Raw genomic sequence first — 57,671 nt, forward strand, 5'->3', positions numbered from 1 at the left:
GGCAACACTTCCAATGTGCCATCACCGAAAACGGTTTCACCGGCCTTCGCGCGTTTTTTCAGAATGGCAAACATTAATTCCTGTTTGTGCATCCGTTGAGTATTTTCAATCTCCAAGCTGGCTGCCATTTCGAGCAGAGCGGATACGTGGAGACCTTTGAGTTCAGTTAATTGCATGTGGTTCTCGGGTGTAAATAAAGGGAAAAATCAGAATGGAATGAATTTGTTTTGAGGTATCGCTGCGTTGATTAAGATCACGCAGATAGGGGAAACCAGAGTTTTGGGCGTTTGCTAAAAGAAAAAAAGGGGGGGATAAATTTCTGAAAATCGGAGCACTGATTAGTGCGTTCGAGCAATACTACACTAAAAAACGGGTCTGACAACTGCGGCACATCGGGAAAAGCCACAGGCTCAGCTGGTGAACCTGTGGTCTGAGACTATTTACAGGTGACTATCAATAAAGGCGGTCAACTGGGATTTGGCCAAAGCGCCTACTTTTTGAGCAGCCACGGTGCCATTTTTGAATAGGATCAAGGTGGGAATGCCGCGAATATTGAATTGGGAAGGTACGCCTTGGTTTTCATCCACGTTCATTTTTGCGATCTGTAGTTTGTCGCCATATTCACCAGCGAGCTCTTCCAGGATCGGGCCAATCATTTTGCAAGGACCACACCACTCAGCCCAGAAGTCGAGCAGAACAGGTTTATCGGACTTGAGGACGTCTTGTTCGAAAGAGGCGTCAGTTACATATTTAATGCCGGCACTCATGCAAATTCCTTATTTGGCTTATTTAGTTATTGGGTTACAGCGCTTATATTAGCAATAAGCGGAACGTTCTATTCAAAATAGATAAATTACTCAATTAATGCCTCAACCTTTTCCGACCATTTCAGACAAAAAGCAGCCACAAGCTTGGGCAATCACGCCCAATAGCCAAGCGCTCGCCCAATTGGCAAAAGGTATTTGGGATTGTGCAGTGCAAACTAATCATCGTCCCTTGGTAGTGCTCAGTACCGCTGGCCCACTGATTGGGGTCAGGACGGCCTTAGAGCAAAACCGACCAAAGGACCTGTCTAGCAAGATCGCTTTTCTGCCTCAAGTTATTAGCTTTGCGGATTGGCTAGAGGCAGCGCCCGGCGCATGGAAGTTTCCGAAGAAACAAACGGATTTGGAGAGATGGTTATCGGTTTACATCAATCTTCGCAAACATCCAAAACTCAAAGCATGGTTCAAAGCTGAAAGCGAAGCGGGAGCATGGGGATTGGCTCAAGCAGTTATTGATGCATGTGATGCCTTGTCTGAATTGGTGGTTCCCCAGTTGCAAGGCGAGCTCAATATCTTATTAGAGACACACTCGCTAGATGCTGAAGCTTGGCTTAAAAAAGTGGAGCTTGCACTAGATCAGGCAGTTGCAAAAGCTTACGTAGGTCTCTCACGTAATGTCGTAGATGAAGAGTCTGCGGTCCTCTTAACATTCTGGCGCTACCTCACCAGCATTGGCGATCCTATTATTCATAGGCATTTAGCCATGGCTGCTCACCTGCAAGCAGCAAAAGAAAATGCAAAAAACAGTCCAGACACAGTGCGCCCATTTATCTGGGTGCAAACTGCAGACCCAAAGCCAGTAGATCAGGAATTAATCGATAGTTACCTACGTGAGTACGCTCAATATGCGACAGTAGTGCGTGTCGTTCTTGATTGGCAAACTGTTGCTTTATGGCCGGAGGCGCTTTGTGGGCAAGACGTCGATGGCGAAATCGTTCTTGCAGATGAATCAGCAGAGCAGCAGGTTGAGGGCAATATCAACTTAAGTCGTCATGAAGGCTGGCGTTTGCTAGCAGCAAGACGTTTCGAGGAGTTGGCGTGGGTAGCGGCAAAATCAATCGAGTCGCATTTAGTTGATAAGAAGAAAAATATTGCGCTAGTGGCGCAAGATCGTTTAGCGGCACGCCGTGCACGTGCACTTTTAAGTCGCCTTGGGGATTCTCTTCGTATCCGTGATGAAACGGGTTGGAGGTTGTCAACTACCAGAGCGGCAGCTGCATTTGATAGTTTGCTAGAGTTAATCCGTGCGCCTAAGGAAGGTCCTAGTGCGAGCGTCTTACTCGAGTTTTTGCAAAACCCTTATTTTGATTTAGCGCATAGCCTGCAAAAGAGCCCTGAGGTTCGTGTTGATCTCATTGCGCAGCTCGACGATATTTTGCTTGCTAGTCAAGCAAAGTCTGGCTGGGAAACATTTATTGCTGCAATTGATAAAGCGAATGGATATGCCAGTATGCATGGCGGTTCACCAAATGAGCAGCTCATAAAATTAATCCAGTTTGCTAAAAAACTGCATTTCGCTTGGCAGTCACCGCTCCTTGAATGCTCAAAGGCCTATGTCCAGCTTCAAGATAGCCTTGAGGAGGCTGGCATGGCTCCGCGACTTGAGAAAGATGCTGCCGGTAAGCAGCTTTTAGAGGTTCTTAAGCGCTTCGACCTGAGTGGTGGGCCATACAAAGATCTGAAGATGCGATTACCAGAGTGGTTGAGTCTCCTTAAAACGGTGATCGAAGAAGCTGCTTATGAGGAGGCCGGCAAAGAAGCAGGGGCTACCTTGAGTATTTTGCCTCTCCGTTCAACATGCCTACGTGAATTTGATGCTGTAGTTGTCATAGGTTGCGATGAGCAACAATTGCCCGCATTTTCTGAGCCACCATTGTTTTTTTCGAATGCGCTCAACCGTTATCTAAAGTCATCCACTATTACTGCGCAATACATTCAACAAGCCCGCGATCTTTCTCAGCTATTAGTAGCATGTAAGAGCGTAGATTTAATTTGGCAAAGTAAGAGTAAAAGTGGTGCACCCTTAAGGCCATCTGCTTGGATTCAACGTTTACAAGCTGTGCTCAAAAAGAAAATTCCATGGGAAGTGGTGGAAGCAAAGCTCAAGCCATTTGAAGGGCAATCACAGCCTATTCAAAAATCGGTGAGTATTCCAGCTCTAGATTTGAAAATCCCAACTACGGTTTCGCCGAGTGCCTATAAGGCTTTGAGAGATTGCCCTTATCGGTATTACGTAAGCAATTTATTGGGTTTACGTAAAGCAAAAGAATTTGAAGAGGGCTTTGATGCCTCTTTGGCTGGCCAGACTTTACACGCCTTGTTGAGAAACTTCTTTCAGGCACTCAAAACAGAAGAAAAAAAATCACACTCCACTATTCATGGTGGTGCGGATGCAAGACGTCAATGGATGATTGAGCATCTCATGCAGTTTTCCAACAAAGAATTCGAGAGGCTCATTGCTGGTGATGCCAGAATATTGGGAACTTTGCGAGACTGGCAAAAACAGATACCCAGTTTTGTCGATTGGCAGCTAAAGCGTGAAAATGAAGGGTGGCGCTACCATGATGCTGAGTTGTCTGTTGGTTTTACTTTGTCGATTACCGATCCCAAGGGAATCAAGAAAGATATCTGGATTGCCGGGCGCGCTGATCGATTTGATATTAATCAGTCCGATGCCAGTGCAGCTGCGGTGATTGACTATAAAAACCAGAAGATAAAGAAAATTACTCAACGTGCAGCGAATATTCTGGACGATCCACAGTTATTGATTTATGCCAGGGGCGCAACTGAGAACCCTGTTGAAGCTCGCATTCCAGGGCGAGAGGTAGAGCAGGCCGAATGGGTCACGCTGAGGGCTGACGTGCAGGACGAGGAAAAGATTGTTCGAGCTCACCCAGTTGAGGATATGCCTGCAGTAATGGCGGAATTTTCCGAACAGGTAGTTAATGACTTGAATGATTTATGGTCCCGCAAACCCATGAGGGCATTCGCCCCCGATAGCGTATGTCAATACTGTGAAGCAAGAGGCGTTTGCAGAAAGGGAATGTGGTGAGCGATAAGTTAGAAACCGCCATAGCCTGCAATCCTGCTGAATCGGTCATTGTTTCCGCTTGTGCTGGAAGTGGCAAAACATGGCTATTGGTGTCACGCATGATTCGTTTGCTACTAGCCGGTGCAAAACCACAGCAAATCTTGGCGCTGACATTTACTCGCAAAGCTGCGCAGGAGATGCGCGATCGCCTCTATAAATTGCTAGAGGAGTTTTCTACCTGCGATGACGCTACCTTGATCAGTGAGTTGGTAGGGCGAGGTTTAGATGAAAAAGACGCCATTGCATTACTCCCGCAGGCAAGAGCGCTATATTTAAATGTATTAGCAAGCCCACAGGCGGTTGTTATAGACACCTTCCATGGCTGGTTTGGCCGTCTATTGGGGGCTGCGCCTGTATCGGCAGAAGTCCAGCCGGGCTTTAGCTTACGTGAGGATGGTAAGCGTTTGCAGGAAGAGTGTATGGCAGATTGGTGGGGTGATTTGCCCGATGATCTACAAAAGCACTACGACGTTTTGTTGGAAGAGTTTGGTGCGGTAGAGACTCAAAAATTCTTGATGGGTCACTATAGCCTTTTCAAGCAAAGAGGCGCATGGATTTTTTTGCAAGAGTCTTGTAAGAAACAGCGCATTAAACCGATTGAGTGCTTAGAAAGAATACTGCCGCACTTGGGAGTGTTAAACCCCCTTGAGGCACATTGGAGGCAAACCCAGACAAAAACGGATTTAGAGTTTCTCTATAAATGTTTTTGTAATGGAACTCCAACCCAAATAGGAAGCGCCCCCTATATTGAGGGGGTCATCAAGCACCATATGGCAGGTGGATCAGTGATGGATATTGCTGATCAATGGGAGACATACTTCTTTACCCAAAAACGTACTCCATTAGCTACTATTGCAAAGCCCTCCGTTCCGATGGCTAAGTACATCAAGAGTATCGGTGGAGATCCTGATGAATTTACTGCGATTTGTCAGGGGTGGTTAGATGCCTATGAGGCTCTATTTGTGTGGCAGGGCGAGCATTTGATGCATGCTTTAAATGATGCATGGTTTGCTATGAGTGAAGCAATGCTTGCTCATATGGAAAAAACTAAAGAAGCCATGCGCGTTCGGGACTTCGATGATTTAGAAATTGGTGTAAGCCAATTAATGGCGAGCTCTGATAATGCTGCCTATCTACAGGCCAGATTAGATGCTAGATATAAACATATTCTGATTGATGAGTTTCAGGATACCAATCCACTGCAGTGGCAGATTTTGCGCGCTTGGTTGGCGGGATATGGGGATGATGGCTCCATGCCAAGCATTTTTATCGTGGGCGATCCTAAGCAATCGATTTATCGATTCCGCCGTGCGGACCCAAGATTATTTGATAGTGCTCGCATATTTTTAGAGACTAAGCTTCAAGCCAAAGCTCAAAATAAAAATACGACACGCCGCAATGCACTTGCTATAAATGAAGCAGTGAACAAGATTTTCTTGGCAGGACCTTTGCCTGATACCTATCGGTATACAAAACAGGAAACTGCCTGGAAACCATTATTAGAAGGCATTTCAGGGCATGACTACGCTGCGATGGGTGAAGCTTATCTATTGCCCTTGATTGAGCGCAAAGATCCGTCGATAGTGGAGCGAAATGGTACGGCGTTTGATGGTCCCATTGAGGATGCTGGGAACACTACAAGTGTTCAGCAACGCTATGAAGAAGGGGAGATCATTGCTCGCTTGATTCATCACATCATAGCAACTCGCAAGGTGATGGATAAGAAAGATGGGAAAGACTTCTGGCGTGAGGCAATGGGGAGCGATTTCATTTTATTGGTGAAGCGACGCCAATTCTTACCTCAATATGAAAAAGCCTTGCGTGATGCAGGGCTTGCTTATGACAGTTCGCGCCTAGGTGGTTTGTTAAATACTCTCGAGATCGATGATCTGATTGCGTTGTTAACAGTATTGGTTTCGCCAAGACATGATTTGCCTTTAGCGCAAGTGTTGCGTAGCCCTATTTTTAGTTTTACTGAAGAGCAAATGCAAGAGCTCCGTAAGAGCATGGCTGACGGATTTTCATCCTGGTGGGATGCTTTGCAGGCTAGTCAAAATCCACTAATACAAAAGGCTGCGAGGTATTTAGAACATTGGCGTGGCCTGGGTGAGGTATTGCCTGTGCATGATTTGTTGGATTTGATCTATCACGAGAGTAATTTACGAGTGAGTTATGCCATTTCTGCGCAGAATCTAGCTCGTGCACAGGTGTTGGCTAATTTAGATGCCTTTTTAGAGCTCGCTTTAAATCAGGATGGTGGACGCTATCCTAGCTTGAGCCGCTTTATTGATGCAATGAATGCGATGCGGCGTGGTGATGATGATGAAACGCCGGATGAGGGGGATGTAGAAGCTGAAACGGAGGCGGATACTGATGATGATATTGGCGAAGTAGATCTAGATAGTGAGATGTCAGATGAGGAGCGACATCGACGTGTGCGCTTAATGACAATTCATGGTGCAAAGGGATTGGAGGCACCCTTTGTTTTCATCCTTGATGCCAATAATACGGAGTGGAAAGCGCAGCACCGAGGGGTGTTGTTAGATTGGCCACCAGAGCAGAATAGTCCAACCCATCTTTCTATGTATACCGCTAAAACCTTAACAGGCGAACGTAGCGCAGTATTTAAAAAAGAGGGTGAAGTCAGTCAGAATGAAAACTGGAACTTGCTCTATGTCGCAATGACCAGGGCTAAACAAGGCTTGTGGATTAGCGGTGTCGCGGCGAAGTCAAAATCTGGAATTAAAGAGCGCTCTTGGTATGGCAGGGCCTTGGCAGCAGGTATACCTACATTAGATATTGATGCACTCAATCTTCCAAGTGTTGTAACGGATGTAAAAGAGATTGAAGTTGAACGCGGTAGCATGCCATTTAAGATTGATCACTTTCAAGTTGAGTGGGATAGTGCAATCACTACCTATCAAGAGCATCTTGCCAAGATTGAGAGTGATGCATTAGCTCAAGAGTTGACAGAAAAGGCTTTGGAACAAGCAAAAGAAGCGCTAGATCCAGAAATTCTAGAAGAGGGCACGAACTTTCATAAGTTGCTTGAGTTCCTCACCCCAGACTCCAATAACCAAGTAAAGCCGTCTATGCCGGGTGAGCAAGAGCTTATGAATTGGCTGGACGTTGATCAAGAGCATGCAAAAACTCTAATGACTCGCGCAAAGATGGTGCTAGAAGCTCCAGGACTAAAACGCTACCTGACATCGGGCGAATGGGTTCAAGCATGGAATGAGTTGGACATTGTCAGCAAAGAAGGCAAAAGCTATCGCATGGATCGCTTAGTGGAGCTTGATGATCATTTGGTCATCATCGATTACAAGCTCACCATCCCAGAAGTGGGTAGCGAGAAGTATGAAAAGTATCGCGCCCAACTCAAAAACTATCAAGCTGAGCTGGCGCGCATCAGAAAAGACAAAACAAACAAGGCTTACTTGATTTCATCCAGTGGCGAGATAGTTGAGGTCAAGTAGGGCATAAAGCACTATCATCTAGCTATGGAACGCTTTCCCATCCGCATCGAACTCCTAGAGAGTGCCCAACCTTGGTTATGTCGGGCTAGTATTTATATCTCTAATGCCTTTGTGGACGATACTGCAATTCTGGCGATCGCGTTCTGCTAAATAAAAAACCACCGATATGGTGGTTTTTTATTTAAAGAGCATCTAAAAATCCTTACTTAATCATTCCAGCATTCTTTGCATCGTCCATAGCTTGAGCCGTTTTCTATTTCATGAACGTGGGCATTTTTGCCAGTGGAATATCCACCAAGATAAAACCGGAGTCTTCTAGTTTTTGCCTGGTTTCTGGATCCGCATTTAGTTGTGCGAAGTAATCAGACATTTTGTGCTGGAGGACTAATGGTGTGCTTTTCGGTACAGCTACGCCGCGATATGCGCCATCGACTAAGTTTAGGCCAAGCTCTTTAAAGGTTGGTACATCTGGTAGAGCGGGGTTTCGATTCTCGGTAGCGATTGCCAGCGTACGCACTTTCCCTTTTTGTTGAATTGCCAAAGGGAGGTAGTCCATGGCCCCGTCGACGTGCATACCAATCAGGGTGGTAATCAAATCACCTGTGCCTTTGAGGGGTACGTAATTTATTTTGACGCCCGCTAGTTTATTGAGGCGCTCAACCGCCATGTGGTTGGCTGAGAACTGTGCTGAGCCAGCCAAGGACATTGTGCCGGGCTCTTTTTTTGGCGGCAGCAATAAATTCTTGATAAGTTTTGTAGGGGCTGTCCACGGAGACCATCAGTGCATCAGGCGTGAAGTGATAGTAGTAGATCGCGTTAATGTCATCCGTTTTGTATTGGATATCTGCTTGTAGTGGTTGCAAGATGGTGTGGGGAATATTCACGCTCACAACGGTGGCGCCATCGGCATGGTAGGTATTCAAGGCGCTCGATACCAAAGCGCCACCAGCACCAGCGCGATTAATCACCATCATGGGTTGCTTGAATTTTTTAGCGGAGATATCCGCTTGATAGCGCGCCACCAAATCTGACTCACCGGCAGCAGGAAAGGGGATGATGTACTGGATGGTTTTGTCTGGAAAGGGCTGCGCATGGCTTATTGCGCTAGATAGAAGTGTCAGTGCAATGCCAAAACTTGTTAGTGCCTTCATGTGCCTCCCACGCCTATATGGCTGTATTGGATTTCAGCAATTGCTACGCTCATTATGGGGGTGTCTACCTGTGAATTGGGGTGAGCGGGGTCGGGGTTTATGACTAGAAAACCCCTTCAAAGGCATCAAAACAACAAAAATAACCTCATTTTTACGATTTTTACATATACTGTATAAACATGCAGTATATTAATGGTTAGGACGCAAATAATGAATCTAGCGAACGAGGGGAATCAGATGAACACAATCAGCAACTTGATGAATAACTTCAATGGCATTTCATTGGCTGTGATCATGATTCTGTCTGACTGCGCAGTATTAAAAAATACCAAGCGCAATGCCAGTAAAAATCAGTGAGTGTTTAGCCGCAAGTATCAGTAAAGAACAAGCAGCAAGCCGAGAAGGGGAATAAGGAAATCACGGATTCCTTATTCCATAGTAAAAGCTGATTTACTTAGCCTCTAAGGCTTTGCGCAAGTATTCGGAAACATTGTCTTGGCGCAATAGCCATTGTTTGTAATCTGTTGGCACTTGGCTGATGAATTCACCCTTGTGTTTGCCGTAAGGCATGATCTTCGGAATTCTGACCTTCTCAGACATTTCCCACAGGGCATCTAAAGAGACAGGATGTAGCCTGTCAATGATTTGTTTAACAATCTTGGAGCAAATCCAAACGTCAGCTAAGGCGCTATGGGCGCTGCGCAACTGCTCTCTAGCAGTATCGCGTTCAAAGAAATAGAGTAGGGCGCTTTGCGTGTGGCTGTCGAGATCGGGCCAAAAGCTACGCGCAAGCGCAAGGGTGCAGATGCGCTTTACTTCAGGTTTACCAATCGCAACCCAATCAAAATCAATATTGTGGCCAATTAGGTACTTAGTGCCAGCGGGCAAACGAAACGAGCTACTTGCGGGGCAATTCACCAGCTCTTCATCCATGATGTGATGCGTCGCAAGGGCGCCCAAGCTAATGGGTTTCCCAGGGTTATAGCGTTGCACCCAAGGATTGCCAACCTCAAATGGATTAAGAGAGGTCACATCTAATGAGGCAGCTTCAATAATGACCGCATCATTCTTATCGGTTGCTTCTACATCAAAAATAATGGCTTTGGGCATAAAGTTTTCAATAGGGTGATATGGGTCTATTGTGCCTTGACTATTACTTGACTGACATCTAAATCATCCCCAATTGCTACACGCCTAGACTCAAAAACGCTACGCTGAACTCTTATATTATAGAGGGAGGAATTACTTTGCAGCTATCTATCGAGTGTTCTCACAAACAATTGCAACTGTTTAGGATCTCTCTAGATGCGAGAACTGTCTTAGTTTTGCTGATTATTTGGATCATTTGGGGGATTTTCAGGCTGCTGAAGATCTTCTGAATTCCAGGGGATGGTGGATGAGCCAAACCCCCGGCACTGGCAGAAATTAGGTTTGGCTGCTTCGTTCCCGACCTGACCAGGTTATCCAACCCACCATGCGGGGAGGCCCATCCAATTCCATTTTAGCTTGTTAGAATGTAAGACATGACAGCATTGGCATTAGCCCGTTCGTGGCGCCCCAAAACCTTCTCTGAATTAGTAGGCCAAGACCATGTGGTTAAGGCTTTAACCCATGCTTTGGATCAGGGTCGCCTGCACCATGCATGGCTCTTTACTGGCACTCGTGGGGTGGGTAAGACGACGATTGCTCGAATTATGGCCAAAGCACTCAATTGCACAGGATCTGATGGTTCCGGCAAGATGACTGCAGAGCCTTGCGGAAAATGCCCAGCATGTATGGAAATCGATGCAGGTCGTTTTGTTGACTACATCGAGATGGATGCCGCAAGTAATCGTGGTGTTGATGATATTGCTGCTCTTTTAGAAAAAGCGGCTTATGCGCCAAGCAATGGTCGCTATAAGGTCTACATGATTGACGAGGTGCATATGCTCACCCATCATGCCTTTAATGCCATGCTCAAAACTTTGGAGGAGCCTCCAGAGAACGTTAAATTTATTCTAGCGACTACTGATCCGCAAAAGATCCCCGTTACTATTTTGTCTCGCTGCTTGCAGTTCAATCTGAAGCAAATGCCGATACCGCTTATTGTTGAGCATCTAGAAAAAGTACTTGTCTCCGAAAAAGTGGAATACGAAGTCAACGCATTGCGAGTATTGGCTAAAGCAGCGCAAGGCTCTATGCGTGATGCCTTATCGCTTACTGATCAAGCGATTGCTTATGCTGCCGGCAAGGTCACTGAAGAGTCTGTGCGTGGCATGCTTGGCACATTGGACGATGCTTATCTGATTCGCATTCTGGATTGCTTAATTACTAAGGACGGCGCAAGTCTTCTTGCAGTCGCCAATGAAATGGGCGAGCGCAGCATGTTTTTCTCATTGGCATTGCAAGATCTCTCAAGCTTGTTGCAAAAGATTGCGGCAGCGCAAGTAGTGCCAGAATCTGTATTAGACGATTGGCCAGAAGCGGGTGAGATTCATCGCCTAGCTGGTCAACTGACAAAAGAAGAAGCCCAACTTTTCTATCAAATCACCATTACTAGTCGTCCAGATTTATCACTCGCACCAGACGAGCAGACTGGCTTTGCCATGACGCTCTTGCGTATGTTGGCATTTCGTCCGGGTAGTAATGGTGGAGGCGGTGGCTCTGCTGCACCCTCATCACCGTCAGCTCCGCCGGTAAATATCGCGCGTCCAGCAGTTGCACCGGCAACTAAAGCTGGAGCTCCTGCCGCAAGAGCATCTGCCCCAGTGGCTGCTGCACAAACTGCCGTGGCCAGCTCAGCTGAGCGGCCTGATTGGCATGCTTTGGTGCGCCAGTTGCCCGTAAAAGGTTTAGTGCAACAGTTAGCATTTCAGACAGAGTTGCAAGATTGGAATGATTCAGTAGTTGGAGTGCGCGCAACCATTGTGACGCCGATGCCGCAGTTAGCTTCCGAAGCTTCTGTTGGGCGTTTGGCTGGTGCGCTCACTGCCCACTTTGGTAAGCCAGTGAAGATCGTTATTGAAAAGGGCGAAGTGGAAGGCAAGACAGTTGCCAAGGTTGATGCCCAGATTCACCAAGAGCAAAGAATGAATGCCGAGCAAATGATTGCGGCTGATCCATTTATTCAGCAATTAGAAAAAGAGTTTGGTGCGAAGGTGGTTGGTGGCTCCGTCAAGCCTCTTTAAACCAACCTTTCTAAAAGCATCAAGCAACTGAATTTAATTTTCACTCTATATGTAAGTCATTAAGGAAAAGAAGCGATGATGAAAGGTGGACTTGCTGGCCTCATGAAACAGGCCCAGCAGATGCAAGAGAAGATGAAAACGGCGCAATCTCAATTGGCTGCGTTAGAAGTCACTGGTCAAGCTGCTAGTGGTTTGGTAAAGGTGACTGTCTCTGGCAAATACGAGCTCAAGCGAGTGCAGATTGATCCGGGTGCAATGGATGATCGCGAGATGCTGGAAGACCTCATCGTGACGGCCTATACAGAAGCATTTAAGCAAGTGGAAGCCGCTAGCGCGCAGATGATGTCTGGCGCAACTGCCGGTATACCTATGCCTCCCGGCTTCAAGTTGCCGTTCTAATTCATACTTTTTAAATACGAATTTATATATTCCATGGCGCGTATAGAAGCACCTCAAGATGCACTTGGTCGATTGATCGAGGCATTGCGCGTACTTCCTGGAGTGGGCCCCAAGTCTGCTCAGCGGATGGCATTCTATCTCTTGCAACATGATCGCAATGGCGCAGCTGTGCTTGCTCAGTCATTGGGCGAAGCAGTTGAAACAGTAGGGCACTGTACTCGTTGTAATACATTTTCAGAAACGCAGATTTGCAGTACCTGCTCAGATGGGCGTCGTGATCCATCACTCCTTTGTATTGTGGAAACACCTGTTGATCAAGTGATGGTGGAGCAGACCTTAAGCTTCAAAGGGAATTACTTTGTATTGATGGGGCGTCTTTCACCGCTCGATGGCATGGGCCCAAATGAAATTGGCTTTGATCGATTGCTCATCCGTATTGAAGCTCCGGATACCGGTGTGCCTATTCGCGAAGTAGTGCTAGCTACGAATTTCACGAGTGAGGGTGAGGCTACCGCTCATTACATCGGTGAGGTGCTTAAGGCTAAAGGCATCAAGGTGACTCGTATTGCGCGCGGCATCCCAGTGGGCGGAGAGCTCGAGTATGTAGACGCGGGTACATTGGCTCGCGCCTTAATGGATCGCCGCTAACTCTTCTGCAATCTTCCTTGTAGGTTTTTTCAAGGCACAAGTAGAGGCTTAGCCGTCAATGATCTATGGCTAAGGTGTTGTCATACCAAGGACATAAAGACTAGGTAAATTGCCTCTTTTTGGGGATAATTTGGTCTGCACCACCCTTTGGCTTCAATCTCAAGCTGTGTTTGCCTCGTTTTTCCTTCGGCATGTTGCTATTGCATTGCACTGGCATCCCAATTAGAAATTGTGAATGACCCGCAAGAAGATTTATCCATTCCTCCTGTTGAGCATCATTTGCGCTTTTTTGCTGCCTCCGCTTTTGCGCAGAGAGCAGGATCTGGCGCCGATCAAATTTCGAGTTTCGCTGATGACATTTCCTGGTTGCCAACCGAAGGGGCGCTTTTCTGTCCGCCTGTGAATGTTCACGGTCAAATAACTTACGTCAATCAGCGTTACAACAATTTCACCTCTGGTTACTCTGACGAAAATAGTCTGTCTGCATTGAAGTCAATGAGCTACACCTGGTCTGGAACTTTATTTTTAGGCGCGCGCCTATCTCCAAATACTGATGTGTATTTCAATCCCGAGGTAGTGTCGGGTGTACCTTTTTCTGATCTCTCTGGTTTGGATGGATTTACCAACGGTGAAGCCACAAAAGCGAATGGTGCGCAGGCTAATTTTTATGCTGCGAGAGCATTTCTGCGTCAAACAATTAATCAACAGGGCGATAAGGTTTTGCTTGAAAATGACGCCAATCAAATTACCAAAACGGTTAGTAGTAATCGTGTGGTTATTACTGCGGGACAGTTTTCTACCTTGGATATTTTTGACGACAGTAAATACGCTACAGATCCACGCATTCAGTTTATGAACTGGGGCAATATGACCTATCTGGCATATGACTATGCAGCCGATGCGCGTGGCTACAGCACTGGCTTAGCGGGCGAGTGGTATCTTGGAAATTGGGTCATGAGGGCTTCCCGCATGCTTGCGCCAAAGCTACCAAATGGCCGCGATTTAAATTGGCAAATTTTCAATACCTATGGTGATCAATTTGAAGTTGAGCGCCAGCATAAAATTGCCGATTTACCAGGCAAGGTAAGCGTGCGTGCTTATCGAAACCGGATGATGTTGGCGCGCTTTCAAGACGCAACGAATTATGTCATTGCTAATAATGCGCAGGGTACACAGGCAATCAATAATGTGCGCACCAACTACCAATACAAAACCGGTATCGGTATTAATGACGAACAAGCATTAACTAAAGATCTCGGTATTTATGGGCGCGCCTTTACTTCTGATGGTCACACCGAAATCATGTCCTTTACTGAGGCAGATAATTCTATGTCGATAGGCGCGGGTCTCAATTGGGCGAGTTGGAGTCGTCGGGATGACGCTATCGGTATCTCTATGATGCAAAACGGCCTATCAAGCTATCGTAAAAATTATTTGCAAGCGGGTGGGGTGTCTTACTTTATTGGCGACTATGCCGGTCCAGGCCGGACGATTGCTTATCGCCCTGAACGAATTGGCGAGGTGTATTACAACGCAATGGTTTTCAAGAATGTGTTGGCGGGTTTGAACTTTCAGCACATCAACAATCCAGCCTATAACTCGGCCCGTGGCCCTGTAAATATCCTGTCTTTTAGGATCCATGCAGAGTGTTAAGGGGTTTGCTGACCATAGACACAATGTAGCCATCATTATTATCTTTATAATCAATGACTTATATATTGTGAAATATTCGACTGTTGACTTTTGTCCCCTATAATCCTTAAAATCCTCAGAAATGGGTATAGATTGGATCTAAATCCGCATCCGGGGCTATAAAAACAGCATTTTCTTGATTTAGAGGCAGCCGCATTTGTTCATTCTCGGCAAAAACAAAACTAGGGTTGTAATACCGCTCAAAAGCTTCACGCCATTTGCGCTGGCTGCTTTTGTTATTGGCGCCTCTACTTTTTCTGTTTTAGTGCTTGCACAGTCTTCTATCGAGAGTGCCACGGCAAGTGTGACCGTTCAGTCTGGCGATACTTCCTTGGCTGCGCCACCATCAATTGCTGCGCAGTTAGGCACACAAGATCCAAAGGTGTCTTCTAGCTCCAAAGCATCAGAATGATTTGCGCCAGTAACCAAGGCGAATACTCCAAAGATTAACGCCAAACCTGCGTCATCTGGACCAATAGAAATGGATTTGCGCCAGCTTTGGAGTGAACTCAAGATTAATAATCCGCAACTGTCTTCATTGCGCGAATCTTACTTGTCCGCAAAGGCAACCGTTCCTCAGATTGCCGCGCCAGCCAATCCACAGGTTGGGTTAGTCTGGTCTGGCATGCCTGTAAATTCACCATTTGCATTAGGCGGCGCAAACGCGCCTTCCCCCAACAATCCTGGCAGCGGTGGGATTAGTAGTAATAACTCCATTTCAGTAGCGCAGCCGTTTCAGTTCCCTGGGAAGAAGAGTCTTGCTGCGGATATCGCTGATACCAATGCTGAAGCTTTGTTGGCAAGTGCTGAATCCACTTACCTGCAGATTGACGCTCAACTCTCCACTCTGCACTACAGCGCACTCTCATCACAAAAGCAATTGCAGGTACTTAAAGAGTCAGTTATTCGTTTGGAGATGATTAAGAATGTGGCTAAAGCCCGTTATGCCAATAATGCTGCGGCTTATGTTGAATACTTGAACGCTCAGCTAGCGCAAAATGCAGCCCAAGCAGATCAGTTTAATGTGGAACGTCAACTTGATGTTGCGTTAAAAAACATTTTTAGTTAGTTGGCCGCCATTCTCGTGAAAAGTTGGTATTGCGTGGTGATGTGCGTCGCGCCATGAATGGCGTTCCCACATTAATTGAGTTGGAAGATGATGCGGAAACCAGTCATCCATCTCTAAAGTGTTCTGCTTTGCAATTGGATGCAGCGCGTAAAGGCGTTGATCTCGCAAAGAAGGCCTATTTCCCGGACTTCCAAATCATTGGTTCATCCTACACACCGCGCGGCCCTTTTTCCGCAAACAATGGCGCATTGTTCTATCAATTTGAACTTGATCTAATTATTCCCCTGTCTTTCTTGACTAAAGAGAAGTATGGCGTAGAACAAGCGCAGCGCAATCAGGCTGCGGCTGAAGCGGGTAACATATCTAATCGCCAGCAAATCGTGTTGGCAGTCAATACCGCATATGCCGCTTATGAGCAGGACAAGAACCAAACTCAGTTTTTGAGAGATCGTCAGGTCCCGCAGGCGGATGCGGCTTATAAAGTGGGTTTGACGCAGTACTCCAACAATGGCCAAGGCTTTAACGATCTATTGACGGCACAAACACAATTGCGTAACTTGGACGTTGCTTTGGCTTAGGCTGAAAGCAATCTATTGCAAGCTCAAGCGGTATTACTGGTTTCAGTGGGTAAAGAGCCCTTTTCGGGAGTAGTTTTGAAAGACAAAATTCTTTCGTTTCTAAAGCAGCTGTCCGATAAGGCAAAGCCAATTCTGCATAAGGGCGCGCATCACGGTGCTCATCATGCAAAAGTGGTCGCAACTGGTTTGGCTGGTTTGTACTGGAATCTGACTCCGCAAAATCGTTATCGCGTTCGTCTGGCGACCTTTGCTTTTGCCATTCTATCTGTCGGCATTGTTGTGTGCCGTCTTGCCAATGTTAATCGCGCGGTAAAAATTGAAGCTTCCAATAAAGCCTTCAAGGTGGAGAGCAGCGGTATTTTGGAGCTAAAGCTTCATGGTGTGACTCTCAATCCAGCAATTTATGTTTTTCAGATGGCCGAAAAAGTGCAGGTTCCAGTCAACATTAAAGTCCTGGGACGTTTGGCGTTTAACGCGGAAAAATCGAAAGTGCTTTTAGCGCGTGCGCCGGGTCGAGTAGCGCGTATTTATGCTTTCGATGGTGCTCAGGTTGATATTGGATCACCCATCGTTGAGATGTATAGCCCTGAATTTCTTTCAGCGCAGCAAGCGTACTTGTTGTCATCTAAAACCGCTAAGGTGCTTGAGTCCAATAAAACCATGAGTGACTTGCTTGGCGATGCTCGCATTACTCAGCAGGCTGCCGCAAACCGTATGCGTAATCTGGGTGCGGGCGAGGGTGATATTAAGAGCATAGAGACTACGGGTAAAACCACTAGTAATTGAGTGATGCGCTCTCCTCTGAAGGGCGTAGTTGTGAAGCGGGGCGTTGAACCTGGCGCCGTGGTTAATTCCGGTGACGTTATTGCCACATTGGCTGATCCAAAGCAACTCTGGTTCTTGGGTAATGTTTTCGAGCAAGATTTCCGCTTAATTAAGCAAGGTCAAAAAATGGTCTCGCATCTTGAGGCCTACCCAGAAAAAGAGTTTGTTGCTTACGCTAATTACATCGCGCCGACAATAGATCCGCAAACTCGCGCACTGCTAATTCGTGCTGATGTTGAAAATACAGACGACTTATTGCGTCCCGATATGTACGCTTCTGGTTTATTAACTACTGGTAACGCGGATGCTGTAGTTGTTCCGCAATCAGTCATTGTTAGGGTTCGAGAAAATCGTTACGCGATCATTAAGGTTGGCCCAGAAACATTCTTTCGGGTGCTTGTGAAGAGGTATGACCTCAATAGTAAGAGTTTCGCGATTACCGAGGGCGTGGAGCAGGGCTGGCAAGTGTTGACTGAAGGTGCAGTTTTGTTAAACGATCGCTTTGCTAAACAGGAGGACTAAGTGAGCGTTTTCACCTCCTTTATTCGAGAGGTAGTTGAGAAGCCCGCGCTTGTCATTTTTGCTTCTATTGTGTTGCTTGGTTTGTGCATGCTCAGCGTGAGTAAGCCCCCCATTCAGCCTTACCCGGGCGTTGCGCCACTCACTATTCAGGCAATTTCTCAATGGCCCGGGAGAAGTACCACTGAAGTCGAGCAGCAAGTTACCATTCCTGTTGAGAATGCCTTAGCTGGTATCCCAGGTCTGCAAGCTTTCCGCTCAGTATCGCTGTTTGGCCTCTCCGTTGTAACTCTGACATTTAATGACACTGTCGACCCCTTCAAAGCGCGTCAAGTTTTCATTAGCAATTTATCAAATGTTAGCTTTCCGCCGGGAGTTACCTCCAGCATCAGTCCAGATTCAGATGCTACTGGCGAGATCATGCGCTATGAGGTGCGCTCTGATTACGTCTCATCCACTTTGCTAAAGACTTTGCAAAACTATGAAATTTATAAAGAGCTCAAGCAAACCCCTGGTGTAGCAGACGTATCTTCATTTGGTGGAAAGGTTCGCCAATATCAAGTGATTGTGAGTCATGAAAGCTTGCAGGCTAAAGGCATATCGGTCAATCAATTAATCTTAGCTCTCACAAACGTCAACAGTAATACGGGTGGGGGCTTATTGCCCAGTGGTGAGCAGCAGTTCGTGGTTCGTGGAGTTGGCTTATTAAAGAATATCGATGACATTAAGCAGGTGGTTATCACTCTGAACAATGGTGTTCCGATTCGAGTGGGAGATGTTGCCCGCGTAGAGATTGGCAATGCCCCACGTTTGGGTATGTTCCAGTTCAATGACAATCCTGATGCTGTTGAAGGGATTGTGTATTTGCGTCGTTGTGAGAACGCTACGGAAGTCTTGGCCCGCGTTCGTAGCACTGTGGAAAATATCAATAAGCATGTCTTGCCACCAGGGATTGAAGTAACACCTTTTTATGATCGCCAAGTGCTTTTAGCTATCACCATTGGTACTGTTAAGCACACTTTATTCTTTGGTATCTCCTTGGTATTGGCGGTTCTATTTTTCTTCTTAGGCAATATCCGGTCGGCTGCCGTAGTGGCTGCGGTGATTCCTTTAGCGCTTTGTGTCTCCTTTATTCAGATGCACTTGTGGAGTGTTCCGGCTAACATGATTTCTTTAGGCGCAATTGGCTTCGGTGTCATTGTCGACTCTGCGGTGATCTTGACGGAGAACGTCATGCGTCATCTGGAAGAGGGCGGTAAGCGGCTCAACCAGAGCATTATTTTGGCAACGAGCGAAGTGCAGCGCGCGATGATTTATTCCACGGGCATCATCATCGTTGCCTACTATTCTTTATGGGCGGTGTTGATGGCATTATTTTTAAGCCGATGGCATTCACCATGGGTTTTGCTTTGATCGCTGCAATGGTGTTGAGCTTAACTTTCTTGTCAGCCATGATTTCACTGGTCTTTGGTGAAAACTTGCATCACAAACCACCGTCTTTTATTACTAAGCTTTTGGATGGTTACAAACCTTTACTTAGAAGATGGATGGATCGCCCATTAACAGTTTTCTCCGTAGCGGTTTTTGTGTTGGGCATTACCTTATTGAGTATGACTCGCTTAGGGACAGCCTTCTTGCCAACCCTAGAAGAGAATAATATTTGGTTGCGAGTAACACTCCCAAATACAATGGATTTGGATTATTCCGTCAAGATCGCCAATCAGTTTCGTGAAACCTTTATGACTCAACCTGAGATCGATCAGGTTGCCGCTCAGATCGGTCGACCTGATGATGGCACTGATTCAACCGGTGTATTTAATCAAGAGTATGGCCTTTATCTAAAGAGTCCTGACAAGATGCCTAGCAGATCGACTAAAAAGGATTTGATTGTGTATTTAGAAACAGAGCTTAATAAGCTACCGGGAATTACCTATAGTTTCTCGCAATACATTCAAGATAACGTGAATGAAGCTTGATCTGGCGTAAAGGGTGAGAATTCCGTCAAGATATACGGTACAGACTGAGATGTGCTCGACCAAAAAGCGCATGAAGTAATTGATCAGCTAAAGCAGGTGCGTGGCGTTGCTGACGAGGGCATTCTCAAAGAATTAGGTCAGCCAACCCTGAATATTCAAATTGATCGCGATAGAGCTGCGCGTTATGGCATCAATGTGAACGATATTCAGACGGTGGTTACTAACGCAATTGGCGGAGCCGCGGTAACCAATTTGCTTGAGGACGAAAAAACCTTTGGCATTGCTGTGCGTCTAAATGCAGGCAGTCGCAACGATGTCGCCGATATTGGGCACTTATTGGTTGATGCGCCGGACGGCACCAAGATACCTTTGTCGATGGTTGCCACGGTTCGTTTAACGGATGGCCCATTCTTTATTTACCGTGAGGCAGGAAAGCGCTACATCGCGATTAAGTTTAGCGTTCGTAATCGTGACTTAGGTAGCGCGGTAGAAGATGCCCAGTTCTTGGTGGAGAAAAATATCACTTTGCCACCAAACTATTCGATTAGTTGGGATGGTCAATTCAATCAGATGAAGCAAGCGCAGAAAAAGTTGATGCTCATTGTGCCGCTTGCTTTATTGGGAATTTTCTTGTTACTTGTGAGTGCGTTTGGTAACTTCCGCGACGCTTCGTTGTGATGAGCAATGTGCCTTTTGCCGCAATTGGTGGCGTGATTGCGCCGCACTTGGCTGGCGAAACGTTAAGCATCTTCACCTTCTTTGGTTTCTTATCATTCTTTAGTATTGCGATTCAGGATGGCGTCATGCTCATATCCTTTATTAATAAGACTGCCGCCACTGAGCATGGTAAGATGAAAGATGTGATGGTGGAGGGTGCTTCATTGCGAGTTCGCCCTGTTTTGATGACGGCAGCCCTTTCTGGAGTGGATCTTTTGCCTGCCGCCTTGTCCCATTCAATTGGTTCCGAGGCGAAACGTCCTTTAGCTCTCGTTATTGTGGGTGGCATGGTCACTGCCACCATTCTTACGCTCCTAGTATTGCCAGTAATTTATGGCTGGTTCAGAGCGCGTGCGTTAACTCCGGCCAGCAATATTTAATTTGATAGACAAGGGAAAGTAATCAACTGTTATGAGTAACCGTCAACCCCACATCCTGGTTTCGAATGATGATGGCTATTTGGCTCCGGGCTTATTGGCTTTGGTCAATGCCGTGCGCCCTTTGGGTCGTATTACAGTAATCGCTCCCGAGCAAAACCATAGTGGTGCCTCTAATTCCCTAACTCTATCCAGACCACTCTCGATTCATCGAGTAGCTGGTGGTGAGCGCGATGGCTTTTTCTTTCTCAACGGCACACCTACAGATTGTGTCCACGTTGCTATGACAGGCTTTCTGGATGAGAAGCCCGATTTAGTGATTTCTGGAATTAATCAGGGTGAGAATATGGGGGAAGATACGCTTTACTCTGGCACTGTGGCTGCCGCGATTGAGGGTGTGATGTTTGGGGTGCCCGGCATTGCTTTCTCTCAAACGGATCGCGGTTGGAATCGTGCTGAAGATGCCGCTAAAGCAGCGCATGATGTAGTGGCTCAGATGCTGGTCTCTGCTTTAAGCAAAAAGCATGCTGATGGTGTAGCAACATTACTCAATGTGAATATCCCGAATCGTCCCTATGCGGATCTTTATCGCTGGCGCGTTACTCGTTTGGGTAATCGCCATCATTCACAGCCAGTGGTGGTGCAAGATAGTCCGCGTGGCGAAAAGATCTACTGGATCGGTGCCGCAGGGGATGTAAAAGAGGGCTCTGAAGGCACAGACTTTCATGCGATTGCAGAGGGGTGTATTTCAATTACACCAATGCAGTTGGATTTAACGCATCATGCGCGTTTAGCGGCGATGCGAGCAAATGGCTGGGATCGCGGTTGAAGGTTCCCACCGAACGCTTTGCCGTCTATCGACAGGCCCTAGCTGCAAAAGTGCACGTTGGTGGTGTCAAGCACGGAAAAACACTAGAGGCAATTGCAACCGTTCCAAGACATGCATTTATGGATGCGGGTTTGCATACGCAAGCTTATGAAGATACCGCATTACCCATTGGGCATGAACAAACCATTTCAAAGCCATCCGTGGTGGCGCGTATGATTGAGTTACTCCATAAACCAAAGCACAAGCTTGGCAAGGTGTTAGAGATTGGGACTGGTTGTGGCTATCAAGCAGCAGTGCTGAGTTTGCTAGCTGATGAGGTTTACTCTATTGAGCGCATTCGCCCTCTCCATGATATGGCTAGGGCAAAGTTACGCCCATTTCGGATTAATAATATCCGCCTGATTTATGGCGATGGTATTTTTGGGTTTTCCCAAAGCAGCTCCATTTGATGGAATTATTTTGGCTGCGGCAGGTTTAGGAATTCCGGATGCTTTATTGGATCAGTTGTCGATTGGTGGGGGCGCTTAGTAGCACCAGTGGCGAAAAATGATAAAGAGCAGCAACTGGTGATGGTGGAGAGAATGAGTTCCCAGCGCTATCAAAGAAGAACCGTGCTGGACGAGGTCTTTTTTGTCCCCTTACAATCAGGGGTAGTATGAGATTTATGATGAATTTCCAATTCAGAACCTAATTTGATGCCGCTGACATTATTGAAGACTTTTCTTATTGCGCTCATCACCACATCCTTGATGTTGGTAGTGGGTTGCTCTACGCCTCGCACTAAACCCGCTAGTGTGACTGATCGCACTGGCGCTGCTAGTAAGCCAGCTCCTCCTGGCTACTATCGAGTAAAAAGGGGCGATACCTTAGCCCGCATTGCCTTGGATAACGGTCAGGCACCACGTGATGTCACTCAGTGGAATAAGGCAGTCAATCCGAGCTTTAATCCCAATGTGATTGCAGTGGGTGATTTAATTTTGATTAAAGCACCGGGTGACACCAAGCCTGCGCGTGTTGCTCAGAAGAAAGCGGTAACCGATAAGCCTGACTCCCCGGCACTAGTCCAATCTCAGACATCAACTCCAGAACCAGCAAAGTCAGAAGTTGTTGCTGAACCCGGTATTCGCTTATCTTGGCCTGTCAAAGGTAAGATCACAGGTGAGTTCAGTGAAGCTAACAAAGGAATTGATATCGCCGGCAAAGTCGGGGAGCCTGTTCTGTCGGCATCAGATGGCAAAGTGGTGTACGCGGGCAATAGCTTACGTGGATATGGCAATCTCGTGATTGTGAAGCATGACAACACCTATCTGACTGCTTACGCGCATAACAGCAAGCTCTTGGTAAAAGAGGGTGATGCTGTTCGAAAAGGGCAAAAGATTGCCGAGATTGGTGATACAGATGCCACCTCAGCGAAGCTGCATTTTGAATTACGCGTCAACGGTAAACCAGTTAATCCAACACCGTATTTGCAGTAAGTTGCAGTAAACACGCATGGCGACTGTTCTCGTATTTGATATTGAAACCAGTCCGGATGTAGCGGGTTTGCGTCGCCTGGAAGATTTTCCGGATTCGATGGGCGATGCCGAAGTGGCAGCTCAGGCTATGTCTGATCGTGCCGCCAAAACCGGTAGTGAATTGCTTCCTTTATTCTTCCAAAAAATTGTTGCCATCTCTTGTGTGATTCGTAGGACAACGAAGGAAGGGTTGCCGCAAATTAAAGTGGGCACCTTAGGAATACCGCAGGATGATGAGAAGGTCCTGGTTCAAGCTTTTTTGATTTGGTTGAAAAATATACGCCTCAATTAGTTTCATGGAATGGCAGTGGCTTTGATTTACCAGTATTGCACTATCGCGCCTTAGCCAATCATGTGCAAGCTTCTCGTTATTGGGAGATGGGTGAGAGCCAAGAAGCCGATAGCCGAGAATTTAAGTGGAATAACTACATTAGTCGCTACCACATGCGTCATTTGGACATGATGGATCTGCTGGCTAAATTTAATGGTCGCGCCAATGCGCCATTGGATGGCTTAGTAAAGCTCTGTGGTTTTCCGGGCAAGATGGGCATGTACGGTAGCCAAGTCTGGCCAGCCTACCAAGACGGCAAAATTAATGATATTCGTCGCTACTGTGAGACTGATGTTGTCAATACTTATCTGATGTATTGCCGCTTTCAATTATTGCGCGGTGGATTTTCTCTTGAAGAGTATCAAGAGGAAATTCAATTTGTACAAGCATATTTAGAAAAAGAATCCAAAGAACCTAACAGCGGTCAATGGCAAGAATATCTCCAAGGTTTTTCAGCAGATGCGTAGATGGGATAAGCCAGTCAATATCGAAGTGGCTGCGCCAATACAAGTTGAAGCTTTAGATCTCGATGCTCAGGGAATAGCCCGTTTAGCGCCTAATGAAGAAGAGCTTTCTCAAGGGCAAAGTGGCAAAGTAATCTTTATTAAAGGCGCATTGCCAACGGAGGTAGTCAGATACACCATCATCAGCGATAAGGCGCGCTTTAGTAAAGCCAAAGTGCGTGAGATTCTTAAGCCTGCGGTATTTAGAGCTGCACCCAAATGCGCTGCATTTGGTGTATGTGGTGGCTGCACTATGCAGCATTTGAATATTCGCGCGCAAGTAGCGATCAAACAACGGGTTCTGGAAGATGACCTGCAGCATATTGCCAAAGTAAAGCCTGGGGAAATTCTGCGCCCAATGGGTTGTCCTACTTGGGAGTATCGTCACCGCACGCGATTAATCGCTGTAAATCGCTCTATTAAAAAAGGAACTGTATTAATTGGTTTTCATGAGGGTAAGAGCGGTTATGTAGCTGATATGTTGGCATGCGAAATTTTGCCCAGGCATATCTCCAATCTTTTGCCGGAGATGCGTAAATTGGTCATGGGTTTGTCTATCGTTGATCGCATGCCGCAGATTGAAATTGCCGTAGGCGAACCAGCAGATCCGCAATCAGATGATCCTAATAACTCAAGACCAGTCACAGCTTTGGTGTGTCGCAATCTCAAGCCTTTAACAGGTGAGGATGAGCGACTGCTACGAGCATTTGCTGATCGACATCAAGCTTGGATATGGCTGCAACCCAAGGGCATAGAGACGGTGGCGCCGTTTTACCCAGAGCTTGGCAAGCTTTGTTACCGCTTGCCTGAATTTGAAATTGAGATGCCGTTTCAGCCTGCCGATTTTACGCAGGTCAATCACATGATGAATCGCGCCTTGGTAAGCAGGGCGATGCGATTATTGGAGGTGCAGTCAACGGATCGTGTACTGGATTTATTTTGTGGCATTGGTAACTTCACATTACCGCTTGCCAGAAAAGCAAAACAGGTTTTAGGCATAGAAGGGCTTGAGAGTTTGACAACTCGTGCAAATGCGAATGCGCACCATAATGGTTTGGTCGATAAAGTCAGCTTTATGCGAAGCGACTTATTTGAAGTGACGCCAGAAACAGTTGCTTTTTGGGGTAAAGCGGAGCGCTGGCTCATGGATCCTCCACGCGAATGGGCGATGGAAATTTGTAAAGCGCTTGCAGAATTAAATGTGCAGCAAAGTGATTGGCTGCCACAACGGATAGTCTATGTCTCATGCAATCCAACAACCTTGGCAAGGGATGTCGAAATCTTGTGTCATGAAGCGGGCTACCAACTGAGCAGTGCCGGGATTATTAATATGTTCCCCCACACCTCTCATGTGGAGTCAATGACGGTCTTTGATCGCTTGTAGTCGGCTAAATAGGTAGGATGGAAAAGGCGCCCGTAGGCGCCTTTGGAGAGTTTCACGCCCAATAATTAGACGTAAGGCTTTCCTTAATCTCTATTGCCACCAACAATACCCAAAAGGGCAAGCAGGTTGGTGAAGACGTTGTATACATCTAAGTAAATCGCCAAAGTAGCCATGATGTAGTTAGTCTCGCCACCATTAATAACGCGCTGCACATCAACCAAGATGAAGGCGGAGAAGATTGCGATGGCAAGCACCATCACAGTCAACATTAATGCGGGTAACTGCAACCAGATGTTTGCTAGTGAGGCAACGATTAACAGCAGAACGCCAACCATGAGCCATTTGCCCATACCGGCAAAATCACTTTTGCTTACAGTAGCAATAGTTGCCATAGTGGCAAAAATTGCGGCTGTGCCGCCAAAGGACAGCATGATGAGTGAAGCACCATTGCTATAGCTGTTGAGGGTGAAGCCAACCAAACGGGACAGCATGATGCCCATGAAGAAGGTGAATCCCAAAAGCAGCAAAACACCTACACCAGTGTCTTTGTTTTTCTCAATTGCCCAGAAGAAGCCAAAAGCAACTGCCATAAACACCATAAATCCAATAAAAGGGCTGCCAGAGAATAGATCTAAGCCCATTGCAACGCCAAGCCAGGCGCCAATGACAGTAGGCACCATGGAGAGCGCCAATAGGGCATAGGTATTGCGGAGTACGCGGTTGCGTACCTGGACGGTGCTAATTGAGCCGGTTTGGCCAAAGCGGTAAGAGTTCAGATCATTCATATTGACTCCTTCTTTTTCATAGTTATTACAAGAGCCCATGAAGGGCTGTTGACACTAAGAGTATAGACAAAACACCCTAATTTCAAGCCCCCACGGAAAAGACCTACAAATTAGAGGCTTATGCCATGTAAATTCAATGGCTTAGCCCTACTTATATAGGGGTAAATACTGTCAGGCAATGTATAATTCGGGGGTCGCTAGAGTGGGGTGGCTTATCAACCCCAACTAGAAAATACATTTGTATTGGAGTCTTGAATGGCAATTGAACGCACGCTTTCTATCATCAAACCTGATGCTGTCGCTAAAAACGTTATCGGCAAAATCTATGACCGTTTCGAATCTGCTGGTTTGAAGATTGTTGCTTCCAGAATGACGCATTTGTCACAAAATGAAGCTGAGCAGTTCTATGGCGTTCACAAAGATCGTCCTTTCTTCAAAGACTTGGTGAGCTTCATGATTTCCGGTCCTGTAATGATTCAAGTTTTGCAAGGCGAAGGCGCTATTGCTAAGAATCGTGACCTGATGGGCGCTACTGATCCTAAGAAGGCTGAAAAAGGCACAATCCGCGCTGACTTTGCTGACAGTATTGATGCAAACGCTGTGCACGGTTCTGACGCTCCTGAAACAGCTGCTGTGGAAGTTGCATTCTTCTTCCCTGGCATGAATGTTTTCAATCGTTAATCAACGATTGCTAACGAACAACCTATTTGCTATTTAATTTATAATTAGGCGCATTGACCTCCCCGCGCGTAAATCTCTTAGATTTTGATGCTGATCAAATGGCGGCGTATGTCGCGGGTTTGAATGAAAAGCCCTTTAGGGCAAAGCAACTCATACAGTGGATACATCAACGTGGTGTGTCAGATATCAATGACATGAGTGATTTAGCAAAAAGCTTGAGAGCCACCTTGCTAGATACAGCAGAAGTTCTTTCTCTTCCTGTTATTAAAGATGAGCGCGCGCTGGATGGCACCCGCAAGTGGTTGCTAGATGTGGGCGCTGGTAATGCGGTCGAGTCTGTGTTTATTCCTGAGGATGACCGAGGCACTTTGTGTATCTCTTCTCAAGCGGGCTGTGCGGTTAATTGCCGTTTTTGCTCAACTGGACACCAAGGCTTTTCGCGCAACCTGACTTCCGGGGAAATCATTGGGCAGCTGTGGTTTGCCGAGCATCTATTGCGCAATGATCCAGAGGCGATTCGTCGCATTGAAAAATTTCCAACTCCAGGTTGGGAGCACACTGGTCGTGTGATTTCAAATGTGGTGATGATGGGCATGGGCGAGCCTCTGCTCAATTACGACAACGTGGTTTCTGCATTACCTTTAATGCTCGATGACAGGGCGTATGGTTTATCACGTCGTCGCGTAACCGTTTCTACGTCGGGTGTAGTGCCGATGATTGATCGGTTGGCACAAGACTGCCCAGTAGCATTGGCAGTTTCCTTGCATGCGCCGAATGACGCATTGCGTGATCAACTAGTACCACTGAACAAAAAATATCCATTACGTGAATTGCTTGATGCTTGCGAGCGCTACTTGCCATTTGCACCCAGAGATTTTTTGACGTTTGAATATTGCATGCTCGATGGCGTCAATGATTCAGATATCGAGGCTAAAGAGCTGGTGCGATTACTCAAAAATATTAAGTGCAAGATCAATCTCATCCCATTTAATCCATTCCCTGAATCGGGTCTCAAACGCTCGCCAGCCCAGCGTGTAAATGTTTTCGCTAGCATTCTCTTAGATGCGGGCATGGTGGCTACAGTCCGCAAGACCCGTGGTGATGACATTGCTGCTGCTTGTGGCCAGTTGGCAGGTGATGTAGTAGACCGTACCCGAGTGCGTGAACGTGATGTGCATAGCGCCGAGCTCGAAATCGCCGAGGTTGAATCGAATGGGCAGCCAATTGAGTGGCTCAAAACATTAAATTAATCATTAGATCCTAACCACCAGATCCCCATGAGCTCTAATTCATTACCTCCATTGCCACTAGGACCTAGCCCTAAGCGCGCAACTCGCCAAGCAACTGTTGCTTGGAAAACGAACATCATCACCATTGGTGGTGATGCGCCTGTACGCGTGCAATCGATGACTAACACCGATACTGCGGATGCTGTAGGCACTACGATTCAGGTCAAAGAATTGGCGCGCGCAGGTTCAGAGATGGTTCGTATTACTGTGAATACGCCTGAGGCAGCGGCAGCGGTTCCGTATATTCGTGATCAGTTAGACAAGATGAATGTCTTGGTGCCCTTGATTGGTGATTTTCACTATAACGGCCATACTTTATTAAATGATTTTCCGGAATGCGCTAAAGCGCTCTCAAAGTACCGGATGAACCCAGGTAATGTGGGCAAAGGCGCTAAGCGTGACCCTCAATTCGCGCAAATGATTGAGGCTGCTTGCAAATACGATAAGCCGATTCGCATTGGCGTGAACTGGGGCAGCTTAGATCAGGATCTTCTGGCTTCTATCATGGATAGTAATGCGGCATTAGCGGTTCCAAAAACCGCGCAAGAAGTGATGATTGAGGCATTGATTCAGTCAGCTCTGCAGTCTGCTGAAAAAGCGGTTGAGTTTGGCATGAATCCTGATCAAATTTTGCTTTCTTGCAAGGTGAGCAATGTTCAAGATTTGGTGGCGGTATATCGCGACCTCTCGCGTCGGTCTGACTATCCATTGCATTTAGGCTTAACAGAAGCGGGTATGGGAAGCAAAGGCATTGTGTCTTCCACAGCGGCAATGAGTATTTTGTTGCAAGAGGGTATTGGCGATACAATTCGCGTTTCCTTGACACCTGACCCAGGCGCACCTCGCGAGAACGAAATCATCGTTGCCCAAGAAATTTTGCAAACTATGGGCTTGCGTAATTTCACTCCAATGGTAATTGCCTGCCCTGGATGCGGCAGAACTACCAGCACAACTTTTCAGGAGTTGGCGGCGAATATTCAATCCTATTTGCGTCAACAAATGCCGGTTTGGAAAAAGACCCATCCTGGGGTGGAGGATATGAACGTAGCTGTGATGGGATGTATCGTCAATGGCCCGGGCGAGAGTAAGCATGCCAATATCGGCATTTCATTGCCTGGAACAGGGGAGACCCCAGCAGCACCAGTATTTGTGGATGGAGTTAAGGTGAAAACCCTGCGTGGTGAGAAAATTGCCGAAGAGTTTCAGGTAATTGTTGACGACTATGTGAAACAAAACTACGCACCTAAGGTTTAACTGGATTTAAGTAAGGCAATAGCAAAACAATAATAAAAATGACCGATCAAAACAAAGACTCAAAAGCACAGACCAAGATTCAGACGATCAATGGCGTGCGCGGCATGAATGATTTGCTGCCAGCAGATGCTGCGCAGTGGGCGCATCTTGAGCATATTCTACGCGATCTAACTCGCGCCTATGGATATGAATTTTTGCGAACACCTATTGTTGAAGCAACCGCAGTATTCCAGCGTGGCATTGGTGAGGTCGCCGACATTGTTGAGAAGGAAATGTATTCCTTTGAAGATCGTTTAAATGGCGAGCAACTGACTTTGCGCCCCGAGGGTACTGCCGCTTTAGTGCGCTCTGTGATTGAAAACAATTTGCTCTACGAAGGACCTAAGCGTCTCTGGTATACCGGCCCGATGTTCCGTCATGAGCGCCCACAGCGCGGGCGCTATCGCCAGTTCCATCAGTTTGGTGTTGAGGCCTTGGGTTTTGCTGGTCCCGATATTGATGCGGAACTCATCCTCATGGGTCAGCGCCTATGGGACGAGCTTGGTCTGAAGGGCATACGCCTGGAGATTAACTCTCTAGGTCAATCCCCTGAACGCGCAGAACATCGTGCGGCTTTAGTTACTTATTTTGAGAAAAGCAAATCACAGCTTGACGAAGATGCGCAACGTCGACTGCTTACTAATCCGTTGCGTATTCTGGATTCTAAAAATCCGGAGATGCAAGTATTGATCGAGGGTGCACCAAAGTTATTGGACTTCTTGGGTGAAGAGTCGCTAAAGCATTTCAATGCGGTGCAGGCATTACTCAAAGCAAATAACATTCCTTACAAGATTAATCCGCGTTTAGTGCGCGGCTTGGATTATTACAATCTGACTGTGTGTGAGTGGGTGACTGAAGAGTTGGGCGCGCAAGGCACAATTGCGGGCGGCGGCCGTTACGATCCATTGATCGAGCGTATGGGTGGTAAAGCCGCTCCTGCTTGCGGCTGGGCAATGGGCATGGAGCGCGTTTTAGAGTTGATGCAAGTTTCCGGCTCTTTGCCTGAAGCCCAGGCTCAATGTGATATCTTTGTTTTGCATCAAGGCGGTGAGACTTTAACGGCTGCCATGATTATTGCTGAGCGTTTACGTAGCGCAGGCATCGATACCATTCTGTTTTTCCCTCCGGATGGGCAATCTGCTAGCTTTAAGTCCCAAATGAAGAAGGCGGACGCCAGCGGCGCCGCCTTTGCGGTCATTATTGGCCCGGATGAGTTGGGTAAAAATGAGGCGCAACTCAAGGACTTACGTGGCACAGGGGAGCAGAAGTCAGTTCCTTTGGATGATGTCTTAGGGGCTGCAATTGACGCCCTAGTAAGCGCCTCCGAATAGAATTAGCCTAATACCGATAGATTACTTATTAATGAGCTTGGATTGACATGCCTGTAGATCTAGAAGAACAAGAACAATTAGACCAATTCAAAGCGTTTTGGCAAAAATATCGCAACGTCATTACGGGCGTAATTACTGCCGCTTTGTTTGTTTATGCTGCTTATAGTGGATATCAATGGTGGCGCAATAGTCAGGCGCTTGAAGCCTCTAAGTTGTATGAAACGATGGTGGGTGCAATCGCCAAGGGGGATAAAGACCAAACTTTACGCGCTGCGGATGATTTGCAAAAAGACTTTAGTCGCACGCCTTATGCGGCAATGTCTAGCTTAATTGCGGCACGCATCGCATCCGATGCGAGTGATAGCGCAAAAGCGCTGGATTATTTGCGTTTGGCTGCTAAAAACGCTTCAAATGATGGCTATTTAGCATTGGCAAAATTGCGTTTGGTTTCTCAGTTGATCGAGCAGGGTGGTCAAAAGGATTTTGCCGAGGCAGATCAAATCTTGAGTCAAAAGCCCATCGCTGGTTTTGAGTCGTTATGGCTTGAACGTCGTGGTGACTGGTATTTAGCGCAAAAGAAAAATGCTGAAGCTAAAGCAAGATATCAAGAAGCTTGGAAGAAGTTAGACCAAGCAAAAGAATTTCCTGAAGAGGCGCGTCGTCTCTTGAAGGTGAAATTAGATGCCGTTGGAGGAGTTACTCAGTGATGACTAATGAGATAAAGCGTTTACCGATGCGCATTGCTGCTGCCTTGCTATTGAGTTCCGTGGTAATTGTTTTAGTTGCCTGCTCTGGCGGTTCACGAGTCAGAGAGTCCGCTGAATTGGCTGCAGTAAGCAATCAGTTTGATTGGCAGCCGGTATGGTCAAACAGTATTGGTTCCTCAGAGTCGTTTAACTTTCATCCCATTGTTGCTGGTGATGCAGTCTATGTGGCCTCTCATCGTGGAAATTTAGCTAAGATTGATTTAGCTTCGGGCAATAAAGCGTGGGAAGTATCCGTGCCAGAGCGTTTATCAGTAGGACCTGGATCCGATGGACGCACTACCGTTGCTGTAACTACTAAAGGCATGGTCTATGCCTACGATGACACTGGCAAGCCTATATGGAATGTGAGTGTGGGTAGCGAAGTGTTGAGCGAGCCAGTGGTGGCTGGCGGCGTAGTGATAGTGCGCGCACTCGATAATCGCTTTATCGGACTCGATGCGCAAACTGGTGCGCGTAAATGGACTTATCAACGTCAACAATCCGCCTTATCTTTGCGTGTTGGATATGGTATGTTGGCAATTAATAATGAGGTCATCGTCACCGGTTTTGCTGGTGGTCGTTTTGGCATGATTGCCATTGCCAATGGCAGCTTGGTTTGGGAGACCCCCGTTTCCTTCCCTAAAGGGTTTTCGGAACTTGAACGTTTGAATGACGTTACCGCTAAACCAAGTATGGAAGGTGAAATTCTCTGCGCTGTTTCTTATCAGGGCCGCATTGGTTGTGGACAGGCCCGTACAGGCAGTCTTTTATGGTTTAAGGACTACTCAAGCTACACCGGCACTTCGCAAAGTGCTAACATGGTTTTCTCGGCGAACGATAAATCTCATGTCACCGCTTTTGCCACAAAAGATGGCACTCAGGTTTGGGAAAATACACAGCTCACATATCGTGATGTTGGTGAATCACTCGCAGTGGGCAGAGTATTGTTAATGGGCGATGCCCAAGGTTATATCCATGCATTTTCACAGGCGAATGGCGAGATGGTTGCGCGTATTCGTCACGACAGTAGTCCAATCTCGGCTGCCCCCATCGCGGTAGGTGGCCTCATCTTGGTTCAGTCTCAAGGTGGAAAAATAGCGGCGTACAGTCCAAAATGAACCCAGTCATCACTATCGTCGGCCGTCCCAATGTAGGGAAGTCGACTCTCTTTAATCGCTTAACGCGATCACGCGATGCATTGGTGGCTGATTTCTCTGGTTTAACCAGGGATCGACATTATGGCAAGGGTCGTATTGGCGAGCGCGCGTTTATTTGCGTAGATACCGGCGGTTTTGAGCCGGTTGCTAAGACGGGCATTGTTTCCGAAATGGCCAAGCAAACCAAGCAAGCCGTCGCCGAATCTGACATTGTGATTTTCTTGGTTGATGGCCGCTTAGGTATGGCACCGCAAGATCGCGTTATCGCGGACTTCTTGCGCAAAACAGGTCGCCCAGTCATTCTCGCAGTTAATAAAACCGAGGGAATGCAGGCTGGTGTTGTGACTGCGGACTTTCATGAGCTCGGTTTAGGCGAGCCTTTTCCAATCTCCTCTGCGCACGGTGATGGCGTTCGTGGCCCGATTGATGATGCTTTAGATTCGCTAGGCATCGCAGAGCCAGACGAGGATGAATTAGCGAATGACCATAATCGTCCAATGAAGATCGCGGTAGTGGGTCGTCCTAACGTTGGCAAATCGACATTGATCAATAAGTTGATTGGTGAAGAGCGCGTCATTGCGTTTGACATGCCTGGCACTACACGTGATGCCATTGAAGTTCCATTTGAGCGCAATGGTAATCCTTATATTTTGGTTGATACCGCCGGCTTGCGTCGTCGCGGCAAGGTGTTTGAAGCAATTGAAAAGTTTTCCGTTGTTAAAACTTTGCAAGCCATTGCTGACTGCAACGTGGTGATCTTGATGTTAGATGCTCAGCAAGATATTTCCGAGCAAGATGCCCATATTGCTGGGTTTATTGTTGAAGCAGGTCGCGCATTAGTAGTGGCGGTAAATAAGTGGGATGGCATTGACGCTTACGTTAAAGAGCGTGCCCGTTTAGAGATTGCTCAAAAACTGCGTTTCTTGGATTTTGCAAACGTGCACCCGATCTCCGCCAAAAAAGGCACGGGGCTCAAGGAGCTTTTTAAAGACGTTGATGCTGCTTATGCTGCGGCAATGGCTAAACTGCCAACCCCACGCTTAACCCGAATCTTGCAAGAGGCGATTGAGCATCAACAGCCAAAACGAGTGGGCATGGGTCGTCCAAAATTGCGTTATGCCCACCAAGGGGGCATGAATCCTCCTATTTTGGTTATTCATGGGACATCTTTGAGTGGCGTGACCGATAGCTACAAGCGATACCTAGAACGGCGTTTTAGGGATGTCTTTAAGTTACGCGGTACGCCTTTGCGGATTCAGATGAATACCGCCAAAAACCCCTATGTAGATGCAGATAATGGTAAAAAAGGCAAAAAGCGTTAATGTGAGATAAGCTTTCAGTCTGGAGTTAGTGAGGGCTTGATTTTTTTGAAAATCAGCCCAATATAGAACGCTCGACAAGTAGTTGTGTGGTGAATATGTAGCGCAGATTGGTATTTAATTAAAAAAGCAAGACTCCGAAAAAAGTAGTTTAGAAAAGATAAATAAGGGGCAGTATGAATAACAACAAAATTCAGTTACTTCAGGATCCTTTCCTCAATGCATTGCGCAAAGAGTATGTTCCTGTTTCGATCTATCTCGTAAATGGCATTAAGCTGCAGGGCAATATTGAGTCCTTCGACCAGTATGTCGTTCTCTTGCGCAATACCGTTACGCAGATGGTTTACAAGCATGCAATCTCCACGATCGTTCCTGCTCGTGCGATTGATTTCCGTTTAGAAGAAGCTAGCTCTGTATAAAACTGGAGTAGATGCGCCGCGTGCCGTTCTGGTTGGAGTAGACACAGGACGCGAAGATTTTGCAGATAGCATGGCCGAGCTCAGCCTGTTGGCTGATAGTGCTGGCTCTATACTCGCAGCTAGTGTCATTGCACGTAAAGGTCGCACAGATCCCGCTTTATTCATTGGTTCTGGTAAGGCGAATGAACTCAAGCGGGTGATGGAGGAGCATGGTGCAGAGCTCGCCATTTTTAACCATCCACTTTCTCCAACTCAGCAGCGCAATTTAGAACGTCACATGGGCTTTCATGTGATGGATCGTACTGGCTTGATTTTGGATATCTTTCGCCAAAGAGCGCAAAGTCATATTGGTAAAACGCAGGTAGAGATTGCGCAAGTGCGTTATCGAATGTCCCGCTTGGTGAGGGCCTGGAGTCACCTGGAGCGTCAGCGCGGCGGTATTGGTGTGCGCGGTGGTCCTGGTGAAACTCAAATGGAGTTGGATCGCCGGATGTTGGCAACCAAAGCCAAGCGCCTAGAAAATGAACTCGAAAAGCTGCAACGCCAGCAAAGAACGCGAAGAAGAGCCCGAAATCGCAAGGATGTCTTCTCAGTCTCTTTGGTTGGATATACCAATGCTGGTAAATCCACTCTATTTAATGCTCTAACTAAAGCGGGGACTTATGCGGCCGACCAACTATTCGCCACCCTGGATACCACCTCCCGAAAGGTTCACTTGGATGGGGTTGGGTCGATTGTGGTCTCGGACACAGTGGGCTTTATCAGGGATTTGCCCCACCAACTAGTAGAGGCTTTCAGGGCTACTTTGGATGAAACCATCCATGCGGACCTCATTTTGCATGTGATTGACGCCTGTAGCCCAGTTGTGAGGGAGCAAAAGGCCGAAGTTGAGGCGGTGTTGGAGGAAATTGGGGCTGATGACATCCCTCGGATCGAGGTTATGAACAAAATTGACCGAATGCCCAAAACTTTTACTCGTGGGGCGGTTTTAGAGCGTGATGGGCATGGCTTTCCCAGCCAGGTTTTCCTGTCGGCCCAGTCCGGCTTAGGCCTTGATTTACTTCGTTCAGTCCTCGCGGCATGCTCTCAAATGACTGATAGAATAAGGGTCGAGCACAACCGTGCCAAGAAGCAATTGGCCCCGGATGAATTTTGAGAGCCTTTACCTGAACGACCAGAAACCTCTGAATTTAATCCGATTTCCAACCGAAGCTATTTTTCTAATGACGCGTAAATTTTTAGACCTGTTTTCGGTCAATGATCCAGGATGGGGCAATAGCCACAATTCCGGCGGATCTCAAGATGCCAAAGATGGGCAGGAAGGCGGTCAGGCTCCTAAAGTGGATCCGGAAGCCAATAAACCAGTAGAGGCTTCGCCAACAACTCAACCAGGCAATCAACAAACCAAGCCAGACGGTCCTCCGAATTTGGATGAGCTGTGGCGTGATTTCAATGACAGAATTGCCGGCATTTTTGGCGGCAAGAAAACTCCTGGTGCGGCAAGTAAACCGGCAAATACACTCAACAGCCCTGATATTTCTCCGCCATCGCAACGTGGCAGCTCTGGCGGCGGCAATGGTGGAAACGGTGGCGGTATTAATACCCCACACTTGAATTTCTCAAATCCATTTGGATCTAAGGCAAGCATCCTCATTGCAGGAGCAATCGTCTTTTTTATGTGGGTGTGTAGTGGCTTCTTCATTATTCAAGAAGGGCAAGCCGGGGTGATCCTGACTTTTGGTAAGTACGATTACACCGCCAAGCCTGGTATTAACTGGCGCATGCCTTGGCCGATTCAGTCAGAAGAGACCGTGAACTTATCTGGCGTTCGTTCTGTTGAGGTAGGGCGTCCTGTGCTGATCAAGGAAACGAATCAGAAAGATTCTTCCATGCTCACCGAAGATGAAAACATCATCGATGTGCGCTTCGCAGTCCAATATCGCTTGAAAGATCCTGCGGATTATTTATTTAATAACCGTGAGCCCGATGCTGCTGTAGTGCAGGCTGCCGAAACAGCGGTGCGTGAAATTGTTGCACGTAGCAAGATGGATACCGTTCTTTATGAGGGTCGCGAAAAGATTGGCGTAGATTTGGCGAACTCTATACAAAAGATTTTGGATAGCTATAAGACAGGTATTTATGTAACGAGTGTGACCGTACAGAACGTGCAGCCACCAGAACAAGTGCAAGCTGCATTTGATGATGCTGTTAAAGCAGGCCAGGACCAGGAGCGCTTAAAGAGTGAAGGTCAGGCCTATGCGAATGACATCATTCCCCGCGCCAAAGGGACGGCAGCTCGGCTCATTCAAGAGGCTGAAGGCTATAAAGCTCGTGTAGTGGCGACTGCAGAAGGCGATGCCACCCGTTTCAAACAGGTTTTGGTTGAATACTCTAAGGCACCTCAAGTTACTCGCGATCGCATGTATATCGATAGTATGCGCGAGATGTACAACAATGTAACTAAGATTTTGGTGGACACCACTAAGAGTAATAGCTTGCTTTATCTGCCGCTCGATAAGATCGTTGCGCAGATTAGCGCTGAAAGTGCGCAAGCGGCAAATGCGCAAGTGAGTCAATCTGGAGCAAGCACTCCAACGGGGAGTGTTACCGTAGGCGGGGTTGCTGGTGTCAGCACATCAAGCCCATCCGCGAATCCTCCTGCAGCGCCGGCTATCAACAGCACGACAGATAAACGTGATGGTCTCCGTAGCCGTGATCGGGAGTCTAGATAATGAATGCCAATCGTTTAATCGCCGCGGGTATTGGTTTTATCGCGCTAATCTATGTGCTGTCATCCAGCATCTTTGTAGTTGATCAGCGTAAGTTTGCTGTGGTGTTTTCTTTTGGGCAGATTGTTCGTGTCATTGAAAAGCCGGGCATTCAGATTAAGTATCCAGCGCCATTTGAAAGCGTCCGCTTCTTTGACCGTCGCATTTTGACTATCGATAATCCAGAAGCAGAGCGTTTTATTACTGCTGAGAAGAAAAACTTGTTGGTGGATTCTTATGTGAAGTGGCGCATAGTCGATCCTCGTAAGTTCTTTATAAGCTTCAAAGGTGACGAGCGCTTGGCGCAAGATCGCTTAACGCAATTAGTTCGTTCGGCATTGAACGAAGAGTTTACGAAGCGCACGGTTCGTGAATTGATCTCAGATCAGCGTGAAGAAGTGATGCAAGATATTCGAAAGAAGGTTGCTGATGATGCGTCTGATATTGGCGTGGAAATCGTGGATGTGCGCTTAAAGCGTGTTGACCTCTTGGCGGAAATTAGCGATTCTGTTTATCGTCGCATGGAAGCAGAGCGTAAACGCGTTGCCAATGAATTGAGATCTACTGGTGCAGCAGAGTCCGATAAGATTCGCGCCAATGCAGAACGTCAACGTGACACTATCTTGGCAGAAGCCTATCGCGATGCTCAAAAAATCAAAGGGGCAGGTGATGCCAAGGCCACAGCATTTTATGCGGAAGCGTTTGGACGAGATCCACAGTTTGCCCAGTTCTATCAGAGCCTAGAAGCTTATAGAAGTTCTTTCAAAGACAAGAAAGATGTTATGGTGGTTGAGCCAAATGGCGAGTTCTTTAAGTTCTTGCACAAAAAATAAGAAAGCAAATAATTCAAATCATGAATCGCTGGTTACTTCCTGAAGATATTGCTGATGTATTGCCTGCCGAAGCTCGCAAGGTCGAGTCTTTGCGCCGCGCAGTCTTAGATTTATATCAGTCTTATGGATATGAGCTTGTTGCCCCGCCAATTCTGGAGTTCTTAGATTCTTTATTAACCGGTACTGGCTCGGACCTCAACTTACAAACCTTTAAGTTGGTGGATCAATTGTCTGGTCGCACTTTAGGTCTGCGTGCCGATATGACGCCACAAGTGGCTCGTATTGATGCACATCTTTTAAATCGAGCAGGTGTTACCCGTCTTTGTTATGCGGGGTCAATCGCGCATGCCCGCACGCCAGTTGGTAGTTCCGCGCGCGAAGAGTTGCAGCTGGGTGCGGAGATTTATGGTTGCGCAACTTGGGAGGCTGATTTAGAGGCTATTACCTTGCTGCTTAAGACCCTGTCTGTCGCTGGTTTAGAGAAAATTTATCTCGATCTATCGCATGCCGGTATATTGGCTGGCATCTTGGATGGTCAGAACTTGGATAAACAGGCAATCGAAGCTCTGTATTTGCTACAAAGCAAGGATCGTCCGCGTTTGAGTCAATGGTCCGCTTGTCTGCCAGCTAATGCGGCAAAAGCGCTAGTAGCATTGACAGAGTTGAATGGTCCTTGTGACGAAGTATTGGCAAAGGCTAAAAAAGAGTTGCCTAAGCACGCCGCAATTGATCAGGCATTAACAGATCTTGAGCGCTTAGCTTCTGCAGCGGCAAAGCTGTCTGCTAATTTAGAGCTCAGTATTGATCTGGCGGATTTGCGTGGTTATCAATATCACAGCGGAGTGATGTTTGCCGCGTATGTTGATCAATTGCCGCAGCCTATCGCAAGAGGTGGACGCTATGACCATGTAGGTCAGGCTTTTGGGCGTCCCCGACCCGCGACTGGTTTCTCATTGGATCTATTAACGCTCGCAAACTTGTCACCCATAAAGCAACATCAGATCGCGATTATTGCGCCTTGGATTGAGGATGCCGCCTTGGATCAAGTGATTGCAAAATTGCGCGATGCTGGTGAGGTGGTGATTCAGGTTCCCGCGGGCACAGCTTTAGAAACTGCCGAATATGAATGTGGCCGAGAGCTTGTGAAGCAAGGTGGCGCTTGGGAAGTAAAGAAGCGGTGGTAAAAAATGAATGTAGCAAATACGGCAGTGAACAGTTAACTTATTTTGTGATGATCTTTTTGGATTTCATTATGTCTTCAAAGCAGCAAGCTAAAGGTCGTAACGTAGTTGTCATCGGCATCCAGTGGGGTGATGAAGGCAAAGGTAAGGTGGTAGATTGGTTGACTGATCACGCGCAAGCGGTGGTTCGTTTTCAGGGCGGTCACAATGCGGGACACACTCTCATTATTGGAGACAAGAAAACAATTCTGCGTTTGATTCCATCGGGCATCATGCATAAGAACGTTATTTGCTATATCGGCAATGGCGTAGTGCTCTCACCTGAGGCGCTGTTTAAGGAGATCGGCGAGCTTGAGGCTGCCGGTTTAGATGTTCAGTCCCGCTTGAAGATTTCAGAAGCAACCACTTTGATTCTGCCGTATCACGTGGCTATTGATCATGCGCGTGAGAAGAGGCGTGGCGAAGCCAAGATTGGTACTACCGGTCGTGGTATTGGGCCGGCATACGAAGATAAAGTAGCTCGCCGCGCTTTGCGTGTACAGGACTTGTTCTACCCAGAAAAATTTGCCCAGCAATTGCGTGAGCACTTGGAATATCACAATTTCATGCTCACCAATTACTATGGCGCCGAGCCGGTGAACTTTGAAAAAACATTGGCTGAAGCGATGTCTTACGCTGAGCGTCTGAAACCAATGGTGGTCGATGTCTCTAGTGCTTTATATGCTGCTGAGCAATCTGGTCAAAATCTGTTGTTCGAAGGAGCGCAGGGTACATTGCTCGATATCGATCACGGTACTTATCCATACGTTACCTCTAGCAACTGTGTAGCTGGCAATGCCGCTGCTGGTTCCGGTGTTGGACCGGATTCATTGCAATACATCTTAGGTATTACTAAGGCATATTGCACCCGTGTTGGTGCAGGTCCTTTCCCAAGCGAGCTATACGACCATGACAATCCTGCGAAGCAAGATGCGATTGGCGTACGTTTGGCTGAAGTGGGTAAAGAGTTCGGTTCTGTAACGGGTCGCCCGCGTCGCACTGGTTGGTTGGATGCGGCCGCATTGAAGCGCTCCATTCAAATCAATGGCCTATCTGGGCTGTGCATTACTAAGTTGGATGTTCTGGATGGCCTGGAAATCATTCGTGTGTGCGTTGGCTACACCCTAGATGGCAAGAAGTTAGATGTGTTGCCGCGTGGTGCTGAATCTGTAGCGCGTTGTGAGCCGATCTACGAGGATTTCTCGGGCTGGAAGGCCACAACCTTTGGTATTCGTGAGTGGGATCAGTTGCCGGTTGAGGCGCAAAAGTTCCTGCGCCGCATCGAGGAAGTGGCTGGCAAGCCGATTGCTATGGTGTCTACAGGCCCAGAGCGTGATGAAACCATCCTCCTCCAGCATCCTTTTCAGGATTGATGGAAAATAATCGATTCAGTATTTAAGCACTTAATTTATTAACTTTTTGTAAGAACCAAGGTTTAGAACATGACTGCGCGCACAACCTGCAATAGCCTTCAAGTGGCAACTCTTTGATATTGTTTTATCGAAGACAAAGTACTGCCAGGAACTGGCATTAAGAGTGCTGATTTTTGGAAAGGCTTTGATGAAATCGTTAAAGACTTAACCCCTAAAAATGAAGCATTGTTAGCCAAACGCGATCGTATTCAGGCGGATTTGGATAAATGGCATCAAGCGAATCAAGGTCCAATTACAGATATGCCTGCATACCGCAAGTTCTTAAAAGAGATCGATTGCTTGGTCGATGTTTCAGGAAAAATTGCTGCTACCACTCAGAATGTGGATGATGAATCGGCTCTTCAAGCCGGTCCTCAGTTGGTTGTTCCGGTTTTCAATGCGCGCTATGCATTAAAGCCGAAAATGCCCGTTGGGGTTCTTTATATGACGCGCTCTATGGAACGGATCTTCTTTCTGAAGAAGACGGCGCTACTAAGGCTGGCGCCTACAATCCCATTCGCGGCGCTAAGGTGGTTGCTTATGCTCGTAACTTCTTGGATCAGTCCGCGCCTTTAGCCAAGGGTTCACACCGTGATTCAGTAGCTGATACAGTGGATGGCAATAAGTTGGTTGTTAAGTTAACAGATGGCAGCGTAACTGGCTTGGCTGATGAAAAGAAATTTGTCGGCTACCAGGGTGATGCGGCAGCCCAAAGTTCTGTTTTATTGCGCAATAACGGCATTCACATTGATATTGAAATCAACAAGACTAAAACAATCGGCGCAAGCGATCCTGCAGGTATCAATGATGTGGTGCTTGAGCGGCGCTGTCCACTATTTTGGATTTGGAAGATTCGATTGCCGCGGTTGATGGCGATGATAAGGTGCTCGCTTATGAAAATTGGTTGGGCATCTTAAAAGATACTTTAGTTAAAGAAGTGAAGAAGGGCGACAAAACCATTACTCGTACCCTTAATCCGGATCGTAAATACAAAGCAGGCATTGGCGCTGTCGATGCAAAAGACGGCATCGTGACATTGCATGGCCGTTCACTCTTTTTCCTCCGCAACGTTGGCCGCTTGATGACAAATCCAGCGATCATTAATGGCGAAGGCAAGGCGATCTACGAAGGTATGTTAGATGCGGTGATTACGGTATTGATCGCTTTATATGACATCCATCGTCCAGCAAGCCAAGCCATTGGTAATACCCGTAAGGGATCGGTTTATATCGTGAAGCCAAAAATGCATAGCCCAGAAGAAGTGGCTTTTGCGGGTGCACTCTTTGGTCGCGTTGAAAAGTTACTCGGCTTACTGGCTGATACCGTGAAGTTGGGCATTATGGATCAAGGGCGTCGTATGAGCGCCAATATCAACGCGGCAATTGCTGCTGCGGGCCCACGCGTAGCCTTTATTAATACCGGTTTCTTGGATCATACCGGCGATGAGATGCATACCGCCATGCATGCGGGTCCAATGATGTGTAAAGGCGATATGAAAACCAGCAAATGGTTATCTGCGTATGAACGCCGTAACGTATTTGCAGGCTTGGATTGTGGTTTACGTGGCCGCGCTCAGATCGGTAAAGGTATGTGGGCGATGCCGGATATGATGAAAGCCATGGTTGAGCAGAACATTGTTCATCCAAAGGCTGGTGCAAATACTGCTTGGGCCCCATCTCCAACGGCTGCAACCTTGCATGTATTGCACTATCACCAAGTAAACGAGACTTTGCAGCGTATGGCTAAAGTGGTGGATGGTCAGAATGCAGGCGACCCATCTTACAAGCCAATGATGCCAAACTACCAAGATTCATATGCTTATAAAGCAGCTAGTGATTTGATTTTCAAAGGCCTCGAACAGCCAAATGGTTACACAGAGCCTTTGTGGCATGCTTGGCGTTTAGAAGTGAAGAAAGCTAACGCTAAGTCAGTAGACGAAAGCTCTAGAGATCAATGGATTTGCCCAAAAAGCAAATCCATTTTTTATTGGCCCTTATCGATGTTTGGACTTCTGAACCCCTTCTCTAAAAGTCACTCTCAGTTTTCATGTCAAATGAATGATGGCGGCAGGGGGTTGGCTGGCTTTAAAGGGGGTGCTGGGGATTGTGTGGTGAGGGCAATCGCGATTGCTACGGGCTTGCCTTATATGCGGGTATATGAAGATCTCAGACTCGCAAATGAGCGGTACGCTTTGCTCAGAAATGATCATCTCGCCAAAAGATTAAGCATCAAAGGCTCTTCGCCAAGAAACGGCAATCACCGCAAAGTCTTTCATGAGTACATTCTTTCCCATGGGTTTGAATGGGTGCCCACTATGAAAGTAGGAGCGGGTTGTCAGGTGCATATGCGCCCAGACGAACTGCCCGCTGGAGTGTTGATCGCCAAAGTTTCAAAGCACTTAAGTGCAATTATGGATGGAGTGATTCATGACACGCATGATCCATCAAGAGGTGGAAATCGTTGCGTCTATGGCTACTATATTAAGAAGCGCTAGGATCTTTTTGGTGGTGCTTTAGATTCCAGGCGGTTTTGAATGTATTGGTCATTCCGATCATCACGGAGGTAGTCCAAGCCATGGCAAATAATCATGAGAAGGATATGAAGAAGGCAAGACTTTTCCATCCTGCCGGCAATATATCCTCAACAAAGCCTACCGTTGTGTAGCAACTACCGACAAACAGCAAGGTCTGAATGCCATCCCCCACTAAGCTGAGCTCAATGATGTAGATTGTCCAAATGATGATTTCTACCAGATGAATGAGGACAATAAAGAAAAAGGTAGCGTAGAAGTGAAAAAATACGCGGTTGTATTGTTTCACTTTTAGATTTTCATTAGTTAGCCTGTCAAAGCGAAGCATGATGTAATTAATCGCACTGCCATGAAAGAAAAGAATCAGGGTGATACCAGCGATGCCATATAAGGCATCCCTAAACAGAGGAAGTAGTGGGATTCCTGCTAGGCTTGACTGATGTATTAAATTGAGGGTGCTAGACATATATTCAGCAGGTTTTAGTCGGTTTTGGATAAGCAATGTTTCTTATCAGGGTTGATAATGGCATATTGATCATCGCAGGTAAAGATTCTCTTGAATACCATTCCCCACACCACTGAAATCAAGAAGCGCGCACGCTTCTTTTTATTTTCTTTGGCAGGGATTCAGTTCATCCATATCGTGGATTTCATGATCATGATGCCGTTGGGGACTGAATTTATTCGGGCACTCAATATCAACACGCATCAATTTGGTTTATTGCTTTCTTCATATACATTTGCGGCTGCGGGTATGTTGGCTACCTACTATGTAGACCGATTTGAGCGTAGGCAATTACTATTAGGTCTGTATGCGTTTTGCATCCTCGCTACGATTGCGTGCGGCTTAGCGCCCGATTATGAATCGCTTTTTATCGCCCGGGCATTTGCAGGTGCTTTCGGGGGTATCTTAGGCTCTTTGGTGCAAACGATTGTGGCTGATTCCATTCCGTTTGAGAGAAGAGGTAAGGCCTTGGGAACGGTCATGTCAGCGTTTTCAGTTTCAACTGTTGCTGTGGTTCCGTTGGGATTGTTTTTGGCAAACCAGATTCCTGGATTAGGTTGGCTCGCGCCATTCTTTTTGATTGCGCTAGTATCCGCCGTCATTCTGTATCTTGGGTATCCCAATATTCCAAAAATCGCAGGGCACGTAGATCATGTTCATGAGGGTAGCCGGCTGAGTCAAATATTCAAGATTTTGATCGCACCCCAGAACATCAAAGCCTTTATATTTATGGCGCTCATTATGATTACAGGATTCTCGGTGATTCCTTATATCGCCCTGTATTTGACCGCGAATGTCGGAATTAGTAATTCGTATATTTCTTTGATCTATTTGTGTGGTGGTATAGCAACCCTCATGAGCTCTCGCTTTATTGGGCATATGGCGGATAAGCATGGCAAGGTAACAGTCTTTAGGATTTTGGCGATTGTGAGCCTAATGTCATTGTTGGTTCCCACCAATTTGCCAGTGACTCCCTTATGGATTGTGTTAATTAACTCAACAGAATTTTTTATCCTGGTATCTGGAAGAATGATTCCCGCAATGGCAATGGTTAGTCAGCTGGTCGAAAATAAGGTTCGGGGAACCTTTATGAGCTTGATTGGTTCAGTCCAAATGCTATCTTCAGGAATTGCCTCTGTATTGGCGGGGTGGATAGTGACTATTGGCCCAGATGGACTAATGCAGCACTACAGCCTAGTGGGTTATGGCACCGCAATGTGTGGTTTGCTCACCTTCTGGCTGGTAGGATATAGTCATTCGGACAAGAAAAAGCATAAGGAGATCTCATGATTGAATTTAAAAGGCCTGATCGAGGCGTTATAAAGGGCTACCTTGCCGAGCCCAGCGATAAAGCGAATGCTCCTGGGGTAATAGTAATACAAGAGTGGTGGGGCATTGATGACGAGGTTAAGGCAATTGCTGATCGCTTCGCGAAAGCGGGTTATCGAGCACTAGTGCCCGATTTATACCGCGGAAAATTAGCCATAGAAGCAAATGAAGCTGAGCATTTGATGGGCGACCTCAATTTTGGAGATGCTGCCAGTCAAGATATTCGTGGCGCTGTTCAATATTTGAAAGCCACTGGAAGTGCAAAAGTTGCAGTCACTGGTTTTTGTATGGGTGGCGCACTGACGATTCTTGCGGCTTGTAATGTACCTGAATTGGATGCCTCCATCACTTGGTACGGAAACCCTCCGCTGGAGTATGTAAATGCTAGCTCTATTACCAAGCCAATGTTGGGTCACTGGGCCTTGCATGACGAGTTTTTTCCCATTGCGGGCGTAGACCAGCTGGAAGAAAAACTCAAGCAGGCGGGGGTTCATTATGAATTCCATCGCTACGATACCAAGCATGCTTTTGCAAACCCCAAGTCAGACACGCGTGGCTTGGCACCACTAAAGTACAGTGCTGAGGCGGCACAGCTTGCGTGGCAACGCACATTAGATTTTTTACAAAAACATTTAAACAAATAGGTTCTATGAATACTCGACGTGAGGATGCGTTCTTTAAGTGGATCTATAAAAAAAGCAACGTTCAGATTTTATTAATACTGGTCTTCTTTTTTGTCGCCTTGCTAGATGTGATGCCGCGTTTATTGCAATGCATCCCCATCTTTGCGCCAACTTAAGACAGCACTCGGATCGGTTTATGTCTTGTTGGATCAAGCATTCCCTTAAGCGGCTTGCTAATTGGTTTTTTGTTAAATCAAGCGCAAACGAATTTTCGAGAAGTTCAAACCTTGGGTTCCCAAGAGGCGGGGCGCATTAACAACTTGGACCGACTGCTAACACGCTTTGGCGATCCTTCGATAGCACCTATTCGCGCTGAGTTATTTGAGTATATGAATCCATTGTTCAAGATGAATGGCCGCTATTAAAGGAGGACGAGGGAAGTCCTAAGACGCATACGCTTTGACGAGGTATTTCTAGAAAGCTCATGTCCATTGAACCCCACACCAATCGTCAGACGGCAATGTATGCCGACATTATCAAGACATCAGAAGAGGTGGCCGATAGCAGGGAGGGTCGTATCGAACACTCGAATATTCGTTTGCCAGGTTTATTTTGGGTTGTCATTTTGATTTGTATGTTTTCGCTCTAATGGGGATTAATATCTTATTTCTACCCTCAGATTCTTTTTTCTCTGGCTTGAAGATTTTGCCGGTGACTATGGGGGCGTTAATTGCCTTATTGGTTATCACGGATCAGCCATTTAAGGGTCAGAATTCAGTTCAACCTGATGCCTTCTATAAAATCATGGAATCCATGAAAACTCGTAAAAATGGTGATGGCGATCAGTACCTCTTTTTGATTGACGACCTACCTTTCGCAAGCGAGGATTAAACGAATCAGTTTCTTGCTTATATCGTTCAAGAGCATGATGCGGTTTGCTATGCCCGAGGCACGCTGGTGATTGTGGAAAAAAATCAGCAGTTTATTGAGTTTGCGGTGATTGATCGCGATGATGCTGAGGCAATTGTCTGTTCGGCCGAGTTGACTAGGGATATGGACGATAAGCCGATTGCCTTGGGTGAGTTTGAAAAAACCTTGCTTAAGAAGAGCGGAATTATTTTTGGCAATCTCTTTACGTCTGTTCAATTATCAGAGCACAAGATCGAGGACTTTGAGAGTCTTTGGGTGGAGATGAAATCGAAAATTCTGCACCGTTCAATGGGACTTTAATTTATTTGTTCAGGTAGCGTCGGGAAATCGCTTCAATCGCAAAAGATCCAATTAGACCGACAACCAGGGCTACTCCACTACTTGGGGTCGTCTCCATTACATTGACGAATAGAGTTGCAAACAAGCTTAGATTGATCGTAATCGCAGCCCATAGTGGCCACAGCTTGGCTCCCGTTTGCTTGCGCACCCGAATATGTCCATAGGTTATTGCCGCATATACCACTAAAAAAGCAAGGCTGGCCATTTTGCCAACGACGTCGAGTGGAAATGCTAGCACTAGTGCTATCACGAAGATTGCCGATATGAATAATGCGCGCAACTTGGTTTTTTTTAATACAGATTCACTGAGAGCTTTAGAGACCGATCGTTTATTCGCCATATCGGCGGCGATATTAGAGGCAGCGAAAATGGTGGCATTGAGTGCGGCGGCACATACTAAGAGGGCGGATGTCCATATGATCACAAAGCCTGCTTTACGCGCTACGATTTGAGCGACCTGGGCCAGCACATGGCCGTTGTATGGCGCCATTTGAGCGGGCGTCAGTAGCAATATGGATGCGGTACTGAACAACATGTATGCAATGGTCACTAGGATCAGGGCTGAAAACATGGCTAGCGGTAATTCTTTTTGAGGCTCTTGCATTGCGTTGGAGGGGTTTTTCACAACACCAAAGCCTTGATAGTTGATGTACAAAATGCCGGTAGCAATAGCGATGCCATTGATGGACCATTCTGTGACTCTGAAGACGCCAATATCGGCAACGCGTATACCTTCTACTGAAAAGAGCAGAAGGGCAATTGTCACAAAATCAATCGCTAGAGTCTCCGCCTTGCCAACAATGCCGATGCCTAGTAAGTTGATGCCAGCATAAAGAATAACTATCCCGGCGCCAACCATTTTTGCTTCAAGAGGCGCTAAACTTTCCCCGATTAATGTGTTGGCGTATTCAGCAAAACCGGCTGCGTAGAGCGCGGCAGCAATAAGGTAGTCAATGTATTGGAATGTATTGATTCCGCCGGAGATGACTCCCGGACCAAAGCTCATCACTGTGAAAGTGGCACCGCATCCACTACTAGGATAAGTGGCGCCTAATTTGGCATACGAATAGATGGAAAATGAGGCTGCTATGGCGCCCAGCAAAAAAGCCAGAGGAATATGTGAGCCAGCATGGGCGCTAGCCGTGCCAAGAAGGGAAAACAGCCCGGCACCGATCATGCCGCCAACGCCCAAGGCGGTGGCCGAAAACAGGCCAATACCCTGGGTTTTCTTGCTCGAGGTTGCTTTAAGTAGGGCGGAATTCAATGGGTATCAGGTAAGGTGTATCGATGGGATCAATAATGGGGTAAATGAGTCTGATATCAAGACTCTACAGTGTGACTTTAAGCTATTTGGTGCCAAGGAAGGGTTTTTACAGGGTTGATTTGACGGGCTTGGCGGGGCGTTTGTGGAGTTCTCGTGGAACATGCTTGCTTAAGGGCTTAGGATTTCAACTCATTTCCGAAATACCAACTTGCATTATTTATAGCAGAAAATAGCCCTATCACCCCAATCCCGTCATTTTGGGTGCAATAAGCGTAAAACCACTAAAAATCGGGTTCCCTCGATAAATATGTAGGGAATAATGTACAAAAATGCTGAAAACCAGAGAAATAGTGGTAGTGCATTGCACATGGGATATATTTATATGTGCAATAATGGAAACCGACCTAGCAAACTTGCTGGGGTTTTGTTGTATGGAGAGGTTGATAGGAGTAATCATGACTCAAAGTGACACTCTAATAGCATCTGGGCACTATATTGCTGATATAGCACGCTCTAGTGAAGGTGCTACAGTTAGTATTCAATTTTTGAAGGCAGTTGATAATACCGTCAACGCTCTTTCAGGTCTTGCGCAGACATTAGACGGGTTAGATAAATTGATTAATACGTTTTTGGAATCACTTGATAATAAAGCCGTAGTTGAGTCTCAGTATATCGATCCAAATGATGAGGCTATTAATGCAACCAAAAAAGCAGCGCTTTCTTTGCAGGCATTTTTGGCAAAGTTGCTTAACAAAAAATCATCCATCGATAAATACAATCGACTAAAGGGCGATCATTGCGAATCTTTGCATGATGCCTATGATGATGCCATAACTGCCGTTGCTTCATTGGCGGAGTCCCTTGATGAAGCTCCTTTGAAAATTATTAAACATGATCTGGCTGCAGAGCCGCGCAATGATGCCATTTTTGAGTCGGTCACTGACTGGATAGCAGATTTGCGCAGGTAATATGACTGATGTTGCGGTTGGTGGGGTAGTAATAACTCGCTGGAGCAAATCAAAAAGATTTCATCGTGAATACGATGATCTCGAGTTCAATTAAAAGATTTGGTGGATCAAAAACTGCAGGATTTGGTATTGAACCCAAGGCCTCTAGGCCTTAAGTTTGAAAAATTGAAGGGCTATTCAAACCCAGATATTTACACTATCCACGTAAATGGAAACTATAAAATTTCGATGGAAATTCGCGGTTCATATGCTTGGTTAAGGCGAGCTGGAACCCATAACGAAATTGATAGGCAGCCTTAAATCAAAGTCCTCCTAACTAAAGGTAAAGGGGCTTTTTTACTAACAATCCGCGCTTGGATGAAAACGCAAAGTCCCATAGAGAATGGAAGCAAAAAGTGTGAAGTTTTTGTGGAGTCTTCACCAATTAAAGATTTCGCCCTATATACATCAATGGTTTCAGGGTCTTTAAAGTTGGAAAATTTACCCAAGGAAATAGCCCGATAAGCATTATAGAATAAGACTTATCGGGCTATTTCGTGGTGGCCAGGAATGGACTCGAACCCCCACAACCTTACGATCGTCAGCACCTGAAGCTGGTTCGTCTACCAATTTCGCCACCTGGGCATACCTTTATTATAGAGGGATTGGCATTTCTAGGCCATTTCTGTCCCCATTTGGCTTTCTCCCTTCAGACTTGGCGGTTTGATACAGTAGCCTTATTCATAACAAAAATAGATATCACTAGAGATATAGACGGTGCATGTATTGCCGAAGGAATTAAATGCGTAAAGCAAAAAACTTGATGCCACCCGAGACTGACCGTTTTGGGACAGTTCAGGGGCATCGAGATGGATTTGGATTTGTCATTCCCGATGATGGTAGTGAAGATATCTTTCTAGCAGAAAGAGAAATGTCGCGCGTCATGCATGGCGACAGAGTCAATGTCAGAGTTCTAGGTACGGATCGTCGTGGCCGTCCAGAGGGTCAAATTGTTGAAGTTGTTCTGCATGCCAATAAGGTGGTTATCGGCCGTCTTCTAAATGAGAATGGCGTTTTGATTGTCGCGCCTGAAGATAAGCGTATCGGCCACGATATTTTGATCCCGCCTAAAGCGCAAGGGAATGCGAAATTAGGACAGGTTGTTAGTGTTGAGATTATTGATTATCCAGATAGTTATCGCCAAGCTGTTGGTCGCGTAGTTGAGGTCTTGGGCGAAATCGATGATCCCGGTATGGAAATTGAAATCGCCGTTCGTAAGTACGGTGTACCTCATGAGTTTTCTGCCGCCGCTCTTAAAGAAGCTGCAGCTTTGCCAGATTCAGTGCAACAAGCCGATCTAGAGGGCCGAGTTGATTTGCGCGATGTGCCTTTGGTAACTATTGACGGTGCTGATGCACGAGACTTTGATGATGCCGTCTATTGCGAACCCGTGATGTACGGCAAAACCAAGGCTTGGCGCTTGATTGTGGCTATCGCCGACGTGTCTCATTACGTTAAGCCAGGACAGCCACTGGATGATGAGGGCTTATTGCGCGCCACTTCGGTCTATTTCCCAAGACGGGTTATTCCGATGCTGCCTGAAAAGATCTCGAATGGTCTTTGCTCGCTCAATCCCGGGGTGGACCGTCTGTGTATGGTTTGCGATTCAGTTGTAGATAACAGCGGTATTGTTTTAGCGTATCAGTTTTATCCAGCGGTAATGCACTCTGCTCAACGCTTTACCTATGACGATGTGTGGGAAATTCTTTCCAACCGTCAAGGTCCTGAGACAACACGTTTCGCTCAGTTCCGTCCATTGCTCACAAATCTTTACTCGCTTTATAAGATCCTATTTGCCGCTCGTGAGAAGCGGGGCGCAATCGAGTTCGAAACTACTGAGACTCAAATCATTAGTAATGAGCTTGGCAAGATTTTGCGCATTGAGCCACGCATTCGCAATGACGCTCACCGCTTAATTGAAGAATGCATGTTGACCGCGAATGTTTGTGCTGCGGATTTTATAGATAAAAATAAACATCTCAGCCTGTATCGAGTTCATGGCGAGCCATCAGAGGAGAAGTTGGTTACCTTGCGCCAAGTGTTGAGAACTTCTGGGCTTTCATTGGGCGGTGGCGAAAAGCCTAAGCCACGCGACTTTGCAAAACTGATTCGTGAAATCAAGGATCGTCCCGACGCTAATATGCTTCAATCCGTCGTTTTACGCGCCATGCAGCAGGCGATGTATCAGCCAGATAACGAGGGCCACTTTGGCTTAGCTTATCCAGCGTATTCGCATTTCACAAGCCCGATTCGCCGCTACCCTGACTTGCTCACGCATCGGGTGATTAAATCGATTCTCCAGAAAAAGCCTTACGTGCCAGTATTGCCGCCTAAGGTGCCTCTTAATTTGACTCTGCCACGAAAAGGCAAAGGTCGTGAGAATGCAGTTAATGCCAAGAAATCTCAGAGCGACGCAAAAGCAGGTGTAACCAAGGGTTCTAAAACACCTAAAGGTGCAAACGCTGCTTTACCAATCTGGGGTCAATTGGGTGTTCACTGCTCATCTAACGAGCGCCGTTCGGATGAAGCCTCTCGAGATGTCGAGGCATGGCTTAAGTGTTACTACATACGCGATCATTTAGGTCAAGAATATGCGGGAACAGTAACCGGTGTAGCGAACTTTGGATTATTTATTCAGCTAGACAATCTCTTCGTTGAAGGCATGGTTCATATTACTGAGCTTGGCGGAGATTATTTTCAGTTTGATGAAGCGCGCCAAGAGTTACGTGGTGAACGTACAGGTATTCGTTATCGCTTAGGTGATCGTGTGCATGTATTGGTTAGTCGTGTTGACTTAGATGCGCGCAAGATCGAATTCAGTTTAGTTAAATCTGTTGGCGCAGAGCCGGGGGGATTCTCAAATCGCCGTCAATTATTCCTAGCAACCGACACTGGTAGGTCGAATAAAAAAGCGGCTTCGCAAAAAAGCCGACCTGATAGCAAGGTTCCACAAAAGCCTAGTGGTATCAATGTGAATGCCGCGAAATCTGCTGGTACCCTGAGCGCCAACCAATCGAAGAGCAAAGCTGCGCGTAAAAGCGGTAATGCCAGCAAGCCCGGAAGATCTGTTGGTAAGCCTCCAGTTCGTAGCACTAAAGCGCGTCGCAAATAAAGATTGAGTTAGAGAAATAAGATGAAGCAAATATTAGTTGGTTTTCATGCGGTCCAAGCGCGTTTACGTGTAGACCCGGATAGTGTGAAGTCGGTGTACTTCGATCCCAGTCGTCACGACCGTCGCATGGGGGATTTCTTAAAACAGGCTGAAGAAATTTTGGGTGAGCGTCTTCATGCAGCTGATGCGGAGCGCTTGCATAAGCTAACAGGGCATGACCGTCACCAAGGTGTTGTCGCTTTGGCTGAAAAAATGACCATCGCGCGCACTATCACTGAGGTGGTTGAGGATGTCAAGGGTGCTCAAAAGAAGCCTTTGTTCCTGGTATTGGATGGCGTGACTGATCCTCATAACTTTGGCGCCTGCCTTCGGGTTGCTGATGGCGCTGGCGTAGATGCGGTAGTCATTCCAAAAGACCGTTCGGCGTCAATTAATGCCACCGTCAGTAAAGTGTCTAGTGGCGCTTCTGAAGTAATGCGAGTGATTACCGTTACCAATCTTGTGCGTAGTATGAAAGAAATGCAAGAGGCGGGTGTTTGGTTAATTGGTACTGATGATGAGGCGACAAAATCGATTTATGACATTGATCTCACTGGTTCTATCGGTATTGTGATGGGGGCTGAAGGCGAGGGAATGCGCCGTCTTACAAAAGAGAACTGTGATGAGCTCGTGCGCATCCCGATGCAGGGCGTTGTTTCTAGTTTGAATGTATCAGTAGCAAGTGGCGTATGCTTATATGAGGCATTAAGACAGCGCTTAGCCAAAACGGCCAACAAAGCTGCCAAGTAAAACAAGGAGCTTCATATGAAATGCAATATAGGACACAACGATCGCGTTCTGCGCATGACGGTCGGCGTTACGCTAATGGGATTAGCGGGCTTTGTGATTACCGGCCCCTGGGCTTGGATTGTGGTTATTCCTTTGCTAACGGGAAGGATTGGTAATTGTCCGGCTTACTCGATGCTTGGTATCAATACAGCCAAGAAGTAATTATTTGGCCAATAGTGTTTCTAGCTTCTCGGTATCTACACAGAAGTTTCGAATGCCTTCGGACAATTTCTCGGTTGCCATGGCATCGTTATTGAGCTGCAGGCGGAAGCTGGATTCATCGAGCTTTAAGGGTGCAATACCTTCGGCTTGAGCCTGTGCGGCATTGAGTTTTAGCTCAACAGGTGCATTGCTGTTTTGGAGTTCAGCCAGTAATTCTGGGCTAATGGTTAAGAGGTCACAACCAGCCAACTCTAGAATTTGACTGGTATTTCTGAAGCTCGCTCCCATGATCTCGGTTGGGATGCCAAAGTGCTTGTAGTAATGAAATATTCGCTTAACGGAAGTCACGCCAGGATCATTTGCTCCCCCATTCGCGCTATCGTTCCAATTGGCACCTATCTTGGCCTTATGCCAATCGGTAATACGGCCCACAAATGGAGAAATGAGTTTGGCGTTAGCGGCGCCGCATGCCGCAGCTTGGACGAGCGAGCAGAGTAGTGTCATATTGCAATGAATACCTTCGGTTTCCAGTGCTTTTGCAGCAGCGATTCCTTCCCAGGTACCAGCTAGCTTAATCAGAATGCGTTTGCGATCAATGTCATGAGATTCGTATAGAGTAATTAAATGCTTTGCTTTGGCGATCGTACCTTTGGTGTCAAAAGAGAGTCTGGCATCCACTTCCGTAGAAATACGCCCTGGAACAATTTTCAAGATCTCTAAGCCAAATGCCACGAGGATGTAATCTACCAGGTCAGTTGGACTCATGCGGGGATGTGCCGTTTTTACGGATTGCACTAAATCCTGGTAATGGCTTTGCTGGGCAGCCTTCAAGATAAGCGAGGGGTTGGTAGTGGCATCTTGTGGTTGAAAGGCCTGCATGCGCTCAAAATCGCCTGTATCGGCGACTACTGTGGTGAGTTTCTTTAGTTGGCTGAGTGCTGAGCTTGGGTTGTTCATAAGGGGATTCAAGGTTCTAAAGTGGTTATTAGATGATTATCATATGATAGATGGATTAATTACTCCCCTTTGGTAAAGGCGTTTAGTAGCAATATGAATCAAGATCAATTAAAGCAACTGGTGGGTGAGGCGGCACGAGATGAGGTGCTCAAGTTTCCCTCTGGACAAGTTTTGGGTGTAGGTACAGGTTCGACTGCTAACTGCTTTATTGATGCGCTATCCCCCCATAAGGATTATTTTGCGGGCACCGTATCAAGCTCTAATGCGACAACAGAGCGTTTGTTGAAGCATGGTTTTAAAGTGCTGAATCCGAATGATGTCCAAGGTTTGCCTGCCTACGTAGATGGTGCTGATGAAATCGATCCAGCTGGTCATATGATCAAAGGGGGCGGCGGAGCACTCACCAGGGAAAAAATTATTGCCTCCATGGCAAATCAATTTATTTGTATCTGTGATGCATCAAAACAGGTATTAGTGTTAGGTAACTTTGCGTTGCCGGTAGAAATTATTCCACTTGCGCAAGGCGCCGTTAGTCGTGAGTTGGAAAAGTTCGGCGGTAAGGTGAGTCTGCGTCTTGCAAAAAATACTCGCGCCGACCTGAATCAAACCGCTAGCGAACCATTTGTAACCGATAACGGTGGATGGCTCTTGGATGTGGCGGGGCTCAAAATTACCAACCCCATTCAGATGGAAGCGCAAATCAATCAAATTGCCGGCGTGATTACCGTTGGCTTATTTGCTAAAGAAAAAGCCAATATCTTATTAGTTAGCAATGCCGCTGGTGTTGAGCGTATTGCCTTCTAATGATTGGTTAATCAATGGTTGAGATATTAAAAAACCCGACGGGGTATGCCCATCGGGTTTGTTTGCCATGGTCTCCATGGCACAGGCTCTCGGAAGGTGTTTAGTTCCTTAGCCTATAAGCGCATAGATGCACTTATTTAGAGTGGCTTTCGCCAATGTAGTGGGACACCATAACTGTCTCACCACGACTTCATCCTATGCCTCTGATTTTGGCTTGTCAACGCCTCAAGTCATAAATAAATCAATATTTTTGAAATTTATTCCACCGGAGGTGGCACGTAACCTTGGGCGGTGTCGGCACCGCCTTCAAAGAAATGCTTTTCTACTTGTTTTAAGAGGTATTGACGCGCACGAGGGTCTGCCATATTGAGGCGATTTTCATTAATGAGCATCGTTTGCTGCTTTAACCAAGCGGCCCAAGCCTCTTTGGAGACTTGATTCCAAATCTTTTTACCAAGCTCGCCAGGAAGGGGCGCGAAATCCATTCCTTCTGCCTCTTTGTTGAGTTTGATGCATTGAACCATGCGTGCCATCTGTAATGCCTTTCTAAGATTGCTTATAGATCTTTTGTTAAAACCATGGACTTGCGGTCCCAGTTATAGATTTGTTTTCTTTCTTCTGGCAGATCATCAACCGAAGCTCGTTTAAAGCCACGCTTTAAAAACCAATGCTCAGTTCTGGTGGTGAGAACAAATAATTTTTTAATGCCTTCTTGTTTGGCGCGCATCTCCACCCGCTTCAATAGGCGCTCACCATCACCGGATCCCTGAACATCAGGATCAACGGCAAGGCAGGCCAATTCACCAACACCATTCGGAAATGGAAAGAGGGCAGCACAGCCAAAGAGTACGCGGTCATGCTCGATGACAGAGAAGCGGTGAATATCGCGCTCGATTACATCTTGACCGCGTGCAGCCAAGATACCTTCTTCTTCAAGGGGCATCGTCAATTGCAAGATTCCGCCGACATCATCTTGGTTGGCCTCGCGCAAGTTTTCAATATCGGATGAGGCGAGCATCATGCCAATACCATCATGAGTGAATAATTCCTCTAGGAGTGCGCCATCTTGATTGGATGGCAAGAAGTGAACGCGGCTAACGCCAGCCCGAATGGCTCTACCAGCCGTGTTGAGCAAGCCCTTCATGCCCAAGTCCATCTCTTTATTCTGCACTATGTATTCTTGTAGCTGTGGCATTGATAGTTCGGTAATGAAGTCGCCTTCAACATCTTTTAAGCCCGCATAGGGGCTTAAGAAAATAAGCTTATCGGCTTTCAGTGCCGCAGCGGTTGATGCTGCTACATCTTCATACGCTAGATTGAATGCCTGACCGGTTGGAGAAAAGCCCAAAGGCGATATCAGAACAATCTTGTTGCTATCAAGAGATTGTCTAATGGATCCAGAATCGACTTTGCGAACCAGGCCGGTGTGAATGTAATCGGTACCCTCTACAACGCCTACTGGCATTGCGGTAATAAAGTTACCGGAGATTACTGAAATACTTGAATCAGCCATGGGGGTATTTGGTAAGCCACGGCTAAATGCCGCCTCAATGTCCAGACGTAATTCACCGGCGGTTTCTTTAACGCACTCTAGTGCAGCCGCATCAGTGATCCTGTAGGAATGCATCGCGCTTTTGCCAAACTCGCTTTTGATATTGCGCGGCGTTAACTGCTCTTCAATTTGAGGGCGAATACCATGAACTAGGACAATCCGCATACCCATGGCATGCAACATGGCGATATCTTCAATCAGGTTCTCAAGACCAATTTCTTGGACGAGCTCGCCTGCAAAAGCGATGACAAAGGTCTTCTCGCGGAAGCTATGAATATAAGGCGCGACATCGCGTAACCACCCCACAAAAGGGAGGTTGGAGGTCGTTTCTTCAGCCAATGAGGCCTGGTTTGGTGCATTTGTCGGCATAGTGAGAAAATTATATGGTGCAAGAGTCTATAAACCAACCAAAACCCAAAGCAATCCCTACACCTGTGCCTGCTTCCAACACCTTGCGGCGCTTGGATGTTCGCTTTCCGGAGGAATTGCCAGTTTCCGGTCAGCGTCAGCTGATCAAGGATGCCTTGCTGGCTCATCAGGTGGTGATTGTTTGTGGTGAGACGGGTTCGGGTAAGACTACCCAGTTGCCAAAGATCTGCTTAGACCTCGGGCGAGGAACGATTAACGGCGGCAAGCTTATTGGCCACACTCAGCCTCGCCGGATCGCAGCTACTGCAACAGCCAAACGTATTGCCCAAGAGCTCGGTTCGCCAATTGGCCAAGATGTAGGTTATCAAGTTCGCTTTGCGGACAAGACCAGTAATACCGCTTCTATCAAGTTGATGACAGATGGCATTTTGTTGGCTGAGACGCAACGCGATCCTCAGCTACGCGCCTATGACACCCTCATCATCGACGAAGCACATGAACGCAGTTTAAATATCGATTTCTTATTGGGTTACTTGCGTCAGTTATTACCAAAGCGACCAGACCTCAAGCTGATTATTACTTCTGCGACCATTGACGCCCAGCGCTTTGCCGAGCATTTTGCTTTGAATGGCAAAGTAGCGCCGGTGATTGAAGTGAGCGGGCTATTGTTTCCGGTGGAGCAGCGCTATGCGCCATTGGAGCCAGATGCAAAACCAGATGGCAAGAAAGAATCTAAGACCGCCAAAGAAATGCCGGATGCGGTTGTAGAAGAGATCACTCAGTTATGGCGCGAAGGCGCAGCCGGCGCAGGTGATGTATTGGTGTTCTTGCCGGGTGAGCGCGAGATGCGCGACTGCGCTGAAGCATTGCGCAAGGATCATGTATTGCAGCAACGCTTTCATCCGGAGATTCTCAGCTTATTCGCCCGGCAGTCCGTTGCCGAACAAGAGAGAGTATTTAGTCCTGCTAATGGTAGAAGAATTATTTTGACCACCAACGTAGCGGAAACCTCTTTAACCGTTCCTAATATTCGATAT

At 46.8% G+C, this 57,671-nt stretch carries 48 protein-coding genes, 1 other RNA gene and 6 pseudogenes (2 of these 55 running past the window's edge); 43 read left to right on the plus strand and 12 right to left on the minus strand.

All coding sequences use genetic code 11. From position 1 onward, the window contains the following. Positions 1–176 carry the 5' end (the start) of a transcription termination factor Rho gene (gene rho, locus DXE35_RS03150; RefSeq protein ID WP_114689537.1) on the minus strand. 1,081 nt of this gene lie to the left of the window's left edge, so only the first 176 of its 1,257 coding nucleotides appear in the window; it begins with the start codon at positions 174–176; its stop codon lies off the left edge, out of view. Between the two features lie 264 nt (positions 177–440). Beyond that, on the minus strand, positions 441–767 hold the full coding sequence (gene trxA / locus DXE35_RS03155) for a thioredoxin TrxA (RefSeq protein WP_114689538.1): 327 nt from the start codon (positions 765–767) through the stop codon (positions 441–443). Between the two features lie 97 nt (positions 768–864). Between trxA and DXE35_RS03160 the strand changes: the two genes are divergently transcribed. Both DXE35_RS03160 and DXE35_RS03165 read left to right on the plus strand, forming a co-directional pair. Continuing rightward, a complete protein-coding gene (locus DXE35_RS03160) occupies positions 865–3,876 on the plus strand; it encodes a PD-(D/E)XK nuclease family protein (protein ID WP_114689539.1) in 3,012 nt (1,003 codons plus the stop codon). Then, positions 3,873–7,391: a UvrD-helicase domain-containing protein gene (locus DXE35_RS03165; RefSeq protein WP_231969977.1), complete on the plus strand. Its 3,519-nt coding sequence runs from the start codon at positions 3,873–3,875 to the stop codon at positions 7,389–7,391. Before DXE35_RS03160 ends, DXE35_RS03165 begins: the two co-directional genes overlap by 4 nt. A gap of 253 nt (positions 7,392–7,644) precedes the next feature. On the opposite strand, the gene DXE35_RS03170 is transcribed toward DXE35_RS03165, so the two are convergent. From DXE35_RS03170 to ffs, 4 genes are all read right to left on the minus strand, one after another. Further along, the gene (locus tag DXE35_RS03170) at positions 7,645–8,058 is read right to left on the minus strand and encodes a tripartite tricarboxylate transporter substrate-binding protein (RefSeq protein WP_415069898.1); all 414 of its coding nucleotides are present in this window, start codon (positions 8,056–8,058) and stop codon (positions 7,645–7,647) included. Beyond that, on the minus strand, positions 8,048–8,542 hold the full coding sequence (locus DXE35_RS03175) for a tripartite tricarboxylate transporter substrate-binding protein (RefSeq protein ID WP_114689541.1): 495 nt from the start codon (positions 8,540–8,542) through the stop codon (positions 8,048–8,050). Before DXE35_RS03175 ends, DXE35_RS03170 begins: the two co-directional genes overlap by 11 nt. 450 nt (positions 8,543–8,992) lie before the next feature. Further along, positions 8,993–9,652, minus strand: coding sequence for a 3'-5' exonuclease (locus DXE35_RS03180; RefSeq protein WP_114689542.1), 660 nt, complete (start codon positions 9,650–9,652; stop codon positions 8,993–8,995). Positions 9,653–9,934: 282 nt separating this feature from the next. Beyond that, positions 9,935–10,033, minus strand: an RNA gene (gene ffs, locus DXE35_RS03185) — signal recognition particle sRNA small type. A 32-nt stretch (positions 10,034–10,065) separates the two neighbouring features. On the opposite strand from ffs, the gene dnaX reads away from it, so the two are divergent. The 15 genes and pseudogenes from dnaX (at position 10,066) to rlmD (ending at position 25,070) form a co-directional block, all read left to right on the plus strand. Beyond that, positions 10,066–11,709 carry a DNA polymerase III subunit gamma/tau gene (gene dnaX / locus DXE35_RS03190; protein WP_114689543.1) on the plus strand — a complete coding sequence of 548 codons (1,644 nt, stop codon included), beginning with the start codon at positions 10,066–10,068 and terminating at the stop codon, positions 11,707–11,709. A 75-nt stretch (positions 11,710–11,784) separates the two neighbouring features. Next, complete coding sequence (locus tag DXE35_RS03195) at positions 11,785–12,108, plus strand: YbaB/EbfC family nucleoid-associated protein (RefSeq protein WP_114689544.1); 324 nt, start codon at positions 11,785–11,787, stop codon at positions 12,106–12,108. Between the two features lie 33 nt (positions 12,109–12,141). Then, on the plus strand, positions 12,142–12,756 hold the full coding sequence (gene recR, locus DXE35_RS03200) for a recombination mediator RecR (protein ID WP_114689545.1): 615 nt from the start codon (positions 12,142–12,144) through the stop codon (positions 12,754–12,756). A 231-nt stretch (positions 12,757–12,987) separates the two neighbouring features. Continuing rightward, positions 12,988–14,409 carry a carbohydrate porin gene (locus DXE35_RS03205; RefSeq protein ID WP_114689546.1) on the plus strand — a complete coding sequence of 474 codons (1,422 nt, stop codon included), beginning with the start codon at positions 12,988–12,990 and terminating at the stop codon, positions 14,407–14,409. A 196-nt stretch (positions 14,410–14,605) separates the two neighbouring features. After that, positions 14,606–14,860, plus strand: a complete 255-nt coding sequence (locus DXE35_RS03210; RefSeq protein WP_114689547.1) for a hypothetical protein — start codon at positions 14,606–14,608, stop codon at positions 14,858–14,860. Between the two features lie 69 nt (positions 14,861–14,929). Beyond that, positions 14,930–15,517, plus strand: coding sequence for a TolC family protein (locus DXE35_RS10270; protein WP_231969979.1), 588 nt, complete (start codon positions 14,930–14,932; stop codon positions 15,515–15,517). Between the two features lie 23 nt (positions 15,518–15,540). Next, positions 15,541–16,095: a TolC family protein gene (locus DXE35_RS10275; protein ID WP_231969980.1), complete on the plus strand. Its 555-nt coding sequence runs from the start codon at positions 15,541–15,543 to the stop codon at positions 16,093–16,095. Positions 16,096–16,476: 381 nt separating this feature from the next. Beyond that, positions 16,477–17,442, plus strand: a pseudogene (locus tag DXE35_RS10280) (efflux RND transporter periplasmic adaptor subunit). Continuing rightward, complete coding sequence (locus tag DXE35_RS10285) at positions 17,443–18,852, plus strand: efflux RND transporter permease subunit (protein ID WP_231969981.1); 1,410 nt, start codon at positions 17,443–17,445, stop codon at positions 18,850–18,852. It abuts the pseudogene before it with no gap. After that, positions 18,837–20,512: pseudogene (locus DXE35_RS10290) on the plus strand (efflux RND transporter permease subunit). Before DXE35_RS10285 ends, DXE35_RS10290 begins: the two are co-directional and overlap by 16 nt. Positions 20,513–20,543: 31 nt before the next feature. Continuing rightward, positions 20,544–21,338 (plus strand): 5'/3'-nucleotidase SurE, encoded by a 795-nt coding sequence (surE, locus tag DXE35_RS03230; protein WP_114689548.1) that lies wholly within the window; start codon positions 20,544–20,546, stop codon positions 21,336–21,338. Positions 21,339–21,367: 29 nt separating this feature from the next. Beyond that, a pseudogene (locus DXE35_RS03235) lies at positions 21,368–21,997 on the plus strand (protein-L-isoaspartate(D-aspartate) O-methyltransferase); the annotation flags it as partial. A 36-nt stretch (positions 21,998–22,033) separates the two neighbouring features. Continuing rightward, complete coding sequence (locus DXE35_RS03240) at positions 22,034–22,813, plus strand: peptidoglycan DD-metalloendopeptidase family protein (protein ID WP_114689549.1); 780 nt, start codon at positions 22,034–22,036, stop codon at positions 22,811–22,813. 16 nt (positions 22,814–22,829) lie between these two features. Beyond that, positions 22,830–23,650, plus strand: a pseudogene (locus DXE35_RS03245) (3'-5' exonuclease). After that, positions 23,643–25,070: a 23S rRNA (uracil(1939)-C(5))-methyltransferase RlmD gene (rlmD, locus tag DXE35_RS03250; RefSeq protein WP_114689550.1), complete on the plus strand. Its 1,428-nt coding sequence runs from the start codon at positions 23,643–23,645 to the stop codon at positions 25,068–25,070. The pseudogene DXE35_RS03245 and the gene rlmD overlap by 8 nt, the downstream one beginning before the upstream one ends. An 83-nt stretch (positions 25,071–25,153) precedes the next feature. Here rlmD and DXE35_RS03255 read toward each other — a convergent pair whose 3' ends face one another. After that, positions 25,154–25,855 carry a Bax inhibitor-1 family protein gene (locus tag DXE35_RS03255; RefSeq protein WP_114690363.1) on the minus strand — a complete coding sequence of 234 codons (702 nt, stop codon included), beginning with the start codon at positions 25,853–25,855 and terminating at the stop codon, positions 25,154–25,156. A gap of 255 nt (positions 25,856–26,110) precedes the next feature. Between DXE35_RS03255 and ndk the strand changes: the two genes are divergently transcribed. From ndk to DXE35_RS03325, 14 genes and pseudogenes are all read left to right on the plus strand, one after another. Beyond that, complete coding sequence (ndk, locus tag DXE35_RS03260; RefSeq protein WP_114689551.1) at positions 26,111–26,536, plus strand: nucleoside-diphosphate kinase; 426 nt, start codon at positions 26,111–26,113, stop codon at positions 26,534–26,536. 53 nt (positions 26,537–26,589) lie between these two features. Further along, positions 26,590–27,786: a dual-specificity RNA methyltransferase RlmN gene (rlmN, locus tag DXE35_RS03265; RefSeq protein WP_114689552.1), complete on the plus strand. Its 1,197-nt coding sequence runs from the start codon at positions 26,590–26,592 to the stop codon at positions 27,784–27,786. A gap of 27 nt (positions 27,787–27,813) precedes the next feature. After that, complete coding sequence (gene ispG, locus DXE35_RS03270) at positions 27,814–29,079, plus strand: flavodoxin-dependent (E)-4-hydroxy-3-methylbut-2-enyl-diphosphate synthase (protein ID WP_114689553.1); 1,266 nt, start codon at positions 27,814–27,816, stop codon at positions 29,077–29,079. Positions 29,080–29,117: 38 nt separating this feature from the next. Next, a complete protein-coding gene (gene hisS, locus DXE35_RS03275; RefSeq protein ID WP_114689554.1) occupies positions 29,118–30,449 on the plus strand; it encodes a histidine--tRNA ligase in 1,332 nt (443 codons plus the stop codon). Between the two features lie 47 nt (positions 30,450–30,496). Beyond that, on the plus strand, positions 30,497–31,156 hold the full coding sequence (locus DXE35_RS03280; RefSeq protein WP_114689555.1) for a YfgM family protein: 660 nt from the start codon (positions 30,497–30,499) through the stop codon (positions 31,154–31,156). Beyond that, the gene (bamB, locus tag DXE35_RS03285; protein ID WP_114689556.1) at positions 31,156–32,313 is read left to right on the plus strand and encodes an outer membrane protein assembly factor BamB; all 1,158 of its coding nucleotides are present in this window, start codon (positions 31,156–31,158) and stop codon (positions 32,311–32,313) included. The genes DXE35_RS03280 and bamB overlap by 1 nt, the downstream gene beginning before the upstream one ends. Further along, positions 32,310–33,674 carry a ribosome biogenesis GTPase Der gene (der, locus tag DXE35_RS03290; RefSeq protein ID WP_114689557.1) on the plus strand — a complete coding sequence of 455 codons (1,365 nt, stop codon included), beginning with the start codon at positions 32,310–32,312 and terminating at the stop codon, positions 33,672–33,674. The genes bamB and der overlap by 4 nt, the downstream gene beginning before the upstream one ends. 173 nt (positions 33,675–33,847) lie before the next feature. Beyond that, complete coding sequence (hfq, locus tag DXE35_RS03295) at positions 33,848–34,090, plus strand: RNA chaperone Hfq (RefSeq protein WP_114689558.1); 243 nt, start codon at positions 33,848–33,850, stop codon at positions 34,088–34,090. After that, entirely contained in the window at positions 34,083–35,246 is a 1,164-nt protein-coding gene (gene hflX / locus DXE35_RS03300; protein ID WP_197714049.1) for a GTPase HflX, read from the plus strand. The genes hfq and hflX overlap by 8 nt, the downstream gene beginning before the upstream one ends. Before the next feature lie 67 nt (positions 35,247–35,313). After that, positions 35,314–36,822 (plus strand): FtsH protease activity modulator HflK, encoded by a 1,509-nt coding sequence (gene hflK / locus DXE35_RS03305; protein WP_114689559.1) that lies wholly within the window; start codon positions 35,314–35,316, stop codon positions 36,820–36,822. Continuing rightward, entirely contained in the window at positions 36,822–37,691 is an 870-nt protein-coding gene (gene hflC / locus DXE35_RS03310; RefSeq protein WP_114689560.1) for a protease modulator HflC, read from the plus strand. The genes hflK and hflC overlap by 1 nt, the downstream gene beginning before the upstream one ends. Positions 37,692–37,711: 20 nt before the next feature. Continuing rightward, positions 37,712–38,875 (plus strand): ATP phosphoribosyltransferase regulatory subunit, encoded by a 1,164-nt coding sequence (locus DXE35_RS03315; protein WP_114689561.1) that lies wholly within the window; start codon positions 37,712–37,714, stop codon positions 38,873–38,875. Between the two features lie 68 nt (positions 38,876–38,943). Further along, the gene (locus tag DXE35_RS03320; protein ID WP_114690364.1) at positions 38,944–40,284 is read left to right on the plus strand and encodes an adenylosuccinate synthase; all 1,341 of its coding nucleotides are present in this window, start codon (positions 38,944–38,946) and stop codon (positions 40,282–40,284) included. 126 nt (positions 40,285–40,410) lie between these two features. After that, positions 40,411–42,241, plus strand: a pseudogene (locus DXE35_RS03325) (malate synthase G); the annotation flags it as partial. Between the two features lie 667 nt (positions 42,242–42,908). Here the strand turns inward: DXE35_RS03325 and DXE35_RS03330 are convergent. Then, complete coding sequence (locus DXE35_RS03330; protein WP_197713948.1) at positions 42,909–43,319, minus strand: hypothetical protein; 411 nt, start codon at positions 43,317–43,319, stop codon at positions 42,909–42,911. Positions 43,320–43,409: 90 nt separating this feature from the next. Here DXE35_RS03330 and DXE35_RS03335 point away from each other — a divergent pair, with 90 nt between their 5' ends. The 6 genes from DXE35_RS03335 to DXE35_RS03355 all read left to right on the plus strand — a co-directional run bounded on the left by DXE35_RS03335 (position 43,410) and on the right by DXE35_RS03355 (position 46,540). Further along, the gene (locus DXE35_RS03335; RefSeq protein ID WP_114689562.1) at positions 43,410–44,648 is read left to right on the plus strand and encodes an MFS transporter; all 1,239 of its coding nucleotides are present in this window, start codon (positions 43,410–43,412) and stop codon (positions 44,646–44,648) included. Next, positions 44,645–45,331 (plus strand): dienelactone hydrolase family protein, encoded by a 687-nt coding sequence (locus DXE35_RS03340; protein WP_114689563.1) that lies wholly within the window; start codon positions 44,645–44,647, stop codon positions 45,329–45,331. The genes DXE35_RS03335 and DXE35_RS03340 overlap by 4 nt, the downstream gene beginning before the upstream one ends. A 5-nt stretch (positions 45,332–45,336) precedes the next feature. Then, on the plus strand, positions 45,337–45,486 hold the full coding sequence (locus DXE35_RS09225; RefSeq protein WP_162784951.1) for a hypothetical protein: 150 nt from the start codon (positions 45,337–45,339) through the stop codon (positions 45,484–45,486). Positions 45,487–45,794: 308 nt separating this feature from the next. After that, complete coding sequence (locus tag DXE35_RS09230) at positions 45,795–45,959, plus strand: hypothetical protein (RefSeq protein WP_162784952.1); 165 nt, start codon at positions 45,795–45,797, stop codon at positions 45,957–45,959. Beyond that, a complete protein-coding gene (locus DXE35_RS03350; protein WP_114689565.1) occupies positions 45,959–46,201 on the plus strand; it encodes a hypothetical protein in 243 nt (80 codons plus the stop codon). The genes DXE35_RS09230 and DXE35_RS03350 overlap by 1 nt, the downstream gene beginning before the upstream one ends. Before the next feature lie 66 nt (positions 46,202–46,267). After that, positions 46,268–46,540, plus strand: coding sequence for a hypothetical protein (locus DXE35_RS03355; protein WP_114689566.1), 273 nt, complete (start codon positions 46,268–46,270; stop codon positions 46,538–46,540). A gap of 1 nt (position 46,541) precedes the next feature. Here DXE35_RS03355 and DXE35_RS03360 read toward each other — a convergent pair whose 3' ends face one another. After that, positions 46,542–47,843, minus strand: coding sequence for an APC family permease (locus DXE35_RS03360; RefSeq protein WP_114689567.1), 1,302 nt, complete (start codon positions 47,841–47,843; stop codon positions 46,542–46,544). Positions 47,844–48,298: 455 nt separating this feature from the next. Between DXE35_RS03360 and DXE35_RS03365 the strand changes: the two genes are divergently transcribed. The 4 genes from DXE35_RS03365 (at position 48,299) to DXE35_RS03395 (ending at position 52,952) form a co-directional block, all read left to right on the plus strand. Further along, the gene (locus tag DXE35_RS03365) at positions 48,299–48,811 is read left to right on the plus strand and encodes a hypothetical protein (RefSeq protein WP_114689568.1); all 513 of its coding nucleotides are present in this window, start codon (positions 48,299–48,301) and stop codon (positions 48,809–48,811) included. Between the two features lie 781 nt (positions 48,812–49,592). Next, entirely contained in the window at positions 49,593–51,962 is a 2,370-nt protein-coding gene (gene rnr, locus DXE35_RS03385) for a ribonuclease R (protein ID WP_114689571.1), read from the plus strand. Between the two features lie 21 nt (positions 51,963–51,983). Next, entirely contained in the window at positions 51,984–52,751 is a 768-nt protein-coding gene (gene rlmB, locus DXE35_RS03390; protein WP_114689572.1) for a 23S rRNA (guanosine(2251)-2'-O)-methyltransferase RlmB, read from the plus strand. 15 nt (positions 52,752–52,766) lie between these two features. Then, positions 52,767–52,952, plus strand: a complete 186-nt coding sequence (locus DXE35_RS03395) for a YgaP family membrane protein (protein WP_114689573.1) — start codon at positions 52,767–52,769, stop codon at positions 52,950–52,952. On the opposite strand, the gene tal is transcribed toward DXE35_RS03395, so the two are convergent. Continuing rightward, a complete protein-coding gene (gene tal, locus DXE35_RS03400) occupies positions 52,953–53,909 on the minus strand; it encodes a transaldolase (protein ID WP_114689574.1) in 957 nt (318 codons plus the stop codon). Positions 53,910–54,002: 93 nt separating this feature from the next. Here tal and rpiA point away from each other — a divergent pair, with 93 nt between their 5' ends. Continuing rightward, positions 54,003–54,713: a ribose-5-phosphate isomerase RpiA gene (rpiA, locus tag DXE35_RS03405; protein ID WP_114689575.1), complete on the plus strand. Its 711-nt coding sequence runs from the start codon at positions 54,003–54,005 to the stop codon at positions 54,711–54,713. A gap of 257 nt (positions 54,714–54,970) precedes the next feature. Here the strand turns inward: rpiA and DXE35_RS03410 are convergent, their stop codons facing one another. Both DXE35_RS03410 and argA read right to left on the minus strand, forming a co-directional pair. After that, a complete protein-coding gene (locus tag DXE35_RS03410; protein ID WP_114689576.1) occupies positions 54,971–55,246 on the minus strand; it encodes an oxidative damage protection protein in 276 nt (91 codons plus the stop codon). A 23-nt stretch (positions 55,247–55,269) separates the two neighbouring features. Continuing rightward, positions 55,270–56,634 (minus strand): amino-acid N-acetyltransferase, encoded by a 1,365-nt coding sequence (argA, locus tag DXE35_RS03415; protein WP_114689577.1) that lies wholly within the window; start codon positions 56,632–56,634, stop codon positions 55,270–55,272. A 14-nt stretch (positions 56,635–56,648) separates the two neighbouring features. Between argA and hrpA the strand changes: the two are divergent. After that, a pseudogene (gene hrpA, locus DXE35_RS11330) lies at positions 56,649–57,671 on the plus strand (ATP-dependent RNA helicase HrpA); it runs 3,036 nt beyond the window's last position.

The organism is Polynucleobacter necessarius, assembly GCF_900095215.1.
Classification (GTDB): domain Bacteria; phylum Pseudomonadota; class Gammaproteobacteria; order Burkholderiales; family Burkholderiaceae; genus Polynucleobacter; species Polynucleobacter necessarius_H.

Bases quoted from the DNA above. Each gene is read 5' to 3' on its own strand.
- trxA (WP_114689538.1), bottom strand. From the start codon at position 767: ATGAGTGCCGGCATTAAATATGTAACTGACGCCTCTTTCGAACAAGAC.
- DXE35_RS03160 (WP_114689539.1), top strand. From the start codon at position 865: ATGCCTCAACCTTTTCCGACCATTTCAGACAAAAAGCAGCCACAAGCT.
- DXE35_RS03170 (WP_415069898.1), bottom strand. From the start codon at position 8,058: ATGGCGGTTGAGCGCCTCAATAAACTAGCGGGCGTCAAAATAAATTAC.
- DXE35_RS03175 (WP_114689541.1), bottom strand. From the start codon at position 8,542: ATGAAGGCACTAACAAGTTTTGGCATTGCACTGACACTTCTATCTAGC.
- DXE35_RS03180 (WP_114689542.1), bottom strand. From the start codon at position 9,652: ATGCCCAAAGCCATTATTTTTGATGTAGAAGCAACCGATAAGAATGAT.
- dnaX (WP_114689543.1), top strand. From the start codon at position 10,066: ATGACAGCATTGGCATTAGCCCGTTCGTGGCGCCCCAAAACCTTCTCT.
- DXE35_RS03195 (WP_114689544.1), top strand. From the start codon at position 11,785: ATGATGAAAGGTGGACTTGCTGGCCTCATGAAACAGGCCCAGCAGATG.
- recR (WP_114689545.1), top strand. From the start codon at position 12,142: ATGGCGCGTATAGAAGCACCTCAAGATGCACTTGGTCGATTGATCGAG.
- DXE35_RS10270 (WP_231969979.1), top strand. From the start codon at position 14,930: ATGGATTTGCGCCAGCTTTGGAGTGAACTCAAGATTAATAATCCGCAA.
- surE (WP_114689548.1), top strand. From the start codon at position 20,544: ATGAGTAACCGTCAACCCCACATCCTGGTTTCGAATGATGATGGCTAT.
- DXE35_RS03240 (WP_114689549.1), top strand. From the start codon at position 22,034: ATGCCGCTGACATTATTGAAGACTTTTCTTATTGCGCTCATCACCACA.
- rlmD (WP_114689550.1), top strand. From the start codon at position 23,643: ATGCGTAGATGGGATAAGCCAGTCAATATCGAAGTGGCTGCGCCAATA.
- DXE35_RS03255 (WP_114690363.1), bottom strand. From the start codon at position 25,855: ATGAATGATCTGAACTCTTACCGCTTTGGCCAAACCGGCTCAATTAGC.
- ndk (WP_114689551.1), top strand. From the start codon at position 26,111: ATGGCAATTGAACGCACGCTTTCTATCATCAAACCTGATGCTGTCGCT.
- ispG (WP_114689553.1), top strand. From the start codon at position 27,814: ATGAGCTCTAATTCATTACCTCCATTGCCACTAGGACCTAGCCCTAAG.
- hisS (WP_114689554.1), top strand. From the start codon at position 29,118: ATGACCGATCAAAACAAAGACTCAAAAGCACAGACCAAGATTCAGACG.
- DXE35_RS03280 (WP_114689555.1), top strand. From the start codon at position 30,497: ATGCCTGTAGATCTAGAAGAACAAGAACAATTAGACCAATTCAAAGCG.
- bamB (WP_114689556.1), top strand. From the start codon at position 31,156: ATGACTAATGAGATAAAGCGTTTACCGATGCGCATTGCTGCTGCCTTG.
- der (WP_114689557.1), top strand. From the start codon at position 32,310: ATGAACCCAGTCATCACTATCGTCGGCCGTCCCAATGTAGGGAAGTCG.
- hfq (WP_114689558.1), top strand. From the start codon at position 33,848: ATGAATAACAACAAAATTCAGTTACTTCAGGATCCTTTCCTCAATGCA.
- hflK (WP_114689559.1), top strand. From the start codon at position 35,314: ATGACGCGTAAATTTTTAGACCTGTTTTCGGTCAATGATCCAGGATGG.
- hflC (WP_114689560.1), top strand. From the start codon at position 36,822: ATGAATGCCAATCGTTTAATCGCCGCGGGTATTGGTTTTATCGCGCTA.
- DXE35_RS03315 (WP_114689561.1), top strand. From the start codon at position 37,712: ATGAATCGCTGGTTACTTCCTGAAGATATTGCTGATGTATTGCCTGCC.
- DXE35_RS03320 (WP_114690364.1), top strand. From the start codon at position 38,944: ATGTCTTCAAAGCAGCAAGCTAAAGGTCGTAACGTAGTTGTCATCGGC.
- DXE35_RS03330 (WP_197713948.1), bottom strand. From the start codon at position 43,319: ATGTCTAGCACCCTCAATTTAATACATCAGTCAAGCCTAGCAGGAATC.
- DXE35_RS03340 (WP_114689563.1), top strand. From the start codon at position 44,645: ATGATTGAATTTAAAAGGCCTGATCGAGGCGTTATAAAGGGCTACCTT.
- DXE35_RS09225 (WP_162784951.1), top strand. From the start codon at position 45,337: ATGAATACTCGACGTGAGGATGCGTTCTTTAAGTGGATCTATAAAAAA.
- DXE35_RS09230 (WP_162784952.1), top strand. From the start codon at position 45,795: ATGTCCATTGAACCCCACACCAATCGTCAGACGGCAATGTATGCCGAC.
- DXE35_RS03350 (WP_114689565.1), top strand. From the start codon at position 45,959: ATGGGGATTAATATCTTATTTCTACCCTCAGATTCTTTTTTCTCTGGC.
- DXE35_RS03365 (WP_114689568.1), top strand. From the start codon at position 48,299: ATGACTCAAAGTGACACTCTAATAGCATCTGGGCACTATATTGCTGAT.
- rnr (WP_114689571.1), top strand. From the start codon at position 49,593: ATGCGTAAAGCAAAAAACTTGATGCCACCCGAGACTGACCGTTTTGGG.
- rlmB (WP_114689572.1), top strand. From the start codon at position 51,984: ATGAAGCAAATATTAGTTGGTTTTCATGCGGTCCAAGCGCGTTTACGT.
- DXE35_RS03395 (WP_114689573.1), top strand. From the start codon at position 52,767: ATGAAATGCAATATAGGACACAACGATCGCGTTCTGCGCATGACGGTC.
- tal (WP_114689574.1), bottom strand. From the start codon at position 53,909: ATGAACAACCCAAGCTCAGCACTCAGCCAACTAAAGAAACTCACCACA.
- rpiA (WP_114689575.1), top strand. From the start codon at position 54,003: ATGAATCAAGATCAATTAAAGCAACTGGTGGGTGAGGCGGCACGAGAT.
- DXE35_RS03410 (WP_114689576.1), bottom strand. From the start codon at position 55,246: ATGGCACGCATGGTTCAATGCATCAAACTCAACAAAGAGGCAGAAGGA.
- argA (WP_114689577.1), bottom strand. From the start codon at position 56,634: ATGCCGACAAATGCACCAAACCAGGCCTCATTGGCTGAAGAAACGACC.